Here is a 57,671-nt window from a genome sequence, read left to right as displayed (position 1 = left end):
TGATATGGAGAGGTACCAATACCGGTATGAATACGACCGCGCTTAGCATATTTTAAGGCATCGGCAGCCACCTCAATATCTTTTTTAACGGCTCGCGTCAAGGCACAAATTGTGGGATTAGTCACCGCCTTTGAAATCTCAACTACAGAATTAAAATCGCCGGGACTGGAAATGGGAAATCCAGCTTCGATAACGTCCACGCCGAGCTTCTCGAGCTGACGGGCTACTTCTATTTTCTCAATAGTATTTAACTGGCATCCCGGCACTTGCTCGCCGTCTCGTAATGTAGTATCGAATATATAAACTCTATTATCCATTATTTATCATTTTTATGGTTTTCTGAATTTCCTTTCCCCAGTAAAAGGCTTATTACCAATAGCGGTTAACTAATGGTAAAATCATCGGATGGCAGTAATTTATTGGGGCGCCATCCGATGAATTTTTTATTATTGGTTTTCTGGTCGCAATTTACGCACGGCGGCACCTGCCTGCCACATCTCTGATTCACGCAGCTCTTTCAGCTCTTCTTCCAGCTTCACACGATAGTCGGGCTGACTGTTAGAATCGATGGATCGCTGAGCCTCATTACCCGCAGCCACCTCTGAATATAGTTTTTCAAACACAGGCTTGGTAGCATCGCGGAAAGGCTTCCACCAATCCAAGGCACCACGTTGTGCTGTGGTTGATGTATTGGCATACATCCAGTCCATACCATTCTCGGCCACCAAAGGCATCAGGCTCTGCGTTAACTCCTCCACCGTCTCATTGAAAGCTTCGGATGGAGTATGACCATTGGCACGCAGCACCTCATACTGAGCTGCAAAAATACCCTGAATACATCCCATTAAAGTACCTCGCTCACCGGTGAGGTCGGAGTACACTTCGCGTTTGAAATCTGTTTCGAACAGATAACCCGAACCAACACCAATACCCAATGCGATAACGCGGTCTTTAGCCTTACCTGTAGCATCCTGAAAAATAGCATAGGATGAGTTCAGCCCACGTCCTTCGAGAAACATGCGGCGCAATGAAGTACCGGAGCCCTTGGGGGCTACCAAAATCACATCCACATCGGCTGGCGGTATAATACCCGTACGATCTTTGTAAGTGATGCCAAAGCCATGTGAGAAATAAAGCGCTTTACCCGGCGTTAGGTGCTTCTTTACCGTGTCCCACATCTGAATCTGACCGGCATCAGACAATAGATACTGAATAATTGTTGCTCTCTCAAGCGCTTCTTCTATCTCAAAAAGCGTTTCGCCGGGAACCCATCCGTCAGCAATGGCCTTGTCCCAGGTCTTTGATTCCTTACGCTGACCAACAATTACGTTGAAACCATTATCCTTCAGGTTCAACGACTGTCCGGGACCTTGCACGCCATAGCCGATAACAGCAATCGTTTCGTCTTTTAATACTTCGCGTGCTTTTTCCAAAGGAAACTCTTCCCGCATTACAACGTTTTCTTCAACGCCTCCAAAATTGATTTTTGCCATGATTTTATTTGATTAATGTTTACGTTTTATAGAGACTAGAGCCAGAAATTAGCTACTAGCTATTATCAATTGTTTTTTAATGCCTGGTTACTAATCCAACAGGCTTTTTTCCTTTTCCAGTTTCTTTAGATAATTGGACAGTAACTCATCTTTGAGTTTGGTTACGGCTATGCGGCCTGAACGAACGAACTGCTGTACCCCAAAATGATCGAGTTTATCAAACAACTCCTGCGTTTCGCGTTTATGCCCTGTTTTCTCAATAATGGTGTATTCTTTGGTCACCTCCAGAATACGCGCCCCATACTGGCGCACAAGTCTTTCTATCTCATTACCATTCAACAAGGCCTCCGTTTTTACTTTATATAAAGCCACTTCCTGATGCACAATTTCATCGGCCGTAAACACATAAGCCTTGATCACATCAATACGTTTCTCAATTTGCAAAAGCAATTTATTGACTTGTTCGCGGGATGTAAATACCACAATGGTAAATTTATGAATACCGGGAATGGCTGACTCTGAAGTGGTCAGGCTCTCAATATTAATATGCCGGCGCGTAAATACGGTGGTCACCTGATTTAAGAGGCCAACATGGTTCTCTGAGTATATGGATAAGGTAAATTCTTGTTTCATTGTTTCTTTTTTTAGATTTAGAGACATCTAGGATCTCGACTTATAGACAATTCTTTCTGACTTACTTCTTAATGTCTAATGATCTAACAATCTATTATCTACTTTATTCAAGACGAATATCAGATACCGAAGCTCCCGCGGGTACCATAGGAAATACGTTACCTTCCTTTTCCACCACTACTTCCAGCAGATAAGCACCCTTATGCTGTGCCATACGCTCAACGGCAGCATCCATATCTTCGCGATCGCTTACCTTTTCTCCGGCAATACCGTACCCTCGGGCAATGGTTTGAAAATCAGGATTCACCAGTTCAGTTGAGGCGTATCGACGATCGAAAAATAACTCCTGCCACTGACGCACCATCCCCAAAAAATTATTGTTCAGCAGGATAATCTTCACATCAGCCTGTGTTTGAAAAATGGTTCCCAGCTCCTGAATAGTCATTTGAAAACCACCATCGCCCACGAACAAACACACCGGACGGTGGGGCTGCCCCAGCTTAGCGCCCAGGGCCGCGGGCAGTCCAAAACCCATGGTACCCAGCCCACCCGAAGTTACCACGCTGCGCGTCTGCTTAAATTTGAAGTAACGATTGGCAATCATCTGGTGTTGACCCACATCGGTAACCACAATAGCATCATCATCATATTTCTCGGTTACCCTGCGAACCACCTCACCCATGGTTAAACCTTCTTTGACCGGGTGCAACTCGGGTTGAATAATCTTCTGTTCCTCAATCTTATCGCAGGCCTTAAACTCAGCCAACCACTCCTCATGCTGGTTATCTGATACCATGCTGGTTATCATCGGCAGCGATTCTTTCACATCACCCAAAACAGGTACATCGGCATAGATGATTTTATTGATTTCAGCCGGATCAATCTCCAGATGAACCACTTTCGCATTCGTTGCATATTTCTGCACATTGCCTGTCACCCGGTCATCAAAGCGCATGCCGATAGCAATGATCAAATCTGCCTCATTGGTTTTTACATTAGGACCATAATGTCCATGCATACCTAACATACCCACATTCTGCTCAAAATCAGAAGGCATTGCCGACAAACCCAGTAAAGTCCAAGCTGCCGGAATCCCGGTTTTTGTCAGAAATTCCATCAGCTCGCTCTCAGCTCCACCTAACACAACACCCTGTCCAACCAAGGCCATGGGTTTCTTTGCCAGATTAATCAAACGCACCGCTTCAGCCACCTTGTCTTTGTCCACTGCTGTTTTGGGCGTGTAGCTACGCACTTTTTTAGTGGGTTTATACTCAAAATCAAACTGGGCGAACTGGGCATCTTTGGTAATATCAATTAATACCGGTCCGGGGCGTCCCGAACGAGCAATATAAAAAGCTTTGGCGATGGCCTCCGGTATCTCTTCCGGCCTTTTAACCTGATAATTCCATTTGGTGATGGGCTGGGTAATACCCACGACATCCGTCTCTTGAAAAGCATCAGTCCCCAAGAGGGCAGAACCCACCTGACCGCTGATCACCACCAGGGGTGTCGAATCCACCATGGCGTCGGCAATGCCGGTAACTGCATTGGTAGCACCCGGTCCACTCGTAACAAAGCAAACGCCAACTTTGCCGGTGACGCGGGCATAACCCTGTGCCGCATGAACAGCTCCTTGCTCATGACGTGTTAGAATGTGATTCAGCTTATCCTGATAGTGGTACAGTGCATCATATACAGGCATTATTGCACCACCCGGATAGCCAAATAAAAGATCTACTCCTTCATGCAATAAGGACTGCATTAAAGCTTCGGAGCCACTCATCCGTTTCCTGGTCGTTTCTTTGGCTTCCATGGTTGTTTGCGTTTGTGTTTCCATTTTTTCAAAGCTACTGGCCGCTAGCATCTAGCTTCTAGCGTGTGCCATTATGGTTATTGTTTCGCTCATCATGCCCTGAGGCTATTATCTAGTTTCGAGCCTCTGGCAGCCTACTAATCAATCAATCTTACAGCGCCCTGATCAGCCGCACTAACAAGGCTGGCATAGGCTCTGAGCGCTTTTGATACATATCGTTCGCGATGAACCGGCTTAAAGGCCTCATCGCCTTTTTCTAACTCGGCCTTTCGACGTTGCGCCAGCTCCTCATCACTGACTAAAAGTTCAATCTTACGGCCGGGTATATCTATTAGTATCGGATCGCCATTCTGCACCAGAGCTATGTTACCGCCTCCGGCTGCCTCCGGCGAAACGTGTCCGATGGACAAGCCGGAAGTACCCCCGGAAAAGCGCCCATCGGTTAACAGGGCACAGGCCTTACCCAAGTGCTTTGACTTAAGGTAGGAGGTAGGATACAACATTTCTTGCATGCCCGGTCCGCCTTTGGGTCCCTCATAACGGATGATTACCACATCGCCGGCCTGCACCTCATTCGATAGTATACCCTCGCATGCCGCATCCTGCGACTCATACACACGCGCCTTACCACGGAAGGTAAAAATGGATTCATCCACACCTGCCGTTTTAACGATACAGCCTTTCTCCGCCAGATTACCAAATAACACGGCCAGTCCACCATCTTGAAAGTAAGCTCCTTCAACACTTCTAATGCAGCCCTTCATACGGTCCTGATCCAGCGCCGCATATTTCGTTTTTTGTGAACCCATGGTGAGATTAAACATGCCGGCCGGTGCACTCGTGTAGACCTCTTTGGCTTCGTTGCTAATCGATTCCGACATCACATCATAGGCCGCCAGTGCTTCTTTCAGGCTCGGGTAATCCACACGACTAACATCTGTATGCAATAGACCACCCCGGTTTAACTCCGCCAGGATACCCATGATACCCCCGGCCCGATTGACATCTTCGATATGGTAATGCGAATTGGGTGCCACCTTACACAAAACGGGCGTATTACGCGACAAACGATCGATATCATCCATGGTGAAATTAACACCAGCCTCGTGAGCGATGGCCAATATATGCAACACCGTATTGGTGGAGCCTCCCATGGCAATATCCAAGGTCATAGCATTTTCAAAAGCCTTAAAAGAGGCTATTGAACGCGGCAATACCGATTTATCGCCTTCTCCATAATAACGATGGGTGATGTCAACAATAAAATCAGCAGCCTTTTCGAACAGACGCTTACGGTTAACATGTGTTGCCACAATGGTACCATTGCCGGGCAAAGCCAGTCCTATCGCCTCATTCAGGCAATTCATTGAATTGGCAGTGAACATACCCGAACAGGATCCGCAGGTTGGACATGCGTTACGCTCTACCTCATCCACTTGATCATCCGACACGTTATCGTCGGCGGCCATTACCATAGCATCCACCAAATCCAGGGCTTTACCACCGGCTTTACCGGCCTCCATGGGTCCACCTGACACAAAAACAGTGGGAATATTTAAGCGCATGGCAGCCATTAACATACCTGGTGTAATCTTATCACAATTACTGATACAAACCATGGCATCTACCTTATGTGCATTCACCATATACTCAACACTGTCAGCAATAATATCACGCGAAGGCAGAGAGTACAACATACCGTCGTGCCCCATGGCAATACCATCATCAATGGCAATGGTATTAAACTCAGCCGCAAAACATCCATTGGCCTCAATTCGCTGTTTCACCATCTGTCCAATGTCATGCAAATGCACGTGACCCGGCACAAACTGCGTAAATGAGTTAACCACTGCAATAACAGGTTTTCCAAAATGATGCTCCTTCATACCGTTGGCACGCCAAAGACTTCGAGCCCCCGCCATTCGCCGTCCCTGAGTTGATGTTGCACTTCGTAATGTTATTTTCATGTATTTTTTATTTTCATAGCTCACACGAAACTTAATCCTACAGATGTGAGCTTTTTGCTCAAACTTCGTTTCATGCTTGTTAAGTTAATATCCATAAAAAAAGCCTTTCTCGTTATGTGAGAAAGGCTTTCGTAATCGTCTATTCGTTGACTTATCTATACAGCATTCTCACTCCTCTAGGTTCTAATAATGACCACGAGAATAATAATAATGTTGAGAATGAGTGATAGATTAAATTTCATACTGGAAATATCTAAGTATTTTATCTTTTTTGTGCCTGTTTCATGAAAGATCGACACATTGCTCTGCTTTTTTACATTAGCAAATGTAGGATTGATTTTTTAAACACCAAAAAAATAGTTAGAAAAATGCAAAAATAATTTACGATTAGTATTTCTACAGGCTTATTATCTTATTGTTTTTAATATTTTCCCATATAAAAAAGTTCGTTCGAAAAATAAGATAATTTACAAACCACCTTTTAATGATGCTAAACTTTAATTCACAGGGCATTACATTGTAGTTAATCAGGGAAAACTACACCCATTAATTGCAAGTTCAAAACGGTGATGTATTATTGTGCAATAGTATCGGTGTTAAGTGCCAGAAAATCTTCAAAAACCTGATTGATAGCCTCCATCATCTTATAATCATCAAGGTCAGGATTAATGCGATGCTTTGTACGCAGAAACACCATAAAATCATCAAGTTTCTCCCCCTCTAGCTTCGTCAGGTACTGCATGTTTTCACGCGAAGTCATCTCGCGAAAGCGCTCATATTTTTTTTCATTGGCCTGAAAAGCAGCATATTTCCTTTCTGCCCTCGTTTGTGCACTACCAAAACCAACACCTACCCCAAAAGTATTCGACTTCTCTTTTATGGCTCTCCTGATTTCGCGCATATCAATAGTTATCGGCATGCCGATACTTTTATCGGGCATCATATCCATATTAGCAATTGCATGCTTGAACGAGGCATAGGACTTAAACATCAATACATCTACCGACCCCAGTTCGTACGTTTTTTCCTGCACTATCCACAAAAGTGTATCATTGAGCATGGCCTCATTAACCCTAAGTATGGCCGTTTCATAACCCAAGCTACGGAAGAAAATTGTATCGTTGAGGTTCGTCGACATTTTAAACATACCTGCATCATCTGTTTCTTTGCCCAATCCTGTATAGCTATTAGCCACAAAGGCGAACGGCACAGGTGTAATACTATCCTGCTTCACTACTTTTGCTACCAGCAGATGTGACTTCACCTCATCCTGTGCATGCAAGCCCATCAGCCCCATCAGAAACAGCATACTCCCAAGTATTGTAATTTTCATATCCTACCAATTCAATGTACTCTCTGCGATATTCTCATTCAAATTTTCATCAATAAACAGGTTCAAGTTACTATTTCTGCCAGTGGGGCTGTTATTTTTTCAACAAACGACCGAATAATTAACAGCTTTTAACAGCTAAAAACTAAATCGTTAAAACAAAAGCTCATCCCGAATTTTTATAGGAATAATATAGTAATAGCTCTATTTTTGCTTGACAACATAATACGCAGGTTGCTGTTTTATTTTGGAGTGATAAGAAACACTTCGGTAGAAAATGAAGCAGTGCAAGCCCATAGAAAAGCAATAGTAACAATAATAAAATAGAATCAAATGAACGATTTAAAAAACATAATTGAAAAAGCATGGGACGATCGTTCTATGCTGAATGAAGCGTCTACGGTGGAAGCCATTAAAACAGTGGTTGAGAAGCTTGATAAGGGTGAACTGCGTGTGGCTACACCCAATGGCGATGAGTGGATTGTTAATGAGTGGGTTAAAAAAGCTGTTATCTTATATTTTCCAACGCAGCAGATGGAAACTATAGAGGTAGGGCCATTTGAGTTTCATGATAAAATTGCCCTCAAGAAAGACTATGCAGCTCAGGGTGTTCGTGTAGTACCCCATGCTGTTGCCCGTTATGGTGCATTTCTTGAGGCCGGCGTTGTAATGATGCCTTCATACGTTAATATGGGTGCCTATGTATCAGGCGGTACCATGGTAGACACCTGGGCTACTGTTGGCAGCTGTGCTCAGATTGGTAAAAATGTTCACCTTAGTGGTGGTGTGGGCATTGGTGGCGTATTGGAACCCGTTCAGGCAGCCCCTGTTATTATCGAAGACGATGCCTTTATCGGATCGCGATGCATTGTGGTGGAAGGCGTGCGCGTAGGTAAGGAAGCTGTACTGGGCGCTAACGTTGTATTAACGGCATCTACAAAAATAATTGATGTAAGCGGGGAGGAGCCCATAGAGTATAAAGGATATGTTCCTCCACGATCGGTGGTAATACCGGGCAGCATCACCAAGAAATTTCCGGCCGGTGAATATCAGGTACCTGCCGCCCTCATTATTGGTCAACGCAAAGAGTCAACCGATAAGAAAACATCGCTTAACGATGCACTGCGCGATAATAATGTAGCGGTTTAAGGCGTAATGCTGTAATTAAAAATACTACATATCATCAAAGCCATTGGATTATCATTCGGTGGCTTTTCTTATTTTTACAAAAAAACAAATTATCATGCACGACGACTTGAAACAAGCACTCGAGGTACTGCGCAATGGAGGCATTATTCTATACCCCACTGACACAATATGGGGCATTGGCTGTGATGCCACAAATGCCGATGCGGTGAAACGCATTTATGAGTTGAAACAACGAGCCGACTCAAAAAGCATGTTAGTATTAATGGATAATACTGCCAAGCTGGCCGGCTATATTAACGACATACCTGAGGTAGCCTACGATATGGCCGAATTAAGCACCAAGCCCCTTACCATCATTTACGACGATGCCAAAAACCTGGCTCCCAACTTACTTGCCGAAGATGGCAGCGTAGGTATCCGCATCAGCAACGAGGAATTCTCAAAGCAGCTATGCGCCCGCTTTAAAAAGCCCATAGTATCCACCTCGGCCAACATCAGTGGCACACCTTCTCCCAAAAATTTTGATGCCATCAGCGATGAGGTGAAAAAAGGCGTGGACTACATTGTAAAATATCGTCAGGAGGAGACCGACAATCCGGCACCATCAAGCATTATTAAACTCACCAAAGATGGTCAGGTAAGCGTAATCAGAGAATAATAAAAAGAGCGCACTTCCCTATCTTTTTCATTCAACAGCAAAGCCGGAACTTTAACAGTGAGGCGGTTACTAAAAATTGGTCATTGCAATGCGCTTGACCCATAGCTAAATTTATATGCAAAAAACAACATTCAAACATAGCACACCGGTTCAAATCCGATTTAATGACATCGATGGTCTGGGCCATGTTAACAACACCACCATACAAGAGTATTTCGACCTGGGACGTATGTATTATTTGACCCAAGTGCTTGGCAAGTCCATCTTCAAAAACGATGAGACACTGATTGTGGTGAATATCAACACCGACTTTATGATACCCGTTTACCTAAAAGATAATTTATGTGTTAAGACGAGTATTACCAAATTGGGTACTAAAAGTCTACAAATGGTGCAGGAACTGGTATGTAGCGACTCACAAATCGTAAAAGCAGCCTGCAAGTCAGTAATGGTAGCCTTCAACAAAAAAACAGAAGAAGGTTTGGAACTGCTTCCGCAGTGGCGCGAAGTCATTGGTAAATTCGAGGAAACTAAACTGTAAATATCAAAAACCTGAACCGAACCAAACTCTTTTTAATCAATACTTAAGGTGCTTTGATTATTGAACACGCCATAGGCATGCTTATGGTAATACCAAAACAGAACCTGCCAATAACACTGTAAACTCTTTATCAGAACGATGATTAATGAGTATAATATGCTGACTGCTAAATCAAACCTTCAGGCAAATCAAACATCACAATTTGTTGCTCATCATCGATGCCGGCAATAAAATGATCCACAATGGGAATCAATAACTCACGGCCATTATGGTCTATCTCAAACAGAGGATTCTTTGAAATATTTTGCACGGCCACAATCTTACCCATCATGCCATGTCCTGCCACCTGACAACGATAACCCACCAGCTGATAGGCAGAAAACTGTGCGGCTTCATCAGAAGACTCTTCCTGCCCCTCCTTCTTCACATAAACGGGAGCATCAAGCACACGTGCAGCACTTGCATCATCAGATAATTGTTCCAGCTTCACCAGCACATCCGACTGCTTCTTCTCACGAGCAACTTCCAGATAAAAAGGCACCAAACCCCCATCCAGATCCAGGTAGAGAAACTCGGTAAGCATATCGTCAATCGTAAATTCATCGAACAAACGAACCACAACCTCGCCAACAATGCCGTGTGTTTTAGCTACAAAGCCAATTTGAATACAAGTGTGCTTTTCTATCATTGCCATTAGTTTGCTGCAAAGGTAGTAAAAAGCTAACAGCAGCTATCAACTAGTCAGGACTCACTTTCTACGATTATACAAAAAGGCACGCCAGCGTTCTTCGGGCAACTGAGCTTCTTCCATGGCAGCTCGCGAGAGGCTAAAAAACAAATCGGATAAGCGATTAACAAAAAACAGGATTGAACGATCGACCGGGTGGGTACGGTGGAGCGCAGTTAGTTTACGCTCTCCTTTACGCAGCTGCGTGCGTACAACGTGGCACAGGGCAGCTATTTCGTTTCCTCCGGGCAATACAAAATGATCAGACCGCGTACTCAGACTACTTTCCAGTTCATCAATCCATTTTTCGCAATAGCGATCCATATCCCCAGGTAAGGGCAAAGTATTTTTGTCTTTAAACTCAGGTGGAGTAGCCAGATGGCTCATGGTATTCATCAGCTCTACCTGAATTAAGTGCAGCCGATCCTGCCATTCGTGGTCGGGCGCCAACTTGGTGCGCAAAAGCCCTACAAAAGAATTTACTTCATCAAAAGTACCATAGGCATCCACCCGAATATCATCTTTATCAACACGTATGCCCCCTAGTAAATCTGTCTGTCCCCGGTCGCCGGTTTTTGTATATATCTTCATCTTGTTATTTTAATCATTTGCAGGTGCAACCATTGCTTTACACCCAAATCATACTTTTCAAGATAAACAACAAGCCCCCTAAATGGTTCTGAAAGCAGCAGGTTTGAATAGATAGTAACAAAACATTATGTCGCACGGCTTGTTTAGCCTTTACAAAACTGTACAAGCATGAATAAGCTGTCCGATATCAGACGTGAATACACCAAAAACACCCTATCGAAAGAATTATTAGACGCTAACCCGCACCGACAATTTGAGCGCTGGATGGAAGAAGCCCTTGCGGCCGGCAGCCCCGAACCAACGGCTATGACACTGGCCACAGTGGATGCACAAGGAATGCCCAACTGCCGCGTAGTATTGTTAAAAGAGGTGAGCCCTAATGGTTTTGTCTTTTTCACTAATTACAACAGCACCAAGGGTCGCGAACTGAATGACAAAGCCATGGCAGCCATGAATTTTTTCTGGCCTGAAGTAGAACGTCAGGTGCGAATCAGGGGGTGCATCAAACGCACGACAAGCGATCAATCAGATGCATATTTTCAAACGCGTCCGCGCGCCAGTCAGCTGGGCGCCTTGGCCTCGGACCAAAGCAGCGTTGTGGAGAATGGAAAAGCCTTAAGCGATAGATTCAATGCCCTGGAGCAGCAGTTCAACAACCGTGATATACCGCGCCCGGCACATTGGGGAGGATTTATATTAAGCCCTGTCAGCATCGAGTTTTGGCAGGGTCGTGCAAATCGCATGCACGATCGCTTTCAATATACTTTAAAAGAGGGGCAATGGGTGATTGAACAGCTCGCGCCCTAACATCTTGCCATTATGATTCGCGCGTCAGGTCATGGAAAAGATGCTCAAGGTTGTGCTCACTACGATTCATCGCCAGGATATAAAGCTTGTTTTGAACGGCATAATCAAAAAGCTGGCGGCGCACATCTCCTTTGGCCTGCACCTGATAGGTGGCTACATCGCTTTGCTCTACCTTCACCACACCATCAATGCCCTGCAAGCTTGCGATATCTGCGGGAGCGCTAAACTCAAGCTCCACAGTAACAAGATCATTGGAAGCTCGCAACAGCGAAAGGTCGGTGGAAGGATGATCGAGGACCAACTCACCGCGGTTCAGAATCATCACGCGCTCGCAAATGGCCTCTACCTCTTGCATAATGTGGGTACTCAGCATCACCGTCTTGTGCTGTCCAACGGTCTTGATCAGTTCGCGTATCTCCAATATCTGGTTCGGGTCGAGCCCTGTGGTAGGTTCATCCAAAATCAGCACCTCCGGATCATGTATCAGAGACTGTGCCAGCCCAACACGCTGTCGATAACCTTTTGACAAAGCCCCTATTTTCTTATTCTGCTCGGCACTTAAGCCAATCATCTTAACCATATCAGAAACACGATCGCGTCGATCACTCAGGCTATAAAGCTGAGCAACCATCAGCAAATATTCCCGCACGTACATATCTAGATATAAAGGATTGTGTTCTGGCAGATAGCCAATCTTACGCCGAAAAGATTCATTGTAGTCACTGCTATTTATATCACAAACTCTTACCTCACCCGATGATTGGGGCAGTAGTCCGGTAATAATCTTCATCATGGTTGATTTACCGGCACCATTGGGTCCGAGAAACCCCACAATCTCACCCGATGAAATAGAGAAAGAAACACCCTTTAAAGCTTGCTGCTGACCATACGACTTAACAACCTCGTTCACTACAATCGACATACCTTATTTTTTGAAATCAAAAGTACAAAAACTTATCATTTAACACAGTGCTGTCAAAAGACAGGACAGACCCATTTAAAATTCAACCACGCTGTGCTTGTTAATCATATCTGGAATCATGCACCCATAGCGCATCATCCACAAATATCATTCACGCCTCAACAATATTGACTATTTTTGCATTTATTTCATCGTACCAATACGCGAGCATTATGTCACACGAACCATTATACTGCGAGGATTTATTCAACTATCATCGCAACCCAACGCACACTGTTAAAGTGGGTAACAAAGCCATTGGTGGTGATAGCCCCATACAAATTCAATCAATGACCACCACCAATTCGCAGGATGCGGAAGCCACAGCCGATCAGGTGATGCGCATATGCGATGCGGGCGCTGATATTGTGCGCATTACTACCCAGGGACGCACGGAAGCTCACACCCTGGCACAGGTTAAGACCATAATACGCAATAAAGGCTATGAACAACCGCTGGTTGCTGATATCCATTTTAACCCCAATGCAGCTATGATTGCCGCTGCTAACGTTGAAAAAGTGCGCATTAATCCGGGCAATTTTGCAGGAGGTGCTAAAAAATTCAGACTCGATTATACCAACCAACAGTACCAGGACGAGTTAGCATCATCGAAGGAAAAGCTTAATGACTTCCTGTCGGTGTGTAAACAACATGGCACAGCCATAAGGGTAGGTACTAACCATGGTTCTCTATCCGACCGTATTATGAGCCGCCACGGCGACACACCACAGGGCATGGTTGAGGCTTGCATGGAATACCTGCGCATGTGCGAAGAGTTGGATTTTCATGATATCGTACTCAGCATCAAAGCCAGTAATACCCGCATAATGGTGCATACCGTGCGCTTGCTTGTAGTTGCCATGAAAAAAGAAGGCATGAGCTACCCTCTTCATCTGGGGGTTACCGAAGCAGGGAGTGATGATGAGGGGCGCATTAAATCAGCCGTGGGGTCTGGAGCCTTACTCGTGGATGGTCTGGGCGATACACTACGTGTTTCCCTAACCGAAGATCCGGAAAAAGAAGTACCGGTGGCCGCTAAGCTGGTTAACTACATCAGTAGCAGAGCCGGTCACCCTGCCATAGAGCCCGTTGAAGTAAGCCACTACACACCCTATATCTACAACCGACGCAAAACGCATGCCGTACTGAACATTGGCGGCACCTATCCCCCCGTAGTCATTGCCAAAGCCACAGATAAGTTTATTGGGAAAGGTGGGGAACAGCCCGACTACCTGATGATAGAGTCGCCCGATGATATTAAAAATCACTACCAAAAATATTTAATCCCCTTTGCGGCCTGGAAAACAGCCAACACCTCGCAACACACAGTACCCATCCTATCCACCCGCGAGTTTGTTGATACACCGGAGTTGCCCAAATACTGCTTCTTAGCTGTTTCAAACACTGAATTAGATGAAGCAGTAATCAATAAGCTTCGCGATCATAATAATGTGATTATTCTATTGCAAGCCGAACATATTAACCGACCTGTATCACAGCGTACGCTCATCTTTAAGTTGAATAAGGCCGGCTTAACACATCCTGTAGTGCTTCACAATGCCTACAAAGAAGATGACACTGAAGACTTCCAGATCAAAACGGCTGCCGATGCAGGCATATTGTTTTTAGACGGCTTGGTCGATGGTTTGTTTCTGGAGAACGAAGGCTCCATCAGTCATCAGGAACTGGTAAATACCTCCTTTGTAATACTACAATCGTCAAGGGTACGCTTTACAAAAACAGAATTCATCTCATGCCCCGGCTGTGGTCGCACATTATTTGACCTCCAGACCACTACACGCGAAGTAAAAGCACGCACCTCTCACCTGAAAGGCCTGAAGATAGCTGTGATGGGCTGCGTGGTGAATGGTGTGGGTGAGATGGCCGATGCTGATTACGGCTACATAGGCTCGGGTCCGCATACCGTTAGCTTGTTTAAAAAGCGTGAAATGATACGACGCAACCTACCTCACGACAGAGCGGTGGAAGCACTGATCGATTTGATAAAAGAGAATGGCGACTGGATTGAACCAACAAGACGCAAGTAAGTTAGTCTCAAAAAAATACACGATAATGGATTTTTACCATCATTCGGAATGATTTTTTTGCTAAATGGGTCTATTTTTATAAATTGCGTTTCCCAATATTTTAACTAATCGAGTCTAGCCTAAATGAAACGGATTTCTATACTATTTTTTGCCATGCTTCTGGCCCTTGCGAGTGCCACGGCCGGCGAAATTGAGCTAAGAGGAACATTTCAGGGAGAAAACCTGTATGTTAAAAACCCATTTGCAGCCTCCGGTGTCGGTTTCTGTGTCTATGAAGTAACCGTTAACGGGCAGACCACAACTGACGAAATTAACTCAAGTGCCTTTGAGGTAGATTTAAACGTTTTTCAGTTTACCGTAGGTCAGCCTTTAGTGGTGAGCATTAAGCATAAAGAAGGATGTACTCCTAAAGTTCTCAATCCGGAAGTACTGAACGCGCGAGCTACCTTTGAGATTGCCGCCCTTGCGGTAAATAAGGATCAAATACAATGGACCACCGCTAAGGAATCCGGATCGCTGCCTTTCATCGTAGAGCAATACCGCTGGAATAAATGGGTGAAAGTAGGTGAAGTAGAAGGAAACGGAACCAATAAAGCCAACAAGTATTCACTTACCATTCGCAAACACAGTGGTGAAAATAAGTTTCGTATTAAGCAGGTTGACTACAGGAATAAGCCCCGCTATTCCGACGAAATAAAAAGCATCTCGACAAAAGCTGACGTTAACTTTAGCCCAAGCCGCGTTGATGACCGTATCACATTTTCAGCTCCTACCCTTTACGAGATCTACGACGAATACGGCGGCATCGTATTTAAAGGTTATGGCGAAGAGGTAAATGTGACCGGCATTGAAAAAGGCCGTTATTACATTAATTACGACAATAAAATGGATCGATTCACAAAGAAATAAACTTGATTGTACAGTGTGATAAGAAGGTGATTCGTAAGAGTCACCTTTTTTAGTGGTAATTAACACGAAAAACAGTTAATTCGCTTGCATTTAGGCAAGGAGTTAGCATTCAATAAAAACAAATCATTAATTTTGCAAGTCTGAATATAAATAGAAATAAAAATGGAACAGATTCGTCGAACAAAAATTGTAGAGCTGCTACAAAGCACAGCATTTGGAGCACAAGTGAATGTGAAAGGTTGGGTAAGAACCAAGCGCGGTAACAAGCAAGTAAATTTTATTGCCTTGAATGACGGATCGTGTATTCATAATATACAGATTGTGGCTGATGTGGCTTCTTTTGATGAGGCACTGCTGCGCCGCATCACTACCGGAGCCGCTGTTTCTATCAATGGTGAAATCACCGAGTCGAGCGGCAGCGGACAAAAGGTAGAGATACTGGCCAAAGAGATGGAGGTAATGGGCGACTGCGATGTGGATAAATACCCCATTCAACCCAAAAAACACACCCTCGAATTTCTGCGCGAGAATGCACACCTGCGCTTTCGCACCAATACCTTTGGTGCCATTGCCCGCATTCGTCATGCCATGATATTTGCCGTGCACGAGTTTTACACCAAAAAAGGTTTTGTTAACATACACACCCCCATTATTACCGCCTCGGATGCCGAGGGTGCCGGTGAGATGTTTAAAGTAAGCACGCTGGATTACGATAACCTACCCCGCACCGAAGAAGGCGCCATTGATTACTCACAGGACTTCTTTGGAAAGGCAACGAACCTAACGGTTTCAGGACAGTTAGAAGGCGAGCTGGCAGCACTGGCAATGGGCGAAATATATACCTTTGGTCCCACCTTCCGTGCCGAGAACTCCAATACATCGCGTCACCTGGCCGAGTTCTGGATGATTGAACCGGAGATGGCTTTCTACGACCTTGATGACAATATGGATCTGGCCGAGGAATTCTTAAAATACCTCATCCAATACGCGCTGAACAACTGCATGGATGACCTACAGTTCTTGAGCAAACGCCTTCAGGAAGAGGAAAAAAATAAGAAAGCCGATGAACGCTCAATGGAATTGATTGAGAAGCTACAGTTTGTGCTGAGCAATGATTTTATTCGCTTGCCTTACACCGAGGCCATTGAGATACTGCGTAACTCTAAGCCCAATAAAAAGGGTAAATTCAAATATCCTATCGATGGCTTTGGCAGCGACCTGCAATCAGAGCATGAGCGCTACCTGGTAGAAAAGCACTTTAAAAAGCCGGTGATATTAACCGATTATCCTAAAGACATCAAGGCTTTCTACATGAAACAGAATGATGATGGTAAAACGGTGCGCGCCATGGATGTACTGTTCCCACAAATTGGCGAAATCATTGGTGGATCGCAACGAGAGGAGGATTACGATAAGCTGGTAACGCGCATGAAGGAAATGGATGTGCCCCATGAAGAAATGTGGTGGTATCTGGATACCCGCCGTTTTGGCTCAGTAGTTCACAGTGGATTTGGCTTGGGCTTCGAGCGCCTGATGCTATTCGTTACCGGAATGGGCAATATCCGCGACGTGATACCATTCCCACGTGCCCCCAAAACAGCTGAATTTTAAACCTATGTGTATTTTAAAATAGTATTATGCCGATCTTCTTCGAGGGTCGGCATTTTTTTACTCCAAAAACTCTTGGAAAAAGCTTTTCCCTAAATTCCAACCATATCATGATAGGCTAAAACACACAGTAACACCTCCATATGCCCCTGCGGATAAAAAAACCATGCTATCTGTCGCTTTTGATTAATAAATCTTAATTTTGTTGGAGACACACGCAGCATAGAAAGGCGTGACGGATTGTTAAGATTGAAGCGATAGGGATGTTAAAACAGAGTTTACAACAAAAGCTATTACAAAAACTATCACCATTACAGATACAGGTGATCAAGCTGTTGGAGATACCAACCGCTCAGTTGGAACAGCGCATAAAAAAAGAACTGGAAGAAAACCCGGTATTGGAGCTGGAACGCGAACAGCAGGATCCTGACAAAGATGAATCGGACGCTCCGGAAACAAAAGAAGAGCGCGACGAGCTATCCATTGATGAATACATCAACAATGAGGATATTCCGGCCTATAAATTGCAGGCGCGTAACTTCTCAAAAGACGACAAGCACGAAGATATTCCCTTCTCAACAGGTGCTACCTTTCATGAGCACTTAACGGCTCAGCTCGGCTTACGCATACTAAATGACCAACAGCGTAATATCGCAGAGTATATCATTGGCAATGTGGATGAAGATGGTTACCTGCGTCGCGAGATAGATGCTATAATCGACGATTTAGCATTTACCCAAAATATTGAAATTGATGAACGGGAAGCCCTCGACGTACTGGATATAGTTCAAGACTTTGACCCACCGGGGGTGGCAGCCCGTGACCTGCAGGAATGCCTGCTACTGCAGATTAGACGTAAAGATCGTAGCTATCCTGACATAGAAAATGCCTATCAGATATTACGCTATCACTTTGATGAATTCACGCGCAAGCACTACGATAAAATTGCCAAGCGCCTCCACATTGAAGAAGATGAGCTAAAGGATGCGCTGGCTGAGATATTAAAACTCAATCCGAAGCCCGGAAGCTCCTACAGCAACCCCATGAGCAAAACGGTACAACATATTATACCGGATTTTATTCTTGAAATTGAGGACGAGCAGTTTCAGCTCAGCCTCAACAACCGAAATGTACCCGAGTTGCGCATCAGCAACACTTATTCGGACATGTTGCAGGACTACAGTACCAACAAGAAAAATCAAACAAAGGATAAGAAGGATGCCGTCCTTTTTGTGAAGCAAAAACTCGATTCAGCCAAGTGGTTTATCGATGCCATCAAGCAACGACAAAATACACTTACAACAGTGATGAATGCCATCCTGAATTATCAGCACGACTACTTTCTCGAAGGCGATGAAACAAAGTTAAAGCCGATGATCCTGAAAGATATAGCGGAGCGAACCAACCTGGACATCTCAACCATATCGCGAGTGTCCAACAGTAAATACATCCAAACGCATTTTGGTATTTTCCCACTCAAGTACTTCTTCTCGGAAGGGATGCAAACAGAATCGGGCGAGGAGGTTAGTACGCGCGAAATAAAAAAGATACTGGAAGAGTGTATCGCTAATGAAGACAAGCGCAAGCCTTTGACGGATGATAAGCTGGCGGCCATTCTAAAAGAGAAATCGTACAACATTGCCCGTCGCACAGTGGCTAAATACCGCGAGCAGTTAAACATACCGGTTGCCCGTTTAAGAAAAGAACTTTAAAACTTAATGAAGTCGAATCATTTAGGCTTCTTACACAAGCACAGAGAAATGGCGCCGAACCATCAACGTTTGGCGCACTTTTTTTTTACCACTGGCACTGAAGACCATTTATTTTAAGAACACCATGCACATTTTATCAAAAATCCTTTCCACCCTATTTCACCCCATGATGATACCCACTCTTGGGCTCTTTATTATTTTTAATGTGGGCGGCCATTATGCCTATCTGCCAGTGGATCATAAACGTGTTGTTTACCTTATTGTGCTGTTAAGCACCTGTATACTGCCCCTTAGCCTCATACCCCTGTTTATGTTAACAGGCGTCATTAAAAGCATATACATGAAAACGCGCAAGGAGCGTATTCTGCCAACTACCTTAACCGGTATTTTTTATTGCCTGGGATACTTCTTCCTCAGCCGTATCAACATCGTACCCTCTTTTATTAATGGCTTTATGCTGGCTACCATTGTTACTATTGCAGTAGCTCTTATCATTACCCTTTTTTGGAAGATTAGCATGCACATGATTGGTATTGGCGGCTTAACGGGGGCTATCCTGGCGCTTGCTATTCGCTTTGGTATAGATGCCTGGATGATCTTTTCAGCTGTACTCCTTATCTCCGGCCTTCTGGGTAGCTCCCGACTATACCTTAATGCGCATACCACGGCTCAGGTACATGTTGGCTATCTGCTGGGCGCTGTGCTTGTTTTCTGGGGAGTGTTGCAGTAGATGGTTTTACCGCCACCCTTAACACAATGGAAGTAGCTCCAAGGGAACCAATTTTAAAACATGCAGGAGAGGCTGAAAATGTGCAAAGCTCAAAGGTGTCGCCCCGCATCGTACCCAAAAGACATGGAAGCCCTAAGGGCAAAGTAATAAAAAACAAAAAGCCACCCCGAGGGATGGCTTTCGCTTATCTTTTGAAAAAGATCGGAGTGAGTTACTCAGCAGCAGGCTCTTCAGTACCTTCTTCAGCACCTTCAGCCGGAGCTTCCTCACCTGCAGCCTCAGCAGCAGCAGCTTTGGCAGCAGCCTCAGCTTCAGCAGCCAGTTCAGCTTTCTTAGCAGCAAGAGCTTCAGCTCTCTCAGAATTGATCTTAGCTTCCTGCTCTAAACGCTCTTTAGAAGCGTCGGCTTTAGCACCTGCTAATTGATCTTTCTTCGCCTGAATCTTACCTTCTTTTTCAGACAACCAAGCGTTGAAACGCTTTTCTGCCTCTGCCTCATCAAAAGCACCTTTTTTAACACCTTCAAGCAAGTGCTTCTTCATCATCACACCTTTGTACGAAAGAATCGCACGGGCAGTGTCTGTTGGCTGAGCACCCTTGCCTAACCAAGTAAGGGCTTTGTCAAAGTTCAAATTAATTGTAGCAGGATTGGTGTTCGGGTTGTAAGAACCAATTCTTTCAATGAACTTACCATCGCGTGGTGCCCTGCTATCTGCTACTACAATGTGGTAGTATGCATACCTTTTACGTCCGTGACGTGCCAGTCTAATTTTTACAGGCATAGTATTACGTTTTATTAATTAAACAATTGCAAAAACTCGTTTTGCGGGTGCAAAGATAGAGCATTAATTGTTATCTAACAACAGGTTGCATCTTAATATTTTTATTAAACCACTATAAGAATAACGAATTGGAAATATGCAAAATAATAAACACAGAGACACAAAAGCACAGAGTTATTCAAGAATATGTACCAAAAGACTCTGCGTCTCGGCGCCTCTGTGTTGAGATTTATTTTTTGATACTGTGCTTTTCTCCGCCATCTCCAGAAAACAAAGCATTAACATTTTTCACCTCGGCATTCCCCATTTTATTCGCTAAATTCGCAAACCGGAATAATGCACGTTCCTATAATTCGAAAAATCTGATACCGAGATGTTTTTAATATTTGACACCGAAACCACCGGATTACCCAAGAAGTGGAAAGCACCCATCAGCGATTTTGACAACTGGCCCCGCATGGTTCAACTGGCCTGGCAGTGTCACGACATAGAGGGTAATTTCCTGTTTGCTAAAAACCATGTCATTAGTCCTGACGGTTTTGTGGTACCCGAAGACGTGGTAGCGGTACACGGCATCTCAACAGAAATTGCACAGGAGAAGGGTATTCCCCTGAAAGAGGCCTTACTGGACTTTATGGAGGACGTGAAAAATTCGCGTGCCATCATCGGTCATAATGTATCCTTCGACATCAACATTGTGGGTTGCGAGTTGCTTCGCTGCGAGATGGACGAAACAGACCTGACATCAGCAGCGGTAATCGACACCATGACGGGCAGTAAAGAATTTTGCGGACTGAAGCGAAAAGGGCAGCTTAAGAATCCAACGCTCACCGAACTGCACCTGAGCCTATTCGGTGTACCCTTTGCCGAAGCTCATAATGCCGCAGCCGATGTAGAGGCCACTTCACGCTGTTTTCTGGAGCTGCTGCGCGTTGATGGCCTTAGCGCCAAATTGCATAAGCTAAACGACAGCCAGATACAAGCCTTTAAGTCCAATAACCCGAAAACCATTGAGCCGGCAGGTGTCGAGTACGAATCCTTTAAAGTGAATACGGCCTTTGACGAGGTATCCATCGAAGAGGAAGAACGCAAATGGAAGGAAGCACAAAAAAATATTACCCCGCAACCCTTTGTACACCTTCATGTACACTCGCAATATTCCATACTCGACGGGGCGGCTAAAACAGCTGACATAGCGGCTAAAGCTGTAGCTGATGGCATGCCGGCCGTGGCGCTCACTGACCATGGTTCTATGTTTGGCATAAAGGAGTTTCATGTGGCCTGTAGCAAGGCTGGTATCAAGCCTATTATCGGCGTTGAGGCCTACGTGGCAAGGCGCGGACACCTACGAAAGGATGATAAAACAGATGCGGGCGGTCACCACATAATCCTGTTGGCCAAAAACTATAAAGGGTATCAAAACCTACTGAAGATGACCTCCATTGCCCACACACATGGCATGTATTACAAGCCTCGGATCGATAAAGACCTGCTGGAAACGTACAGCGAAGGGGTGATTGTGAGCAGCGCCTGCCTGGGGGGCGAAATAGCCCAAAATATCATGGCCGGTAACATCGAGAAGGCACGCGAAACAATTCTCTGGTACAAAGATGTGTTTGGCGAAGACTATTACCTGGAGATGATGCGGCATCCCAATAACGACCCCCGCCTGCGCACCGATGTGTATGAGAATCAGGTGAGGGTAAACAAGGTAATACGCCGTCTGGCAGCCGAACTGGAGGTACAGGTGATTGCCACCAACGACAGCCACTTCATCAATCCGGAAGATGCCGAGGCTCACGATGTGCTGGTGTGCCTGAGTACCGGGCGCGATTACGACGACCCGACACGAATGCGTTACACCAAGCAGGAATGGTTTAAAACAGCGGCTGAGATGAACGAGCTATTTGCTGATATTCCTGAAGCCTTGGCCAATACAGCGCGCATCGCCGAAAAGGTAGAGACCTTTGACCTGGATGCTAACCCCATTATGCCGCCCTTTGATATACCCGAGGACTTTGGCACCTTAGACTCTTACCGAGAACGCTTTGACGAGGCTTCCCTCATTGAAGAGTTTGGCGATGATCGCTACAAAAAACTTGGTGGCTATGAAAAGGTGCTGCCCATCAAGCTGGAGGCCGACTACCTGGAACACCTCACCTTTGAGGGAGCGGCTAAACGCTATCCGGGCGATCAATTGACGGCTGACAAACGCGAGCGTCTTGAATTTGAGCTGGCTACCATTAAAACAATGGGGTTCCCTGGCTACTTCTTAATTGTGCAGGACTTTATTAACTGGGCCAAAGACAACGGGGTGCTGGTGGGGCCGGGGCGTGGCTCGGCAGCCGGTGCTGCGGTAGCCTATTGTGTGGGCATTACCGATGTGGATCCCATCAAGTACGATTTGCTGTTTGAGCGTTTCCTGAACCCCGACCGTGTATCCATGCCCGATGTTGATATTGATTTTGATGATGACGGACGTCAGGAGGTGCTGGACTATGTAACGCACAAATACGGACAGGAAAAAGTAGCCCACATCTGCACCTTTGGTACAATGGCTACCAAAAGCTCCATCAAAGATGTAGCGCGCGTACTAAGGCTGGAACTGGCCGAGGCCAACCGACTGGCCAAGCTGGTGCCCGAAGCACCTAAGATGAGTTTTAAAAAGGCCTACAAGGAAGAACCTGCCTTGCTGGAAGAAAAAGAATCATCGAACCCCCTTATTGCCAAAACCATTAAATTTGCAGAGGCACTGGAAGGATCCGTTCGCCAGACAGGTGTTCATGCCTGTGGGGTACTCATTGGCAAAAATCCGCTGGATGAGCACGTGCCTGTGATGCCTACCAAAGGAGAGGAACTGCTAACTACCCAATACGATGGTCGCTTTGTTGAAGACATTGGCCTGTTAAAGATGGATTTTCTGGGTCTTAAAACCCTGTCCATCATCAAAGAAGTACTTGGTAACATAAAGTTATCAAAGGGTATTGACGTGGATATCAACAACGTAGATCTGGAGGACGAAACAACCTTTCAGCTCTTTAGCCGCGGCGAAACAACGGCCATCTTCCAGTTTGAGTCGCCCGGCATGAAAAAACACCTGAGAGCACTTAAGCCCAACCGCTTTGAGGACCTGGTGGCCATGAACGCCCTCTACCGCCCGGGTCCTATGGAGTACATCCCCTCGTTTATTGCCCGTAAGCACGGCCGTGAGGAGATCCAGTATGATCACCCTATGATGGAGCCTTACCTGAAAGATACCTACGGCATTACGGTGTATCAGGAGCAGGTGATGCTTCAGTCGCGCGCCCTGGGTGGCTTTACGCGCGGCGACTCCGACTCTCTGCGAAAGGCCATGGGTAAGAAGATTATGGCCATGATGGATAAACTTAAAGCGAAGTTTATCAATGGCTGTTTGAACAGCGAAGAGTTTGTGAATGCCTGTAAAGAGGGCAAGACATCGATTGCCAAGCCTGAAGATCTGATCGAGAAGATTTGGAAAGACTGGGAAGCATTTGCCAGTTATGCCTTTAACAAATCGCACTCGGTATGTTATGCTTACATCGCCTACCAAACGGGCTACCTAAAGGCACACTACCCTGCCGAATTTATGGCCGGTGTATTAAGCCGCAACCTCAGCGACATCACCAAGATTACCAACTTCATGGAAGAGTGCAGGAACATGGGGATGGATGTTTTGGGTCCTGATGTAAATGAATCGTACCGTAAATTTACCGTGAACAAAGATGGCGCTATTCGCTTTGGCATGGCCGGTATCAAAGGCGTGGGCGAAGGCGCCGTAGAAGCCATTATTCAGGAGCGAGAAAAGAACGGCCACTTCAAAAGTGTGTATGATTTTGTGGAACGTCTGCCGCTGACAACGGTGAATAAGAAAAACATTGAAGCACTGGCCTATTCGGGTGCCTTCGATACCATGGGTAACTATCACCGGGCGCAGTTTTTTGGCAAGCACCAGAACGATGAAATGAACTTCATCGAGCACCTGATACGCTATGGAAACCGCTATCAGGCCGATAAAGCCTCTATGCAGAATTCACTCTTTGGTGCCTTAGGAGATGACATAGCCATTAAAACACCCGATGTGCCCAACTGTGTGGAGTATTCCATCATTGAAAAACTCAACCATGAGAAGGAGTATATTGGCATCTACCTGTCGGCCCATCCGCTGGATCAATATAAACTGGAGATGAATCACTTTATTCATCACCGACTAAAGCAGCTGGACGATCTGGAGAGCCTCAGGGGTCGTGATCTGACACTGGCAGGCAGCGTGGTGAATGTGCGTCGCGGGACAACCAAGAAGGGTAACCCATATGCCATCATGACCATGGAGGATTACACCGGGTCGTACGAATTTGCATTTTTTGGCAACGACTTCTCTGAATACATGCCCTACCTGGAGATAGGCTATTTTATTATGGTGAAAGGGCGTGTTCAGCCTAAACGCTTCAATCAGGAAGAGCTGGAACTAAAAATCAGCAACATTAAGTTTTTGAGCGAATTGCGCGACACCATGGTAAATACCGTTATACTGAGGGTACCACTCAACGCCATCTCGCCTGAGCTAATCACTGAACTTTCGAATATCCTTCAAAGCAACGAAGGTAAGGTAACCCTTAAGTTCCTGGTGCAAGACCCAGAAACAAAAAATACGGTGCCATTTCTGTCGCGCAGTATGCGCGTTGATTTGAATGACGACCTTATTAAATACATTGATGAACATCAGGATATAGAAATGAGCATAGCATGATGAGAATCAGTTATCGTTCTTATTTCGTTCTATTTAAAAAATGTGTATTTTTGAACATGCCGGAGATATTTTATATACCTTTGGCAATCTCTTTTAAATTAAGAAGTTAAAATTTTGTAATAATAAAGTAAAACAGATTTGCTATGTTAATCGAAGTTACTGATGCCAATTTTGAAGAAACAGTATTAAAATCAGACAAACCAGTATTGGTTGATTTTTGGGCTGAATGGTGCGGACCATGCCGAATGGTAACCCCTATTGTAAAAGAACTGGCTGAAGAATATGGCGATAAAGCCGTTATCACTAAAATGGATGTTGACAGTAATCCGGGTACTTCTGTAAAGTTTGGTATTCGTAACATCCCAACAATCTTATTCTTTAAAAATGGTGAGGTTGTTGACAAGCAGGTAGGTGCCGTTCCAAAAACTATTCTGGCATCGAAATTAGATGCATTAATGTAGTATTTGCATACAAGACTGAAAGGCTGTCAATAATACAATATTGACAGCCTTTTTTTTTAACTTACCCCTAAATATATTCATGATGAAACAGATAATCATTGCCTTACTGGCAATATTTACGCTTACTGACTGTCAGTTCTTCACCGACAAACAGGAAACGGCGAAAAAAGAAACCACCAGCAAAGACGGCACTTTTATTAAAAAACGCCATTTCTATGACGATCCTGGCGCTCCGGTACAGTGGGAAATCAGTATGAAATATAAGGAAGGCAGCGAGTCTGCCATCCGTCACGGACTGGCCAAACGCTATAGCAAAAGTGGTAAACTGTTAGAAACGATTAATTATGCGGATAACAAAAAAGACGGCATGCGCATCGCTTACCACTCCACCGGCAAAATTTTTAAGGAACAGCCCTATAAAAACGGACGGCTGCATGGCATCTGTAAGCGCTACGACCGACAGGGTAAGCTAACGGCTGAGTACGAATACAAAGACGGACTGCCAGGCGTTGGACTCAAGCGCTACACTAACCTGGGCAAACTACGTCCCAATCCCGCCATTAACATCCGCAAAACGGATAATATCCGTGTTGACGGCACTTATCGCCTCTCCATTTCACTTTCCGGCGAAGGCATTCAGCGTATCAGTGGGCTGGAGTTTTTCGAAGGACAACTGATCGAGGGCAAGTACTTTCATAAAAACCTGAGCCCCTTGAGAAAAGTATCTGCCACAAAAGCCGAACTGAGCATCAAACTGCCCAAGGGTAGCCATATTAATAAAACACTGAACATTGTGGCCAAATGCAAAACAGCGGAGGGACTACTCATACTGCAAAAACCAGTAACAATCGACGCACGAGGTATATAAATGCGCAAGGACACGGCTATGAAGCAAAAGTGAATATTAACCTAAACTCATAGAGCCTAACCGTTGTCTTTATCTTTTCTTTTCAAAAGCCAATCAACGATTTAGCAGTCGTTAACGAGGCTACTGGCATATCAAAAATACCAAGAATCCCGAGATGAGCTATAGCAGCGTATTATGCCGTCATACTTATTTACTTCGGCATTTAGAATCTTCTATTTTCTTAATCTTTCATCTATGGACTCAAGACCATTTAAAACCTCACTGAATCCTTTCTTTAGATAACTATTATTACTCCCAAAAGAGTTCCAATAATAAGTTAAATTATATCCAAATATCTTATATTTTAATTCTCATCATAGGTACGTAGTTTTCCCTTTATCCCAGTAATCGCGAGCCATCGCCGAGCTAAAAATCTTATTATCGAGCAGTTAATTGAAGTGATAAATCTAATGCATCCGCTACTAATAACAGATTTGAAATCCTAACGTCTTCCCCATTTTCAATTCTTGAAATATATGTTCGTTTTTTACCCACAGCTTCAGCCAGCTTCTCTTGACTCATCTGTAGCTCTTTTCTTCGATTTCTTATAATCTCACCAAAATAATATGAATAAGCTTCTTCTCGGAATTTTTCACGACTTTCCGACCCTTCCTTACCATAGCGTTCTGCTAATAATTCTTTTGCTTTCATCGTTTTCATTATTCCTTACTCTTTAAATATTCTTCTAATAGTTTTTCAGCTTCTTTGATAGCTTTCGTATAATCCTTATTCGATTTTTTAATGAATCCGTTCAAACAAACTACCTTCTGACATTCAGCAAAATTTAAATGATCAATTGCAAAAATTAATACTCTGTATTGATTTCCAGTCTTAATTCTTAATTCATAAAACTTTGTATTCTGTAATTTCTTTACAAAGTTGGCATTTATAACTTTTACTTCGCCCATAATTTCGATAAGTTGAAAAAACTTGTCCGAAACTCGTTTCCCTTGCCTATCGATGAATAATAAACAATCTTCGGTAATGTCAACTTCTCTCATATTACAAATGTAACGAATTCGTTACATATAGAAAAGTTATTTTGCTGTAAGTTCTTCTATATTATGGTTGTTCTGAATATAAACTAACTACATAGTATTACCTCCCTCCAGGATCACACCATCCATCCGCACTAACCAAGTTCCATAAAAAAAGATTGTCTCAAAAGCTATAAGCACCGAGACAATCTTTTTTAATATCCTTTCCGGGGTTACACTTTTCTTAGCCCATAATCATGCCCACAATGGTGGCTGACATAAGTGAGGCCAGGGTACCGGCGAGCAGAGCACGAAATCCAAAACGCGACAAAAACTCACGCTTATTGGGGGCCAAACCGCCGATTCCGCCAATCTGAATGCCGATGGAGGCAAAGTTGGCAAAGCCACATAGCATATAAGTACCCATAATTATTGATTTACTATCGGTTAAAACGCCAGACGATTTAAACTCGGCAAGACTGGTGTAACCAACAAACTCACTGGCGATAATTTTTTCACCCAGCAACTGCCCCACCAATGTTATATCCTGGGTGGGCACGCCGATAAGCCACATAATGGGTGCGAGGCCATAACCCAGGATAAACTCCAGATTAAAATGCTGATACTGCCCATTGGACCATTCGGCAACCAGACCATTAAGCGTTGTCCATTGCCCCAGCTTCTCAAAGCCAAAATTAATAAGGGCGATAAAGGCGAAAAAAACCAACAACATAGCACCTACGTTAGCCGCCAGCTTCAGGCCTTCAGTGGTACCATTACTCATGGCATCAAGTATGTTACTTCCAATTTTATCCAGCGATATCTTAATCTCCGATACAATCTCCTCAGTCTGCGGCACCAGCACTTTCGATATCACGATAGCACCGGGCGCCGCCATCACAGATGCCGTCAGCAAGTGCTTGGCAAACATAAGCCGCTGAACAGGATCATCACCGCCTAAAAAACCAATATAGGCCGCTAACACACCTCCGGCCACGGTGGCCATACCGCCTACCATTACCAGGAACATTTCCGAGGCATTCATCTTTGGCAAATAAGCCTTAATCATCAAGGGCGCTTCCGTTTGTCCCAGAAAGATATTACCGGCTATGGAAAGACTTTCGGCTCCTGATAACTTCAAAGTGCGGGTGAGCATCCAGGCCAGCGCCCACACAATTTTCTGAATCACCCCCAAATAAAACAGCACACTCGTCAGGGCAGAGAAAAAGATGATGGTGGGCAATATCTGAAAAGCAAAAATATAACCGTAGGTGGAGCTGTCGAGCAGGCCGCCCAGCAAAAATTCTGTTCCCACTTTTGTAAAGTCGAGTACCAGGGTAAATAGCTTGCCAAAAAACTCAAAAATACTCTGTACGAATGGCACATACAAAACGCAAATTGCTAATAATACTTGCATGCCCAGGCCCAGGCCCACAACTTTCCATGATATGGCTTTACGATTGAGGCTGAACAACCAGGCGATACCAATTAATACCGCCATCCCCATCAGTCCCCGCAATATGCCCATAAAATCGAAAGTGGCGGCAGTGCTTACATCAACAGCCTGCGCCGAGGCTTCGGGGTGCACAAACACCTGAAACATAAGAATACTGGCCAATGCCAGAAGAAACTTCTTCATAGAGTTAAGGATTTTTTAAAAACGAACTTGAATATTTATTAGCTGAGGGATCTTACTATTTTTTTTCACGTCGATTTATCTCGTCCCGAATTTTTGAGGCGGTCTCATAATCTTCGGCCTGGATGGCCGCTTGTAGCATATCTTTTAGCTCGGCAATCGTTTTGGTCTTATAGGGTGTCGCACTGCTGCTACTCTCACCGGGTTCGTTGGATGAGACGGGGCCTTCTTCTTCTTTCTTATCGAAATCCAGCACAATACCTGCCTTTTCAATGATGTCCTCGTAGGTGTAGATAGGGCATCCAAAACGCAGGGCCAGTGCCACCGCATCGGAGGTGCGCGAATCGATGTGCAGCTGTTCGTTGCCATGACGACACACCAGCTCGGAGTAAAAAATACCCTCTTCGAGCTTGTAAACCACTACTTCGATAATTTCGATATGAAAGGACTTGGAAAAATTCAGAAACAAATCATGTGTGAGAGGGCGTGGCGGCTCTAGGCCTTCGAGCTTAATGGCAATGGACTGTGCCTCCACTCCACCAATGATAATCGGGATACGTCGCTCACCATCCTCTTCGGCCAAAACCAGTGCGTAGGCTCCAGACTGGGTTTGACTATATGATAAACCAAGAATATTTAACTTGATTTTCTTTCTACTCATAATCGTGTTTTAGCTCGTACTCCTCACAACAACACCACAGTGCCTCAATGAGTGAGTTGGTGTAACTTATGTGTTGAAACAAATATAGTAATTACTTTTTAACATTTGGACTTTATACTTTTTTTAAAAGGTGTTACCCTTTACTAAAAGCACTTAAAAAACTAATTTACAGCCTCAAGTAGTATTTTTATTTGTGTTGAAAAGTAATTTTATATACTTTTGCACTCCATTGAATCCTGTGGGGTAGAAAAAGAGGCTTTAGAAAGCAGCCCACCTCCTGGAGCAAACCATTAATAGTTGGTGACATGTACGCAATTGTTGACATTGCTGGACAGCAATTTAAAGTTGAGAAAGACAGAAAAATCTTTGTGCATCGATTGAGTGCCGATGAAGGTGCTACAGTTGAATTTGAAAAAGTACTTTTAACAGACAACGCAGGTGACGTTAAAATTGGTGCCCCTGTTGTAGAAGGAGCGAAAGTAACTGCAAAAGTTCTATCACACGTAAAAGGTGATAAAGTAATCGTTTTCAAGAAGAAAAGAAGAAAAGGTTACAAGAAGAAGAACGGACATCGTCAGTGCTTCACGCAAATTCAAATTGAAGAAATCGTAGGTTAAAAACTCAAAAAATTAGAATAAGATGGCACATAAGAAAGGCGTCGGTAGTTCGAAGAACGGTAGAGAGTCGGAAAGTAAACGACTCGGCGTAAAAATTTATGGCGGTCAGGCTGCCAAAGCTGGAAACATCCTTGTTAGACAACGAGGTACACAGCACCACCCAGGCGATAACGTAGGTATGGGTAAAGACCACACTTTGTTTGCTTTGGTAAACGGTACTGTTGCTTTCCGCAAGAAGAGAAACAACAAATCTTATGTTTCAGTAGTACCATTCACTGCTGAATAAGATTCTTGAAAATCGAATTAAATCTCCTGTTTTTATTACTTTCGTGATAATTTCAGGAGATTTTTTTTACTCGCTAATAATACCGCAATATGTTGACCTTAAAATTCATTCAGGATAATAAAGAGCTGGTCGTTGAACGGCTGAAAATCAAAAACTTCGATGCTACAGCAATCGTTGATTCCATCATCGAACTCGACAACCAAAGAAAAGCAACCCAGGTAGAGGCGGAAGCCTTACAGCAGGAAATGAACACGCTTTCCAAGGAAATAGGAATGCTGTTCAAATCAGGTAAAGCACAGGAGGCCAATGAGGCCAAAGCACGCACCGGCGAACTGAAGGATAAAATAAAAGAACGCAACACTACCCTGGAAGGCATTACCGCACAACTGAATGAACACCTGGTGTCATTACCCAACGTACCCAATGAAATAGTACCCCCAGGCAAAGGCGAGGAAGACAACGTAGAGATTAAGCGGGGAGGCGACATGCCGCAACTGACGGTGAACGAGCCCCACTGGGACTTGATTAAAAAATATGACCTGATTGATTTTGAACTGGGTACCAAAATAACAGGCGCCGGCTTCCCGGTATATAAAGGCAAGGGAGCCCGTTTACAAAGAGCACTTATTAACTTCTTCCTCGATGAAGGTATGAAGGCGGGTTACAACGAAGTGATACCTCCTTTGGTAGTTAATGAAGATTCGGGCTTTGGGACCGGCCAGCTGCCCGATAAAGAGGGGCAGATGTACCACGTAACTGCCGATAACCTGTACCTAATACCTACGGCTGAGGTACCCGTTACCAACATCTTCCGCGATGTGATACTGAAAGCTTCAGAAATGCCGGTTAAGCACTGTGCCTATTCTGCCTGCTTCCGCCGCGAAGCCGGATCGTGGGGTGCACACGTAAGAGGTCTCAACCGATTGCATCAGTTTGATAAGGTGGAGATTGTACAGGTGGCACACCCAAAAGAATCGTATGAGATACTGGATAAGATGGTGGCACATGTGCAGTCGCTGGTTGAAAAGCTGGAGCTTCCATGGCGTATCCTGCGCCTTTGCGGTGGCGACTTAAGCTTTACATCGGCTTTAACCTATGACTTTGAGGTGTATTCAGCCGCTCAGGAGCGCTGGCTGGAGGTAAGCTCGGTATCCAACTTTGAAAGCTATCAGGCTAACCGCTTGAAGCTACGTTACAAGGAAGAAGGTGAGAAAAAAGCACAACTGGCACACACCCTCAATGGAAGTGCCCTGGCGCTACCCCGCATTGTAGCGGCACTGCTGGAAAACAACCAAACACCGGAAGGCATTAAAATACCCGAGGTATTGGTTCCCTATTGCGGATTTGATATTATCAAATAGTCAAAAAAGATATAAGGCAGAAGTATTTTTAACAACTTCTGCCTTCTGCCTATTTTTGACGTACAAACGATTTAATTATGTACATATTTAATACCACTTTTATGATCAGTGATAGCCTGATTAATGAGTGGAAACAGTGGATGAGCCGCAACTACATACCCACCATGCAAGATTTGGTTAAAGACATACGGGTTGAGCTATATGAAGTAATGGCTGTAGTAGAAGAAGGCAACACCAATTATTCGTGCCAGATGCAGGTGAACAAACCGGCAGACCTGGATACTATCAATAAATACAACGCCATACTAATCAATAACATAAAGGCTGAGTTTGGCGATAAATGCCTTACCTTCAGCTCCATTCTTAATGAGGTAAAGATTGGCTAAGGAACGTATTATATTGGGCATTGACCCGGGAACCACAGTCATGGGCTATGGCATCATCAAAACGGTAGGTAACAAAGCTGAGATGCTGAGCATGGGCGTACTTGAGCTGCATAAATACAACGATCATTACCTGAAACTAAAGAAGATATTTGAGCGCGTTGTTCAACTGGTAGATACCTATCATCCCGATGAGCTGGCTATCGAAGCCCCCTTTTACGGCAAAAACGTACAGTCGATGCTGAAGTTGGGGCGTGCACAGGGCGTTGCCATGGCAGCTGCCCTATCGCGCTCGGTACCCATTTTTGAATATGCCCCGCTTCGCATTAAGCAGGCCATAACGGGTAACGGACGCGCCTCCAAGGAGCAGGTGGCACTGCTGCTGCAAAATATGCTTCACTTAAAGGAGATACCCAAATACCTGGATGCCACCGACGGATTGGCAGCCGCCTATTGCCATTTCTTGCAAAATCAACGCATCAGCAGCAGCTCAGGCAGCAGCAGCTGGAAAGCATTTATCAGCCAAAACCCGGGCAGGGTAAAAAAATAGCTTTCTAAGCCCCCTCACGAACGCCGAACACAGTTTCAATCTGATGCTTATTATCACCACATGATATGACGATCAGGTAGTCGCCTTCCGCAATCACATGATTGTCTGCAGGGTTTTTCAACACCTCATCACCGCTCACCAGGCCAATAAGAATGCCATTCAGCTCTTTCTTCATCTTTACAAAAGCATCGAAATAGGTCATACCCAGATAGGGATTATCCCGGGTAACTTTAAACTGCTGAATATCCTGATCGTCTGGATCAATACTGGTGGTTATGAGATCATCGGTGTACTCGGCTACATGTGGCTCAAACAAATAGGAGGCCACCATCTTTGAAGCCACCTCACTGTGTGAAATAACATGCTTAACCCCGGTGTTAATAAGTGTTTCCTTCAAGTCAGGCGTGCTGCAATTCACAATGATGTTAATATCGGGGTACAAGCGTTTCAGGTTAAGTACGAATACCAAGGTTTGTGTATCGTCTTTAAAATTAACGAACACAGCCTTGCAGCGATGAATATTTACCTTATCCAGTGCTTGTTTATTATGGTAATCGGCAAACATGGCAAAGGCATTTTTGCTTCCATATAGGTCGTTAATAAGTGCCAAATTATTCTTCGAATTGGTGATAAAGGCCACCTTATGCCCTGCTGGAAAAATCTGATCGGCGACCTGGCGTCCAAATTCGTTCCACCCGATAATGATGTAATGATCCTCGAAATCGGTACCAAAAAATCCATTTTTCTTCTTTTCCATATACAAATTGATTCTGCGGGTTAATTCTCCAATAAAATAGCCGATGAGCCCAAGGCTGCCCAGGATAATAAAAAGACCAATAAGCTTACCGGCCGGCGTTACCGGATAAAAATCGCCATACCCCACAGTGGTAAGCGTCACAATAGCATACCAAAGGGCATCGCTCAACGATTTAATATTGGCACCAGCACTACCTCTTTCAACTATCGAAATAAGGTAGATGAGCAGCAGATACACTGCTCCGCCAACAAATAAGCCATATTTATTTTTCATGCTATGATGCTTTAAATACGATAACACTCCATGTCCTTCTCCCATTTAATCCGATAATCGAGTTGATTACATCCTTCATAAAATAAGGATGTCTTCTCTTTATTGCAGCTGCTTAACTCAATGTAACACCAACCACTATCGGCAAAAGTATGGAGGGCCAAATGTGATTCGGCCAGCAGCCAAAAGGCCGTAAATCCTTTCAACGGAAAGTGATGTTCGTTATAGTTCAATATTAAAAATTCGGCCTGATCCAGAAGCTCATTGAAAAGGGGTTGCAGACCCGCGGGATCAACGAGCTCAATCCAGCCCTTTAAACTGAATATCTGTGGCGATAATTGCTTAGCTTGTAGTTCCATCTAATTATTTTAATACAGGTCCCAGTTACCTTTTAAATAATACTTATAAAGCACAGGATCATGAATGCGGTTCACCCGTACCGAGTCATCTATGCCCGGATAAATAGCCTTGCCAAAAGAGGTGATCAGCTGCATGGCATCGTTGTTCAGCCACTGTGTATTAATGCCATCGAAGTGCAGCTTTTGAAGGTGCTTCTTCAAGTCCAACTCACGTGTTGATTTAATCCCCAGCGACCAGCCCCACTCACCCAGGGTAATCACCTGATTGTGCATAGGTACCGTATTAAAACCAGCGTCTTCCATGGTTTTCACAACACAGTTAAAGGCTCGCGTAGCAAAATAGGGACTACCGGCCTGCGTTACAATAACCCCCTCCTGACGCAAGTGCTTATAGCAGATCTGATAAAATTCGCTTGAATAAAGACGACCCAACTCCACACTGCGCGGATCGGGCAAATCAATGATTATGACATCAAAAAATTCCGTGGCATCAGCCAAATAGTTAAAACCGTCGGCATTAATAACCTCCACCTTTGGATCCTTCATCGATCCCTTGTTTAAGTCCAACAAAAGCGGATGCTCCAAACCCAGATTGGTCATAGCCGGATCCAGGTCTACGAGTTTCACTGTTTTCACCGCATCATATTTAAGCACTTCACGAAGCGCACAGCCATCACCACCACCTAATATCAATATCTTCTCGGGATTAGGATGCAGGCTCATGGCCGGATGCACCAAAGGCTCATGATACATCAGTTCATCCATGGTACACAACTGCTGATTGCCATTGAGGTACAGCCAGAAATGATCCTTCCACTGTGTGATGACAATGCGCTGATACCTGGTCTGCTCGGCATATATCACCTTGTCTTTGTATTTTTGCTGTTCGCCATACTGAATAATGGGATCCGCCCAATAAGCTCCGGCCGGTATGCCAAGCAGCAGGATGATAACGGCTGTTTTCAACCACATTTTCTGTGCCGGCGCAATGCGTTGACGCAGGAAATAGTAAACCCCGATGGCGACCCCAAAATTAATCAGCCCCAAAAGGAAGGGCGTATAGGTTAGTCCCATAATAGGAAGCCCAATGAAAGCGAAGAAAACACCTCCCAGCAGACTGCCGTAATAATCCTTCTCAAGCACATTGGAAATATTCACGCGCAATTCCTCGTAACCATCATTGATACGCATCACCAGTGGAATTTCCATACCGATAAGGGTACCAATGGCCATACAGAATCCATAAATGAGGATGCCCACCGAAGCTGTATAAGCCGAGGCGATATATACAATCAAAGGCGAGAAAGAAACCATAAGAGACAAGGCAAATTCCAGCATCAGAAATTTCTCAATCAAATGCTTTTGAAACATCTTACTGATGCGACTGCCCAGTCCCATGGTAAAAAGCATGGTGCTTACAATCATGGCCCATTGAAAAATGGAATCGCCCAAAAAATAAGTTGCCAGGGTAGATAGAAGATACTCGGCCACAATACCACTAAAGCCGGTGGCAAAAATGGCGGCTTTTAAGATGGCCGAGTGCTTGTTCGTTATATGTATCATGAACAATACGTCAGGTACTCAATAAAATGAGGCCATTTCAAAAGTCAATTTACCTTTGAAATGCCCTCTTAAAAATTTAATGCTACAAACACCAGGTGATCAACACCGAACCACCAATATAGGCAAATGCTTCGATGATGGCCGCTCCCACATTGGGCCGCTCCTGATTAATTATCTCATCCGTCAGGCGCTGACCAGGTAGTAGTATCTTATCGGTTAAAAAGCGCATAACGGGCAACAGTATGATGCCCAGCGCCAGCTCAAAACCTGCCTCTGCAAAAGTAGCACCCCAGCTTTCCAGATCTCCCATCAGGGCGTGTCTGATCAGGTTGGCAATGGCGATTAAAGCACCGGCAAAGCCAACACCAACTGCCACATTATCCTTTTCGATGTGATCGTGTACATCGTAGCTGGTGATGAACTGATACACAACTCCTGCAATAAACAAAGCCCCTTGACCGGCCAGCCAAAATACCACGGCAGAACTAAGGCCCTGTAGCAGGTTGCCACTCTCACCGGTTACTGCCCCAAAGATAATGAGTCCGGAGGCGATGGCCACAGCACCCTCAATTACGCCGGTGCCCACATTCTGGTCGTCGATAATCTCTTTTTTAACACTAAAGCGACGCAGCAACACCTTATCGGTAAGCCATATTGAAATATTGAGCAGCACGATGGCCAGCAGTCCGTAGATAAGAATATCCTGCACATCGAGTAGAAGACCACGCGAAGGACCTACGATGGCGCTACCAATGGCGGCCAGCAGCCCAATAAAATAGCCTACATGGGCAAATGAAAAAGCAAGGTTATCTTTCTCCACCAACTCTTCCTTCACATTAAAACTGCGATGCAACAATTGGTAGCTTACTTTGCCAAGATAAAAAATAACGAAGCCAACAGTAATGTAAACGATGGCATCGTATAAGATTGTTGAAATATCTGATAATGTCATATTTATTCCTTTTACTGAGCTTATTATTTTCCAAAACCACCACTGCGGCTGCGTGATGAACTGCGGCTGTAGCGCGATGAACTGCGACTGTTACGATTACTGTAACTCGATCCGGAGGAGTATGAGCGCGATGAACCAGCCTGCGAAGAACGTGCTACCTGACTGCGTACATTTTGCTTAAAAGATGAAGGCTTAGACGCCCAGGTGCTGTTCTTACCCGTGCCGGAGGCCGTATAGTTTTTTGTGCCATATACAGCGCCCCGCCCCGATGGTCCGTAGTAGGGACGCGAACCGTAATAGCCTCCCCGGTAATAATCGTCGTAATAGGAACGTCGGGCAGGATAAGCCATTAGGTTAAACATGGACGACATAAATGCATATTGCCCATAGAACTCCCAGAAGGAAGTACCGTTGCGCTCGGTCCAGCGGCCGTAACGTTCGTTACCAATATAATGGTTGTAACCGGCCGGACTGGCTTGTTTAGATACTTTACCATCCTTTTTTGAGACGATTTCCATACCCATATTATTAACATGAGCTGCAAAAAACTGATCGCTTACAGTTTCCCACCCTGTCTCTTCGTGTAATACTGTATCAGGATGCTCCACCAAGACATTATACTGATGGTAATACTTATTGTCGCGTGCATCCATATCCTGAAGGATGATGGAGAAATTTTGTTCACTACTGTACTTTTTAATCAGCTCGTCAACCGGCGACTTTTCCCAGCTGCTCATGGCTACACTACGTTCCTGCATCCGCCTGTCGGAACGGTTATCAGAACGGTTGTTACAGGTTTTAAGCACAAAAAAACCTATAATAAAGATAATAATGATTTTTGCTATTCCGTTGTTCATGGTGTCCTACTTATAAATTCAAAATGCACGGCCTCTCTGGCCCTCTCTTTTAGTAGCTTTGGCCCGGCAGAATATTACTTATTTCATATTCCTGCAAGCTGATGCCTACAGCAGCCTCAAATTCCTGTTCATCCCATTGTTCAATGCACAAGAGGTGCTTCCCATCTTCATCTTCAAAATCCCAGGCACGAAACTCCTCCCAAACATCACCTTTGGCAACATCATGAAAATAGCCTGCGGCTGCATTCTCCAGGTAATAATCCACCCCTGCGTAAGATATTCTCTTAGGTGGCTCCTGCTTTTCCATCAGATGTTCGGGCAAGTTTGTATCGATGGCACGTATTTTCTTCTTCTCCATCATAGACAGTTGCACGCCATCATCCTCTTCGAGACCCAGAAAACGCGTTACACTACCATTACTCACCTGAAACTCGCGGGTGAAATAATTATCACCCCAGTCATATTCGAAGAGGGCTTCTACCACCCAGGTGGAAAGATCGTATTCAAATACAAAACCAACATCCAGGTCCTGAACCCGAATGTTGGTGCTGTCATAATGAGATTCTTTCTTTTTAAAAAAATCTAATAATCCCATCTTATTGTTGTTTCAACTTAGCCTTAAGGGCTTCCAGTGAATTTGATGCCTTTACCTGCTTATCAGATAGCACCTCATCAATCTCATCATCAACACTTCTACTTTCCAGGCTTATTTCGCCGTAGGCTTCAGCCATAGCTTCCTCCTGGGCCACCTTCTCCTTCATTTTCTCAAGCATGGATACGGTGCCTGAGCTATCGATGCCGCTCAGCTGCTTATTGATCTTTTGAGTAGCATTGCTAACACGTGCTCGTGCCTTAAGTGTGCGTAGCTCATTCTCGTAGCTGGCAATGGTGCTCTTCAGCTTCTTCACATTTTTATCAAGGGCAGCTATGTTATTATCAAAGCGAGTTACTTCTTCCTGAGCACGCTGAGCACTTTCCAGTGCTTCCTCCTTACGGCTCAATGCCTCGGTAGCCAGTCGGTCGGCCTCTGCCACTTCCAGCTCTCCTTTTTCGGCCTTGCCGATCAGCAGAATCGCTTTCTGCTCATAGTTGGCAGCCTTTGACTTATTCTCGCTCAGCTCTTTTTTACTTCGTATGGCCAAAGCTTTTACCTCGGCCAGGGCTTGCAGGCTCTTATCCAGATCCTTTTTCAAATCACGGATACCCTGTTCCGTCATTTTAATCGGATCTTCCAATTTATCAATGGCCGCATTGGCTTCGGCCTGTCCAACTCTAAATAATCTTTTAAAAATACCCATATAACGTTCTTATGCTTTTGAGAATTCAATTAATTCATTGGAATATTCCGACATCAACAGCTTTAAGGAGTTAATACTAGCCTCCAGCTCATTAATATCTAATGTTTCCAGCTGCAAGGTATCACGGAAAATCACCTTACGCCCACTTTCATCGAGCACTAAAGCACCATGCACTATCTCACGGTTTTTCTTTAACAATGACTCGTAAATTTCAGCTGATCCTTGCGCCAGATCAATTAGAAAACCTTCGATGATGATGATGGAGTCTTCGCAGTCGATCACAAGATTAGAGATGCCCTCCTCTTCCTTTTCGATTACAAACAACTCTTCAGCCGGATCTTCCTTTACAATTTGATATTCAAGGTCAAGAAGATACTCTTTTACCTTTAGAAAATGTTCACTCATAATGGTATGATGTTATTATTTGGTACATGAAAGAAACCAAATATACTAAAAAGGGTTTATTAACAAAAGACCCTAAAAGTCATAAATACTTTTCTCGCTGGGCCTGTCCTTACGCAATTGCTCGTAACGGTAACTGCGCTGTGCTTCCATAAAAATGGGGGCAAAGCTTTCGGTGGGCGATGGTGCGGGTACTAAGCGTAGCTTCTGTGATGGATCAATCACAAAATACATGGGCAGCGCCTTAATACGGTAGTCACTCACTACCTTAGGCATACCGATATAATGCAGAAAATCCCATTTGTACTTATTTTCTTTTACCAGCTTTTGTGCAGCCGTAGGATCTTCATCCATAATAATGGTAACAATGATCATCTCGCGCCGCATCTGTTTCGATAGTACATTCAGCAGCTCCAGCTCCTGCCTGCAGGTATGATTACTGGTATGCATAAAATTAAGGTACACAAACTTACCCTCATAATCACTTAGGGAGCGCTCGCGTCCATCAAGTCTGTACAAGGTAAACGGGGGTGCAGCACTGCCCGTGCGCAGCCACGTAACTTTGCGGTGTAATCCTTGTGCAATATTACGGATATCAGGTCTGGAACCTGTTTCAGCAGCCTGCCGGTAGAGCTGAATAATTCTTTCCTCATCATAGCGCCCTGAATAAAAGGCATCATACATACCCTTCATCAGTACCAAATCGGCTAACTCATGGTTTGCAAAAAGTGTGTCCTTCTGCAAGAGATACGATAGACTATCGAAAGTTGCCCCTTGATTGTAGGCATCGCGCAAGGCATCGCCCCTGTTCGACGAGAAATAATAAGTAAAAAAGCCTTTAAAAAGCGTATTAAAAGATTTAATAAAGGCTGGCATAAACATATTGATGGAGTCACCACTGAAGGTGAGGTGCATGGCCATACGTTTATTGCGTTTATAGGCCAGGGTGAGTAATTCGCCATAGGCATAACGGCTATACTCTTGAAGATAATCGCATCCTTTGGTGATGCTATCGAGCCCCTCAATAATGTGGTTTGCCCGCTGCACATCGCTCCGTGCAAATACCCTCACGGCATTTTCGTTATACGCGGTGCTCAGCTGCTCATCAAAACGTTTCATTCGCTTGTTAAGCACCTGCGCTTCTTCATTGGCGATACCAAGTTCAATTACCTCTGGCACAAAATAAGGGTTAAACCGTTCCGCATCGCTGCGGGGCTGAAAAGGCGGCAGCACCAATTCATAGGTCTGTCCAGGCTCCAGATAGATATACCCCAGAAAACGTCCCATATCAATGCTGGCATAAACCACATTTGACAGTTCAATCTGCTGCTGAAAATACCCATGCTCGTCAACATGAAGCACCATCAGGTCAGCCTCTTCGCGCGAAATGGGGTTCACCACTTTTCGCATCACCAGGCTGTATCCTGCATATTCGGGAGCTTTGCCCTTTAACGTCACCCATTGCGATGTGGACTGCGCCAGCGCAAAGCTGCTAATCAAAAGCATGAACACAAAGGCAAGGGTACGCATCTACAAGTACTTTTGAAGATTGATTTTAATGGCTTCCGGCAGAAACTGACCGGCATCACCACCATGCTTCACAATATCACGAACAATGGAGCTGTTCACCGGAGTATGTTCAGGTGTAGTTAATAAAAATACGGAGTCGAAACCACTCATGGCCTTATTCACCTGCGCAATGGCACGTTCGTACTCAAAGTCAGCTGCAGTACGAATACCCCTTAATATATGAGTACATCCCACCTCTTTGGCAAAATCCACCGTAAGCCCCTCGTACTTGGCTACTTCCACTCGTTTATCATCCACAAACACATCCCTGATCCACTTCATCCGATCCTCCAGCGGGAAGTAATCTTTTTTATTGGAGTTATAGCCCACAGCTATAATTATCTTATCAAAAAGGCTTAATCCGCGTCGCACAACATCTTCATGTCCTACTGTAAAGGGGTCGAACGAGCCGGGAAAGATTGCTATCTTCATGGTTTAATTTTCTGAGTTAATCCCTCGGGAAAAACTACGTTAAGAGCGTAAAATTTGGAAAAAATAGCTGCCTAAACAAGTTAAAAGCGCCTATTCTACCAAAATTTAATTTTTGCCGCAGCAAAGGCAGCCATGCGCAGTAATATAAAGCCATGGCTAAAACGTGATATATTCGTGTCGCCATACTTTCGTTCACGATAACGAATGGGCAAATCCACAATCTTAAGGTTGAGCTTATAGGCACCAAACAGAAGGTCGAAATCACCAAAGGGATCAAAGTCGCCAAAGAACTTACGGTTAGCGGCCAGCTTTACATAATCCTTGCGAAACATTACCTTGGTACCACAAAGGGTATCTTTGATGGGGCGCTCCAGTATCCAGCTAAACAGGCGCGAGAAAAAATGATTACCAATGGTATTCAGCGATCGCATGGCATTCTTCTCCATGGGATAAACCAGTCGCACGCCGTTGATAAACTCGCCCCTGCCACGGGTTATGGCATTATAAAACTTAGGTAAATCTTCAGGAGGCACGGTAAGATCGGCATCCAGAATCATCAGAATATCACCTTCGGCCGCAGCATACCCCTTGCGAACCGCATCGCCCTTACCCTTTCCTTCCTGCTGCATAATTTTAATACGATGCGAATCGCCGTATTTAAGCGCCATACGCTGAATGGTGTCCCAGGTATCGTCGGTTGAATTTCCTTCTACAAAAATCAACTCGGTGAACTTACCCATCGCCGGTGTGCGCCGGATAGCAGATTCTATATTGCCACTCTCGTTACGCGCAGGCACAACCACCGACACCGAATAACGCTGATCGACCTCGGACTGCGACAGGCGCGGAGGAAAAGGCCGGGCAAAAACAAACTGATTGAGACCCAATAGCTGAAAAAAAGGAAGACGCGAAACGATGCGGTTGAGACACCACGATAACACGGGTATGCGATAGGGCAAGAGCATACTGCGATTTTTCTTGTAGGCATCAAAGCCAGCCAGGTAAAGCAGATTGGCAATATCGCCTGCTGACAACCAGTTCTGCTCAGGCGTAGGCTTTTTAATACGCAGCCACTCGGCCAGCGTGATAACGGGCTCCCACAGTCGGTTGTAATAAGTTACAATGATACGGGTTTGTTCGTGACACACTTTCTTCAGTTCGTTGAAGACATGTTCAATATCATCGATAACACCTATTAGATTAGAGAGGATAATAACATCGAACTGTTGGTTCAGTTGAATATTCTCGGCTGCCATCAGGTGAAAATCGAGGTGTGGAAACTGCTCCCTTGCCTGCTCTAGTATGGGTGCACAAAAATCAATACCCACCTTAGACCGCCCGTTGATAGCCGCCAAAAGCTCACCCGACCCGCAGCCAATCTCCAAAACTGAGCTCTCCTCATGAATGTAGTAATTGCAGTAACGCGTGATGGAATCCCAGTAATAAGCCCGCCGTTTGCGATACTTCACCCAATTGTCAGCCCTGGATTCAAAATAGGCTCTCCGCTCTTCATTCACTTTCATATATTCTAACTCTCTGTTAAAAATACCTTATTCTACAACGCCATAATCAATCCTGAAAAGGTAAGAAGGCTCAACGCTACCGATCTGATGCTCTAACCTAAACAGTTCAGGATATTTTTTAGATACTATATACAAATAACGCTGTATGGTATTGATGGTCTGTCCATTATTAATATTAGGATTCTTACGCAGGCTGGCCATTATAACGTGGCTTACCTTACGATCGCGCAAACGCTGTAAGAGCAGATCCGGATCGTCAGTATCGTAGCGGTAAATACCGTAAAACTTCTTGCCCCCCGCATAGATTCGTGCCATATTGGGTTTTCGAACAGCAACATAGGCCTCTTCTGGCAGTTCATCACCCACATATTCGGCCATTGAAAGGTAATTCCGCCAATCATCGGTATATCCCTCATAAAGATCGCCCTTTAGGTTCTTACGCAGCGTTAAAAGATCAACGCTGGCGAAGCTATGCAGCAAAGTACTGCCACAGCAAAATATCACCAGAGCCATTACCATACGCCCGGGCCATTGGCTTTTACGATAAGCAGCCAAGCCGTAGATTCCATAGAGTAATATCAGGGTCATAAAACTAAAAAAGGGCACTATCAATCGGTATTGATCCCACAGCTTTTGCAACACAACGAAGGTGATACCCAACATAACCGCAGTGTATAGCGCGGTGAAAAAGAGGTAGCTATCCCTTTTAAAGGCCCTGATGCTACCAAGGATAAACAGGAAATACAAAACAAGGGTAAAAACCCCGTTTACCGATTTTACCTCTGCAGCCCGCAGACCGGTCATACGCAGATAGTGCTTCGACAGATACAGGTTTGAATTATCGATAAAACGACCCAAAAAACCACCCAGCGTTTCCTTGCCCTGATCCATCTGATAAGGGTGCTTATAGAGAAGTGTACTGGCCTGACCACTATCAAAAAAACCATTGTGCCAAATGGCGCTTTTTAGAAGCAGAAATAAGAAAAGTAACACCACAAATCCGCCCGCTACCAGTAATCCTTCCTTGTAGCGCTTACGAAAGATAAAAAAGATCAATACGGCAATGAGCGCTCCGACCCCCACGGTACGCGTAAGGTAAGTGGCTAATATAGCCAGACTGAGCCCCAGCAATAAAGTCCAGGCCGGTTGATTGTCTTTACGCTCATCCAACTTAAACACAAACCCGAAAACCGGCAGTTGCAGCAGTATAAAGAGCGCTTCGCTATAGGTTTGGCTGCTAAAATAAATATAAAAACTACTAAAACTGGTTATTAACAAAGTACCAAACAGCACTACATAGGGTATACGTTCCCTAAACACGCGGTAAAAAAACCATATGCCGGCCACCATCAGAAGCAGTGATGAAAGCTTTAGCACGCCCAGGTTAAGACCAAAAATGGCCACAAAGAAAGACAGAAAAACAGGATACAGTGGCCCCTGGAAAGAAGGGTAGGCCCCATCGTTAATAAAATTAACGGCACGAATAATATAGGTACTGTCATCGCCTCCTTCACTTACCCGCATGTTAAAAAGCAACAAAGATAATAATGTAAAAGCGGCCATAATAAATCCAACGATAACAAGCTGACGACTCTTGCACACTCGTTCAATGGTATCGAAAAAATTTGGCGCTGACTGGCACTTTTCTTTCATGACTTATTTAATATCTTTTTTGTGTGAGGTATTAACAAACAACACGTTGCCCATGTCGCCATACTCAATAAGTAAATCCGGGTTTTCCTTCACTCGTTCAGGTTTAAAACCCACAATGGCGAGATCTGCATCAGCGCTGTGCTTCATAATTATTTCGTGCGTTGTCTGCGTGCCACTCATGGGCAAAAACACAACATTGGCCGGTGAAATTGGCAGGCGCCCTTCCTGTATAAGTTCCAGCAGCCTCTTTCGTTGCTTCTCAATCTGATTCTCGGGGAAGGTAGCAAATATGCGAATGGTAGCATTGCGCCATTCGGGATGACCCGAAATAATATAGGCCAGCAATATCATCAGGTTGGCATTTCTGAAATCGAGCGCACTAATCCACACATGAATCTCGCGCTTATAACCAAATCCTTTATAGGACGAGTTGAGCACACACACATCAAATTCTGTGGCCTCAAACAACTCGTAATTACCCAAAGCATGTCGTAAAGCCTCAGGATTACTTCTCGAGAACTCAAATAAGATGAGGTTATTACCCTTTCCACTAATACCCGACAACTGTATCACCTGTGCAATGGCCGAAGTATAGGAGGGGCTGATAATGGTGTCGAGGTAAAGGCGGCTTTGACTACCCTCAGATTGATGAATGAGTCGTTTGAGAACCGCCTGAGACTCGGCATAGGTATCTTTTGTAAGGAAGCCTTTTATAAAATGAATATAGGTACCAAAGCCATGTTTGTAACACACCCAGCGTAACAGATCAAAGGCCGCCTGTCGCTTAAATGAATCCTCAGATACACAAATCGCAAAGGGACGCCAATGACCTTCCTGCTCATCCTTATTGGCCCTTTGAACAAATATCTGTATCTGCCTGCTCAGCTGAAACACAACGCCTTTAAACAGCTTCTCAAGTCCTTGACGCTCAGGATTAGCCACCGTGATAAAATAGTAGCTTAATGCCATCATCAGGGATGCCAGCGCCGCATAAGTCCATTTCATCTGAAACATGAGCCAGAATGACAAGATAGCACCCAGCAAGGAGAAATACCACCGGTTATACTTAAAAGTGGGTCGGTAGGAGGGATCGGCGGCGAAATGTTCCAGAAAAGAGATAAGGCAGATAAAACCATAGGTAATCATGAAGAACATGGAGATAATCTCTGCCACAAAATCCACATCGCCAATGATGATGAAAAAATAAGCAATGGCAATGGTGATAATACTGCCGTTGATGGGCTCATTGTCATTCTCACGCCCCCGGGCAATCCAGTTATTAAAGTTTTCGAAAGGTAAAATACAGTCAAAGCCTATGGCCTGTAGGGTTCGGGGCGCAACCAGCAGCGATCCGATGGCCGATGACAGACAGGCAGCCGCCAAGCCTACGGGTATGATGGGACCCCACACGGCAATACGAGCCATAATCAGCTGATCATTCTGCATATCCTGCGGAGTGGCAGAAGCAGCTAGTTTAAAAGCCACTATCACATAAACGATCATACCGGTGAGCGTTGCTAAAAGGGTGCCCCGGGGAATGGCCTTCTTAGGATCCTTAAGATCTCCTGAAAGACCCAATCCGGCAGCAATGCCTGTGAATGCAGGAAAGATAATGGTAAACACAAAGAAAAAATTATCGCCCCCACTAATCGTATTATTATAACTTACCTCAATGCCCTCGCTAACCGGCTTACCCAGCAAAAAGAAAATAATGGATATAAAGAGTAAAATAACTACGCCATAAAGGGCCTTCATACCAATGTTGGCACCGCGCAGAACCACTACTACGGCCAGGATGGTCATCAATACCAAAGTGACCATCTTTTTAAACATTAATGGCTCCACCTCAAAAGGCAAATAGGGGATAAGTGGGTCAAAAGCCTCTCCAAAGGCAATAATATAGAAAGCCACGCTTACAGCTTGCGACAGGTAAAGTGCCAGACCAATGGCACCGCCAATATTCAGTCCGAACGATCGGGAAATAATGTAATATGCGCCTCCTCCCTGAACTCGTTGATTGGTAGCTATTTCAGCTACCGCCAGGGCCGTGGGTACCGTAACAATATGACCAATAAGTATAATGGCCAGCAAGCCCCCCAGTCCAACATTGGCCAGGGCGTATCCAAAGCGTAAAAAAAGAATCGCGCCCAAAATGGTGGAGATGGCGGTCATAAACACCGCCGTGGCACCAAAACCGGCGTTAGGATTCGTTAGTGATTTTCGCATATAATATTGATCAACTTAAACAAACCTAATATTTTTAATCGTGACACCCAAAAAATCGTTTTACCACAATTCATTCTTAGGGAGAAAGTCACTAAATATGAATTAGTATACCTTGATTTAGCATGATATTCTTAATTTTGCGCCGTCAAACACATAACGTTATCATCATTATGAAGCAATCAAAACCATCGATGCACCTTAGCAAGCAGATCGTCATTGGTATTCAATTTCTTTTCGTGGCCTTTGGCGCCACTGTATTAGTACCCTTGCTGGTGGGCATTGACCCCTCCATTGCATTATTCTCGGCAGGTGTCGGCACCCTGCTGTTCCATTTAATTACCAAGGGAAAGGTACCGGTGTACCTGGGCAGTAGCTTTGCCTTTATTGCTCCCATTGTAGAAGCTACCAAGTTATTCGGCCTTGCCGGCACCCTATCGGGATTAATCGCTGTAGGCTTTGTCTACATCAGTGTATCAGCCCTGATCAAGGTACGCGGACTAGGTTTTATAGAACGGTTATTCCCCTCAGTGGTGGTAGGCCCTGTCATTATGGTGATAGGTTTATCGCTTGCATCAGCCGGTGTAGACATGGCTAAAACAGACTGGCTGATTGCCGTGGTATCGTTACTCACAGCCGTGCTCGTAGTGATCTACACCAAAGGACTCATCAAACTCATTCCGGTTTTTATGGGTATTGTTGCTGGTTATGCGCTATCAATGATATTGGGCAGGGTAGATTACACACCCATTGTGGAGGCAGACTGGATAAGTCTTCCCCCCTTTGTTATGCCGGAGTGGAGCTGGAAAGCGATCGTTTATATGATCCCCGTAGCCATAGCACCGCTTATTGAGCATGTGGGGGATATGTATGCCATTGGCGCCGTAGCCAATAAAAACTTTGTAAAAGATCCGGGATTGCACCGCACCATGCTGGGTGACGGTATTGCCACCTCATTTGCTGCCATTATTGGTAGTGTGCCCAACACCACTTATTCGGAGGTAACAGGAGCCATCTCCCTGACCAAAATAACCGATCCAAAAATTTTGCGCATCTCCGCCATTACAGCCATCTGTTTTTCGGTGATAGGTAAAATTAGTGGTTTGTTAAAATCTATCCCGCAAGCGGTACTGGGTGGTATTATGCTGCTACTGTTTGGTATGATTGCCAGCGTGGGTATTCGTACCCTGGTTGAATCAAAAGCCAATCTTACCAAAACGCGCAACCAGGTGATTGTGTCCATCATACTAACCGTGGGCATTGGCGGTGCTGTAATCGAATTCGGAAACTTCTCGCTGGCCGGTATTGGTCTGGCCTCCATGGTAGGTGTTATACTGAACCTGATACTGCCCGATAGGTCAAAGCCTGTACATATTGATGAGGAGCATGAATAGCCCACATTAAAACACATTGCAATCTATATAAGCCCTTCCTTCCTTGTAATACTTGAAGGGAAGGGCTTTTTTAATGACTGATATCGACTTCACATACTTGGTTATTTCAAAATAGTGAAGCCCAATTGAGAGACTTGCCTTAATTATAGAAAGAAGCGACATTGATAAATTCTACAGTGAATGAATCAACACTTCTATTAGTGAAGCGGTTTGATTATGGATCAACCTGAACTTAGCCCACAAAGGCGACAAAAAATATCAATAAGGCCATGGCCATAACACCGGCAAATAAGAGGCGTGCATAGCCACCATTCAGTTTTATATTCATAAACTTAGAGAGTACAATAAGGGCACTGAGCACAGCCACACCAACAGCCATAAGATCATTGAGGTAACCGAGATTTAAAGAACTCAGGATGGTTGATATAATCGTGAGAGCCACCAGCAATAAGGCAACCCATATGTAAGTTTTTGCAGATACCGTTGCTTGTTTATCCATGGTATGAAATCGCTTTTAGAAATTTACATTAAATAAAATAAAGGAAAGACCAGCAACCATATTAAGGTAGCCAGATGCCAATAGCTACCTGTTTTATCCAGTACGGCATAGTCGTTTTTATGCAAATCATTGTTATTCACCTTTGTGGTTACATAAATAAGGGTCGCAAAACCAATTAACAGATGGATAAGATGTAAGCCGGTCATAAAAAAATACAGGCCATAAAACATTACATCACCATGTCCCAGGCGTGTTAATTCTTCACTACCCGGAAACAGGCCAAAATCCACCCTGCCCTTCCATTCGAAATAACGATTAACAATAAACATAAAGCCCATAAACAGGGTGGTGAGCAGCCAGAATAAGGTAGTCATCTTATTGCCTTTGCGAATGGCTACTCCACTAAAAGCCATTGTCAGGCTCCCCGCTAAAATAATAAGTGTATTTACGAAACCGGATGTAATACTTAACTCACCCGCTGCCAGATCGAAGGCTATCACATTTTTATACCGATATACGCCGTATAACAAAAAGAACCCGGCGAAAAGCAATAACTCAATAAAAATAAAGAGCCCCACGCCGCTTAAGGTTGCTTCCCGGGGCTTGGATAGATTTCCTGACATAGATAGTGACTGATTCATATAATACTGTTTAGGATGATAGCGCTAATAAATTATACCTTACAAACTTAGCGTTGCCTGTTAATAACAATTTTACCCACCATTGGTTGTAGAGCCACCAAAAAAAGAGCCACCCCAAAAGGATGGCTCTCAAAAAATATCTTCGGAAAGGCTTATTTTAACCAGCCCAGTATTGTTTGGCGTCCGGTAACTTTTTGTTCCAGCTCCACGTCGATACGCGTACCCAGCGGCAGGTATAGATCCACACGCGAACCAAACTTAATAAAACCCATTTGCTGCCCCTGTGCAACAGTTTTTTCCTCCTCGGCATAACATACAATGCGGCGCGCCATTGCACCAGCTACCTGACGCACTAATATCTGCGTACCGTTACTGTTTTCCAGCACTACGCTTGTTCGCTCGTTTTCCGTAGATGATTTAGGCAGATAAGCTGCCATAAAGCGTCCGTTGTGATGACGAAAATACTTCACCACCCCTTTAATGGGAAACCAATTGATATGAACATTGAATACAGACATAAAAATAGACACCTGTAAGCATTTTGTTTTCAAATACTCATCCTCTTCTACCTCTTCAATAGCTACGATTTTACCATCGGCAGGTGCTATGATGGCGCCGTCCTTTATCATGGCATCGCGCCGTGGATTGCGAAAGAAATTAAGCACCAAGGCAAAAATAATAAATGCAAGCAGTGCGCTTACCTTAGTAACAGCCACACCGGCTACAAAATAAATACCGGCATTCAAGGCCAGCAGTACAGCCAGCACTACCATGAGTGTTCCGTATCCTTCTTTATGAATTGTCATTAGTTCTAATTCTTAATCTGTTATGCAAATAAAACAAAAAGTGCAAAAACCATAGGGGCTGCAAATAAAACACCGTCGAAACGATCAAGCACACCACCATGCCCGGGTAATACAGAACCCGAATCTTTAATTCCCACATTGCGCTTAAGCATCGACTCCACCAAATCGCCCAATGTACCAAAAACTGAGACGATAAGTCCTGCTCCCATCCACACATACAAGGAGGCCGCATCGCTTATGCTCGCGATAATAAAAGCCGCGGCAAGGGTAAAGAGAACTCCCCCGAAAAATCCTTCCCATGTTTTTTTGGGTGAAATACGCTCGAATAACTTATGGCGACCCAAGGTGACACCTACGAGATAGGCTCCGCTATCGTTACTCCATACTAGAATGAAGAAGCCCAGTAATATTATCGGTTGAAAGCTACCATTAACACATCCGGTAAGGAACAAAAAGGACAGAGGCAGAGCCACATATACAGGTACCATCAGGCTTATGGCAATACGTTGAAAGGGATTTTCTCCACCTTTGAAAAGCTCATAAACAAAAGGCAGCCATATCAAAGGCATCAACACCACATAACCACTTCTATCCATATATCCCTGGGTATCAAGAAAAACCAGCATCTGAAAAGTTATTCCTAAAATAAGTGCAGGAACAAGATTGAGATTACCATATTTTATTTGAAGTAAACGACCTAATTCTAACATTCCGACAACAGCTACCAGTAGGCATACCAGAAAAAAGGCCAAAGGATGGATATATATTGAACCGGCTACTGCCCCTACGAACACGATTCCGGTTACTGTGCGTTGTACGAAATTATTCATCGATTGTCTTTAGAGGTGCAAAGTTAACATATCCTTCCAAAAAAGAAAATGTAGCTTACAATCGAATGAATAAGATAAGCTCTTTGGGACCGTGCGCCCCCATCACAAGCGTTTTTTCAATATCGGCCGTCCGACTGGGACCTGTTATCACACATGCCTGAGAAGGCAGGCTCCCGCCATGGCGAACTTTGAAATTTTGAATCGCCTCATCCAAAAAAGGTACTATTTGTTGCTGATGCGCAATTACCAGATGAACAGGTGGAAAAACAGGGAGCATACGACCTGAATCCTGCCCTGCGCTGACCATGATTGATCCGGTGCGCGCAATGAGACACTCGCAGGTGGTAATACCCACTTCAGCATTATCTATTGAGCTGGCAAGCCTCTGTTGCATTGCAACAGGCAGCAGTTCTTGTAAGGCCTTATCGCAACAGGCTATGTGCTTCCATTGCTTCTTATCCTGTAAGGCCTGAAGCTGGTTTTTCAGCTCGTCCTCATCTTCGCACAAGAAAACCTGCCCTTTAATTTTTCTAAACTCATCAACAAAGGTATCAAGCAAGGGATCGGGCTGCGGGAAAAAAGCAGCGGACGAGCACCGCCGGGGCACTCGTCCGCTTGTATTATCACACGATTTCTTTAAACGAGCCAATATACTAGCCCGAGCCTTATCAGAATCGTCCTTCAACTGTTTATTCATTTCCTTCGGTGCTTGTTTCACCTGCCGGTTTGGATTCATCCTCTCCTTCCTTTTCAAGATCTTCCTCCTGAATAACATGCTCCGAGATACGCTTACCAAAGATCTTCTCCAAATCTTCGCTAAAGATCACCTCTTTCTCGAGCAGCAGTTCAGCCAGCTTGCTATGCTTCTCATGGTTTTTAACCAGTATTTCTTTGGCGCGCTTGTACTGCTCTTCAATAATACGACCCACTTCCTGATCCATTATCTCAGCCGTTTTCTCGCTGTAAGGCTTGCTAAAGGCATAATCGCTCTGACCCGATGAATCGAAATAACTAATGTTACCTACCTTAGTGCTCATACCATAGTACGATACCATAGCGTAGGCCTGCTTCGTCACTTTCTCCAGATCGTTAAGAGCTCCGGTACTAATGCGGCCAAACATAATCTCTTCAGCGGCACGTCCTCCCAGCGTCGAACACATCTCATCCAATATCTGTTCGGTCGTCGTTAGCTGACGCTCTTCGGGCAAGTACCATGCAGCACCCAGCGCCTTACCCCGGGGAACAATCGTTACTTTCACCAGCGGATGTGCATGTTCCAGTAGCCAACTGATGGTGGCATGACCTGCCTCATGATAGGCAATAGCCTTTTTCTCATCCTTAGAAATGATCTTATTCTTTTTCTCAAGGCCGCCAACAATGCGATCCACAGCACTTAAGAAATCATCCTTTTCTACAATCTTTTTATTGTTACGAGCTGCTATCAGCGCTGCCTCGTTACACACGTTGGCAATGTCGGCACCGGAAAAGCCCGGTGTTTGCTTGGCCAGAAAATCACCCTCCACATCTTTACTCAAACGCAGGGGACGCAAATGCACCTCAAAAATAGCCTTCCGCTCCTTCAGGTCGGGTAGCTCAACATGTATCTGACGATCAAAACGACCGGCACGCATCAGGGCACGATCCAGAATATCAGCACGGTTAGTGGCCGCCAGTATAATAACTCCACTGTTGGTCCCAAAACCATCCATTTCGGTCAGCAACTGGTTCAGTGTATTTTCCCGCTCATCGTTGGCACCCATGTTAGGACTCTTCCCACGTGCCCTTCCAATGGCATCGATCTCATCAATAAAAACAATACAAGGTGCTTTCTCTTTGGCCTTCTTAAACAAATCGCGCACACGGCTGGCACCAACACCCACAAACATCTCCACAAAATCAGAACCTGACATGCTGAAGAAAGGCACGTTAGCTTCACCTGCCACAGCCTTGGCTAATAAGGTTTTACCAGTTCCCGGAGGTCCTACCAGCAATGCACCTTTGGGTATCTTACCTCCCAACTCGGTGTATTTTTCGGGCTTGCGCAAGAAGGAAACAATTTCCTCCAGCTCTTGCTTGGCCTCAACCAGGCCTGCCACATCTTTAAAATTAACGTTTATATCCGACTCTTTATCGAACATGCGTGCTTTGGACTTACCTACATTAAAGATGTTGCCACCTCCACCGGCACCCCCTTGCGCACCCATGCGGCGAAAGATGAACACCCAAATAGCGACTAAGAGCAATAGGGGCCACATAAAGGTGAAAAATTCACCCAGAAAGTCCGTTCGGGTCTCATAATCAACCGGTATACTTTCCCCTTGCTCAGCTTCAGCGGCTGCCAGTGCTTCATCAAACTTATCAATTGTAGATAGGTTAAAGATAAAATGTGGGCCCTCAGTAGCTGGCCCCGAATTAGTTAAATTTTCATTAAAAAGATGCTTGTATTTATCCAGTTTCTCCTTCTGAATAGTAACCTCCGCAACCCCCTCATTACGGATGACTATAATGTTATCAATATCACCACCCGTTAATATCTCTTTTTTAAACTCGCTGTATGAAATTTTATGCGGCCCCTGCCCAAAGTCCATGCGGCTGACCAAAATTAGTGCGATGGCAATGAGTGCATAGGCCCAGTAAAGATTGAACTTCGGGAATTTAGGCTTATCCTTATCGCTTCCCGGTGTATTCGGTTTTCCGTTTGACATTTGTTTACGTTCTAGTTAAAATAGGTTTTCAATATTGGTACGCTTAGCATCGGCCCACAAGCCTTCCAGGTTATAAAAATCACGCTGTTGCTTATGAAAGACGTGCACCACAACGTCGAAATAATCCATTAATACCCACAGTGCATTTTCTCGTCCCTCAGTGTGATTGGGTTTATCGCCCAGGTGCTCGCGCACATACTCCTCAACACCATCAGCAATCGCATCAACTTGTGTAGTACTCTCTCCTTCACAAATCACAAAATACTGACATATTGTGTTATCTAATTCTGATAGGTCCAGGATGGCAATATTCATGCCCTTCTTCTCCTGCATCCCCTCAACAATGGCATCTGCCAGCTTTTTAGCAGAATAATTTAGGTCCTTCATTGGCAATGTACTCTAGTCCTTTGCTTAATTTTAAGTTTCTGGGTTGCGATCAAAAGCGCAGTTGCCATGGCCTTGCGCTATCCCTATGGTTAACATGCCAAAGCATACTTTTGCTCAAAGATACTACTTTTAGAAAATATTAAACACCTATTTTTGCCAAATAGAATAAGCACCCATTGGTCTGCCATAATTTCACGATAAACTGTAATGATGACATATTCAACGCCCCATTTCATGAGCTATCCCCAACTAGCCTCTACCAATTCAGAACTAAAACGTTTGCTAGGTACAAAGAAAATGGCCGAGTACAGCCTTGTTATTACCCATCATCAAACAGCCGGAAAAGGACAGGCAGGAAACAGCTGGGAAAGTGCAGCCCATCAAAATCTCACTTTCAGCATTTTGTTACGTCCCAACTTTCTGGCTCCTCACTTGCAGTTTTACATTTCAAAAGCAGTGTCGCTGGCACTGGTTGATACCATTAGACAGACAGCCCAATTAGATGCCAGCATCAAATGGCCCAACGACATATATGTAGGGGATAAAAAAGTATGTGGCATTTTAATCGAGAACTCCATTGTGGGAAGCCGACTCGACTATTGTATAGTAGGCATTGGTCTAAATGTAAACCAGGAACAATTTGTCAGCGATGCGCCTAACCCGGTATCCTTAAAACAACTAACAAACAAGTCTTTCAAGCTCGAAACGGTACTCGAGCACTTGCTCGATAACATTGAATATCGTTATCATCAACTGGAAACCAACCGTTTAGAATTGGTCAATCAGGATTACACCAAAGCTTTATACCGTGGAGAGGGCTTTCATGCTTATAAAGATGATAATGGAACTTTCGAAGCTCGAATTGACTCGATCAACGAAATGGGACTCATGACACTGGTAGACACCCAAGGCACTAAGCGCGAATATGCATTTAAAGAGGTGAACTTTGTGCTTTAACGGCGAAAAGTGCGGGGTTACGATGTATTGAATCCACTGCTCTAACGCTTCATCTCAACAGAAATTTCATTGGCAAAATAGCCCTGCAATTCATCCAAAGTATTTGCGGAAGTCAGCAAATCTTTCACTACCAAGCCCTTTTCTAAAATAACAATACGTTCGCTGACCTCTGCAATATGACTTAAGTCGTGACTGGAAATGAGCATGGTTAAGTTGTTTTTTTTATGAAGAGCCTTTAGTAAAGTCTTAAGGCGAAACTGTGAGGAAGGATCCAGGTTGGCAAAGGGTTCGTCCAGGATTAAGACTTCCGGTTGACTGATGATGGCACCAAAAACACCAATCTTCTTCTGGTTACCCTTTGAGAAGTCGCGTATGTATTTGTTCTTATTCAGGATTTCGTTGCCAAAAAAATCGGCAAAGTCATTGTAAAAGCCTTCCAGCTCTTCTTGTGTAACCCCGTTAATATCGGCTATGAACTTGAAATACTCTTCGGGTTTTAGGAAGTCAATTAAGAAGCCTTCATCCAAAAATGAGCCGGTGTACTGTTTCCACTGGCTGTCTTTATTAACCTCAATATCTTTACTCAACACCCGGCCTCTGTCGGCCTTAATCAAATCCAAAACCAGGCGGAATAAGGTGGTTTTTCCGGCACCATTATTACCCACTAAACCAAAGGATTGACCTTGTGGAATTATCAACTGCTCTATATCTAATACCTTAACCCGGTTGTAAGCTTTTCCTAAATTATCTATGTGAATCATAATGAGATATTATTCTATAACTACTTATTTCTAAATCCTTCTGACATCTTGTATCGCTTACTCATAAAGCGCTGCGTAATCAAATCCAACATTTTTTCGCGTAGGAGTATACCCAATACACCAAGACCTGCTATCACCGTGAAGCCTATGTTACCTTGATCCGTCAGGCCAAAGGGCAGGTAGATTAGGATGGGTAGCACTAACAAGGGAATCATTAAAAAGAAATGCCTTGCGCCGACACCCTGGTAGTTAAATGCCGACCCTTTGGAAAGATCCATGTATTGGTTATTGTTGGTGGCAAAATAGAGCAATAGCAGGCTGTTAATGCCTATATTAAACAAAAAACAAGCGCTGTTAATCATTAGTATCTCTACCCCAAAATAGATGTAAAAAACCGATAAAAGGAATATGATTACGCTGGTTGAGAGCATCAGGAAGTATTTGGCCTTAAGGTAATCCTTAAAAGTATTGTTGGCCGTTAGTATTAAATCGAAATGGCTTGACTCCCATGCAAAAAAGTACAATCCAAAGCTCATCATAAAGCCACCGGAGATGAAGATGCCAACAAAAATAAGGAATCCTGTCGTCTCGAGGTAAGTTGGATTGGTGTAGAAAAACAAACCGTATAGCAAGAATAATGGCGACACAAACAGCATGGTTCTTGTTCGTTTATTTCTAACGCACATTTTAAGTTCGAGCAGCACAAACGCCCCAATTTTTCCGAAGCGATTTAAGTAACTGAAGTTTTCAAGACTGCCTCGTTGGTTGGATTCAGTCTTTCCAAATTCTTCTAAAGAAAAGTGATTATACAGCAGTTGGTAATTGAGGTAGTAGGTAATAATAATCAATGTAAGGCCGGCGATTAGCCACAAAGGATGATGGATGACTTGCATAAATACAGATGAGGAAATAAACTGTAAATCAACAATGTCAAATTTATCCATCAGGAAGAGTGCAGCAAGCGTTGCCAAGAAAACGTAAAACACATATTCGTGCTTTATCTTAACCCTTTTAATGTATATTGATAAGTAGTTGGCTAATAAGTCACAAACCATTGCGCAGGCTACTATTATCCAAAAAGTAGAAGCATTGAGATGCTGATGCAATCCTAATGTAATGGCGAGCACAAAGCTAATGGGCAGAATATTAAGACTGTTAAACAGTGGTTTGGTAAGTACAAAATTGACCAGCTTACTTCTTTTAATCGGTAAAGTAAGATAAGGCCGTACCATAAAAGTGGGTAGTTTTTGTAGCATATACCTACTTAATAGAATGGCCAGAAAGAAATAAAAGCCATAGCGCGTAAGCTCAGCTATAGCTTGGTCTGATTTTTTTGCCAGCGCAGTACCCAGGTAATAGCCTCCAGCCAGCAATTCAAGGAATAGTATAAAAAATACGAAACCCATAAGAACCTGAATGCCTATACTTTTAGAGACGGATGCCGAGCGGGTAGCCGACTTCCATTGATGGGAAAGGAATGTGAAGTTTTTCATTGTATGCATTTAGTCAGACTGTATTTTACTCGGCCTTCTTATTAATATTTCTTGTTAAAAAATATTGGTAGGCAAGTCCGAAATTCTACTCTAAATATCCAGAGTCTAATTCTGCGTGCACTTTTTTAAAGTTAACAAATGCGTAACCCACTGAACCAAAGATAGAAATAAATAAGCTCTTTAAAGCTTCATGTTCTTTGCTTCAGTAATAATAAGCCTTACGACCCGGTATTGATCACGGGTGTTGCCTCCTTATCGCCGCACAACACCACCAT

The 57,671-nt window shown here is 44.4% G+C and carries 56 protein-coding genes (2 of these 56 cut by a window edge); 19 read left to right on the top strand and 37 right to left on the bottom strand.

What is annotated here, in order from left to right; genetic code table 11:
• From ACRD7A_RS13200 to ACRD7A_RS13175, 6 genes are all read right to left on the bottom strand, one after another.
• Window positions 1-317, bottom strand: partial view of a 2-isopropylmalate synthase gene (locus ACRD7A_RS13200; RefSeq protein WP_430811556.1) — the beginning only. Its footprint begins 1,180 nt before the window's first position; only the first 317 of its 1,497 coding nucleotides appear in the window; it begins with the start codon at window positions 315-317; the stop codon falls past the left edge of the window.
• 129 nt (window positions 318-446) lie between these two features.
• The gene (ilvC, locus tag ACRD7A_RS13195) at window positions 447-1,493 is read right to left on the bottom strand and encodes a ketol-acid reductoisomerase (protein WP_430811555.1); all 1,047 of its coding nucleotides are present in this window, start codon (window positions 1,491-1,493) and stop codon (window positions 447-449) included.
• Between the two features lie 90 nt (window positions 1,494-1,583).
• Window positions 1,584-2,126, bottom strand: a complete 543-nt coding sequence (gene ilvN / locus ACRD7A_RS13190; protein WP_430811554.1) for an acetolactate synthase small subunit — start codon at window positions 2,124-2,126, stop codon at window positions 1,584-1,586.
• 103 nt (window positions 2,127-2,229) lie between these two features.
• A complete protein-coding gene (ilvB, locus tag ACRD7A_RS13185; RefSeq protein ID WP_430811553.1) occupies window positions 2,230-3,963 on the bottom strand; it encodes a biosynthetic-type acetolactate synthase large subunit in 1,734 nt (577 codons plus the stop codon).
• Between the two features lie 113 nt (window positions 3,964-4,076).
• On the bottom strand, window positions 4,077-5,906 hold the full coding sequence (gene ilvD, locus ACRD7A_RS13180) for a dihydroxy-acid dehydratase (protein ID WP_430811552.1): 1,830 nt from the start codon (window positions 5,904-5,906) through the stop codon (window positions 4,077-4,079).
• Window positions 5,907-6,480: 574 nt separating this feature from the next.
• Entirely contained in the window at window positions 6,481-7,239 is a 759-nt protein-coding gene (locus tag ACRD7A_RS13175; RefSeq protein ID WP_430811551.1) for a hypothetical protein, read from the bottom strand.
• Window positions 7,240-7,569: 330 nt separating this feature from the next.
• Between ACRD7A_RS13175 and ACRD7A_RS13170 the strand changes: the two genes are divergently transcribed.
• The 3 genes from ACRD7A_RS13170 to ACRD7A_RS13160 all read left to right on the top strand — a co-directional run bounded on the left by ACRD7A_RS13170 (window position 7,570) and on the right by ACRD7A_RS13160 (window position 9,584).
• Window positions 7,570-8,385 carry a 2,3,4,5-tetrahydropyridine-2,6-dicarboxylate N-succinyltransferase gene (locus ACRD7A_RS13170; protein WP_430811550.1) on the top strand — a complete coding sequence of 272 codons (816 nt, stop codon included), beginning with the start codon at window positions 7,570-7,572 and terminating at the stop codon, window positions 8,383-8,385.
• 94 nt (window positions 8,386-8,479) lie between these two features.
• Window positions 8,480-9,043, top strand: a complete 564-nt coding sequence (locus ACRD7A_RS13165; RefSeq protein WP_430811549.1) for an L-threonylcarbamoyladenylate synthase — start codon at window positions 8,480-8,482, stop codon at window positions 9,041-9,043.
• 115 nt (window positions 9,044-9,158) lie between these two features.
• Window positions 9,159-9,584 carry an acyl-CoA thioesterase gene (locus ACRD7A_RS13160; RefSeq protein WP_430811548.1) on the top strand — a complete coding sequence of 142 codons (426 nt, stop codon included), beginning with the start codon at window positions 9,159-9,161 and terminating at the stop codon, window positions 9,582-9,584.
• A gap of 166 nt (window positions 9,585-9,750) precedes the next feature.
• On the opposite strand, the gene rimM is transcribed toward ACRD7A_RS13160, so the two are convergent.
• Window positions 9,751-10,272 (bottom strand): ribosome maturation factor RimM, encoded by a 522-nt coding sequence (gene rimM, locus ACRD7A_RS13155; RefSeq protein WP_430811547.1) that lies wholly within the window; start codon window positions 10,270-10,272, stop codon window positions 9,751-9,753.
• Window positions 10,273-10,332: 60 nt separating this feature from the next.
• Complete coding sequence (locus ACRD7A_RS13150) at window positions 10,333-10,902, bottom strand: cob(I)yrinic acid a,c-diamide adenosyltransferase (protein WP_430811546.1); 570 nt, start codon at window positions 10,900-10,902, stop codon at window positions 10,333-10,335.
• A gap of 168 nt (window positions 10,903-11,070) precedes the next feature.
• On the opposite strand from ACRD7A_RS13150, the gene pdxH reads away from it, so the two are divergent.
• A complete protein-coding gene (gene pdxH, locus ACRD7A_RS13145) occupies window positions 11,071-11,709 on the top strand; it encodes a pyridoxamine 5'-phosphate oxidase (protein ID WP_430811545.1) in 639 nt (212 codons plus the stop codon).
• Between the two features lie 10 nt (window positions 11,710-11,719).
• Here the strand turns inward: pdxH and ACRD7A_RS13140 are convergent, their stop codons facing one another.
• The gene (locus tag ACRD7A_RS13140) at window positions 11,720-12,631 is read right to left on the bottom strand and encodes an ATP-binding cassette domain-containing protein (protein ID WP_430811544.1); all 912 of its coding nucleotides are present in this window, start codon (window positions 12,629-12,631) and stop codon (window positions 11,720-11,722) included.
• Between the two features lie 212 nt (window positions 12,632-12,843).
• Between ACRD7A_RS13140 and ispG the strand changes: the two genes are divergently transcribed.
• The 5 genes from ispG to ACRD7A_RS13115 all read left to right on the top strand — a co-directional run bounded on the left by ispG (window position 12,844) and on the right by ACRD7A_RS13115 (window position 19,677).
• Entirely contained in the window at window positions 12,844-14,718 is a 1,875-nt protein-coding gene (ispG, locus tag ACRD7A_RS13135) for a (E)-4-hydroxy-3-methylbut-2-enyl-diphosphate synthase (RefSeq protein WP_430811543.1), read from the top strand.
• A gap of 123 nt (window positions 14,719-14,841) precedes the next feature.
• Window positions 14,842-15,627 (top strand): hypothetical protein, encoded by a 786-nt coding sequence (locus tag ACRD7A_RS13130; protein WP_430811542.1) that lies wholly within the window; start codon window positions 14,842-14,844, stop codon window positions 15,625-15,627.
• 162 nt (window positions 15,628-15,789) lie between these two features.
• A complete protein-coding gene (gene asnS, locus ACRD7A_RS13125) occupies window positions 15,790-17,238 on the top strand; it encodes an asparagine--tRNA ligase (protein WP_430811541.1) in 1,449 nt (482 codons plus the stop codon).
• Window positions 17,239-17,498: 260 nt separating this feature from the next.
• On the top strand, window positions 17,499-18,947 hold the full coding sequence (gene rpoN / locus ACRD7A_RS13120) for an RNA polymerase factor sigma-54 (protein WP_430811540.1): 1,449 nt from the start codon (window positions 17,499-17,501) through the stop codon (window positions 18,945-18,947).
• Window positions 18,948-19,071: 124 nt separating this feature from the next.
• Window positions 19,072-19,677, top strand: coding sequence for a PAP2 family protein (locus ACRD7A_RS13115; protein WP_430811539.1), 606 nt, complete (start codon window positions 19,072-19,074; stop codon window positions 19,675-19,677).
• Window positions 19,678-19,888: 211 nt separating this feature from the next.
• Here the strand turns inward: ACRD7A_RS13115 and ACRD7A_RS13110 are convergent, their stop codons facing one another.
• A complete protein-coding gene (locus ACRD7A_RS13110; RefSeq protein ID WP_430811538.1) occupies window positions 19,889-20,458 on the bottom strand; it encodes a 30S ribosomal protein S16 in 570 nt (189 codons plus the stop codon).
• 373 nt (window positions 20,459-20,831) lie between these two features.
• On the opposite strand from ACRD7A_RS13110, the gene dnaE reads away from it, so the two are divergent.
• The 3 genes from dnaE to ACRD7A_RS13095 all read left to right on the top strand — a co-directional run bounded on the left by dnaE (window position 20,832) and on the right by ACRD7A_RS13095 (window position 26,555).
• The gene (gene dnaE, locus ACRD7A_RS13105; RefSeq protein ID WP_430811537.1) at window positions 20,832-25,226 is read left to right on the top strand and encodes a DNA polymerase III subunit alpha; all 4,395 of its coding nucleotides are present in this window, start codon (window positions 20,832-20,834) and stop codon (window positions 25,224-25,226) included.
• Between the two features lie 143 nt (window positions 25,227-25,369).
• A complete protein-coding gene (gene trxA / locus ACRD7A_RS13100) occupies window positions 25,370-25,687 on the top strand; it encodes a thioredoxin (protein WP_430811536.1) in 318 nt (105 codons plus the stop codon).
• Window positions 25,688-25,766: 79 nt separating this feature from the next.
• Window positions 25,767-26,555 (top strand): toxin-antitoxin system YwqK family antitoxin, encoded by a 789-nt coding sequence (locus tag ACRD7A_RS13095; RefSeq protein WP_430811535.1) that lies wholly within the window; start codon window positions 25,767-25,769, stop codon window positions 26,553-26,555.
• A 417-nt stretch (window positions 26,556-26,972) separates the two neighbouring features.
• Here the strand turns inward: ACRD7A_RS13095 and ACRD7A_RS13090 are convergent, their stop codons facing one another.
• From ACRD7A_RS13090 to ACRD7A_RS13075, 4 genes are all read right to left on the bottom strand, one after another.
• Entirely contained in the window at window positions 26,973-27,254 is a 282-nt protein-coding gene (locus ACRD7A_RS13090) for a helix-turn-helix domain-containing protein (protein WP_430811534.1), read from the bottom strand.
• Window positions 27,254-27,595: a type II toxin-antitoxin system RelE/ParE family toxin gene (locus tag ACRD7A_RS13085; RefSeq protein WP_430811533.1), complete on the bottom strand. Its 342-nt coding sequence runs from the start codon at window positions 27,593-27,595 to the stop codon at window positions 27,254-27,256. Before ACRD7A_RS13085 ends, ACRD7A_RS13090 begins: the two co-directional genes overlap by 1 nt.
• A 220-nt stretch (window positions 27,596-27,815) precedes the next feature.
• Window positions 27,816-29,210 (bottom strand): NupC/NupG family nucleoside CNT transporter, encoded by a 1,395-nt coding sequence (locus ACRD7A_RS13080; RefSeq protein ID WP_430811532.1) that lies wholly within the window; start codon window positions 29,208-29,210, stop codon window positions 27,816-27,818.
• 55 nt (window positions 29,211-29,265) lie between these two features.
• Window positions 29,266-29,868 (bottom strand): bifunctional nuclease family protein, encoded by a 603-nt coding sequence (locus ACRD7A_RS13075; RefSeq protein WP_430811531.1) that lies wholly within the window; start codon window positions 29,866-29,868, stop codon window positions 29,266-29,268.
• A 305-nt stretch (window positions 29,869-30,173) separates the two neighbouring features.
• On the opposite strand from ACRD7A_RS13075, the gene rplU reads away from it, so the two are divergent.
• From rplU to ruvC, 5 genes are all read left to right on the top strand, one after another.
• Window positions 30,174-30,485: a 50S ribosomal protein L21 gene (gene rplU, locus ACRD7A_RS13070; RefSeq protein WP_430811530.1), complete on the top strand. Its 312-nt coding sequence runs from the start codon at window positions 30,174-30,176 to the stop codon at window positions 30,483-30,485.
• Window positions 30,486-30,507: 22 nt separating this feature from the next.
• Entirely contained in the window at window positions 30,508-30,771 is a 264-nt protein-coding gene (rpmA, locus tag ACRD7A_RS13065) for a 50S ribosomal protein L27 (RefSeq protein ID WP_430811529.1), read from the top strand.
• Between the two features lie 89 nt (window positions 30,772-30,860).
• Complete coding sequence (serS, locus tag ACRD7A_RS13060; RefSeq protein ID WP_430811528.1) at window positions 30,861-32,132, top strand: serine--tRNA ligase; 1,272 nt, start codon at window positions 30,861-30,863, stop codon at window positions 32,130-32,132.
• Window positions 32,133-32,209: 77 nt separating this feature from the next.
• Entirely contained in the window at window positions 32,210-32,518 is a 309-nt protein-coding gene (locus tag ACRD7A_RS13055; protein ID WP_430811527.1) for a DUF4286 family protein, read from the top strand.
• The gene (gene ruvC, locus ACRD7A_RS13050) at window positions 32,511-33,065 is read left to right on the top strand and encodes a crossover junction endodeoxyribonuclease RuvC (protein WP_430811526.1); all 555 of its coding nucleotides are present in this window, start codon (window positions 32,511-32,513) and stop codon (window positions 33,063-33,065) included. The genes ACRD7A_RS13055 and ruvC overlap by 8 nt, the downstream gene beginning before the upstream one ends.
• A 4-nt stretch (window positions 33,066-33,069) precedes the next feature.
• Here ruvC and ACRD7A_RS13045 read toward each other — a convergent pair whose 3' ends face one another.
• The 13 genes from ACRD7A_RS13045 to ACRD7A_RS12985 all read right to left on the bottom strand — a co-directional run bounded on the left by ACRD7A_RS13045 (window position 33,070) and on the right by ACRD7A_RS12985 (window position 46,926).
• Window positions 33,070-34,095, bottom strand: coding sequence for a potassium channel family protein (locus ACRD7A_RS13045; protein WP_430811525.1), 1,026 nt, complete (start codon window positions 34,093-34,095; stop codon window positions 33,070-33,072).
• Window positions 34,096-34,106: 11 nt separating this feature from the next.
• Complete coding sequence (locus ACRD7A_RS13040) at window positions 34,107-34,451, bottom strand: S-adenosylmethionine decarboxylase (RefSeq protein WP_430811524.1); 345 nt, start codon at window positions 34,449-34,451, stop codon at window positions 34,107-34,109.
• Between the two features lie 9 nt (window positions 34,452-34,460).
• On the bottom strand, window positions 34,461-36,014 hold the full coding sequence (locus tag ACRD7A_RS13035) for a polyamine aminopropyltransferase (protein ID WP_430811523.1): 1,554 nt from the start codon (window positions 36,012-36,014) through the stop codon (window positions 34,461-34,463).
• 82 nt (window positions 36,015-36,096) lie between these two features.
• Entirely contained in the window at window positions 36,097-36,966 is an 870-nt protein-coding gene (locus ACRD7A_RS13030; protein ID WP_430811522.1) for a DUF350 domain-containing protein, read from the bottom strand.
• A gap of 23 nt (window positions 36,967-36,989) precedes the next feature.
• Window positions 36,990-37,823 (bottom strand): hypothetical protein, encoded by an 834-nt coding sequence (locus tag ACRD7A_RS13025; protein WP_430811521.1) that lies wholly within the window; start codon window positions 37,821-37,823, stop codon window positions 36,990-36,992.
• Between the two features lie 49 nt (window positions 37,824-37,872).
• Complete coding sequence (locus ACRD7A_RS13020) at window positions 37,873-38,418, bottom strand: DUF4178 domain-containing protein (protein WP_430811520.1); 546 nt, start codon at window positions 38,416-38,418, stop codon at window positions 37,873-37,875.
• A 1-nt stretch (window position 38,419) separates the two neighbouring features.
• Window positions 38,420-39,121: a PspA/IM30 family protein gene (locus tag ACRD7A_RS13015; protein ID WP_430811519.1), complete on the bottom strand. Its 702-nt coding sequence runs from the start codon at window positions 39,119-39,121 to the stop codon at window positions 38,420-38,422.
• A 9-nt stretch (window positions 39,122-39,130) separates the two neighbouring features.
• On the bottom strand, window positions 39,131-39,526 hold the full coding sequence (locus ACRD7A_RS13010) for a type III secretion system chaperone family protein (protein WP_430811518.1): 396 nt from the start codon (window positions 39,524-39,526) through the stop codon (window positions 39,131-39,133).
• 72 nt (window positions 39,527-39,598) lie between these two features.
• On the bottom strand, window positions 39,599-41,053 hold the full coding sequence (locus ACRD7A_RS13005) for a TlpA family protein disulfide reductase (protein WP_430811517.1): 1,455 nt from the start codon (window positions 41,051-41,053) through the stop codon (window positions 39,599-39,601).
• Complete coding sequence (coaD, locus tag ACRD7A_RS13000; protein WP_430811516.1) at window positions 41,054-41,524, bottom strand: pantetheine-phosphate adenylyltransferase; 471 nt, start codon at window positions 41,522-41,524, stop codon at window positions 41,054-41,056.
• Between the two features lie 95 nt (window positions 41,525-41,619).
• The gene (locus ACRD7A_RS12995) at window positions 41,620-43,047 is read right to left on the bottom strand and encodes a glycosyltransferase (RefSeq protein ID WP_430811515.1); all 1,428 of its coding nucleotides are present in this window, start codon (window positions 43,045-43,047) and stop codon (window positions 41,620-41,622) included.
• A 27-nt stretch (window positions 43,048-43,074) separates the two neighbouring features.
• Window positions 43,075-44,700 carry a hypothetical protein gene (locus ACRD7A_RS12990; RefSeq protein WP_430811514.1) on the bottom strand — a complete coding sequence of 542 codons (1,626 nt, stop codon included), beginning with the start codon at window positions 44,698-44,700 and terminating at the stop codon, window positions 43,075-43,077.
• A gap of 3 nt (window positions 44,701-44,703) precedes the next feature.
• On the bottom strand, window positions 44,704-46,926 hold the full coding sequence (locus tag ACRD7A_RS12985; protein ID WP_430811513.1) for an amino acid permease: 2,223 nt from the start codon (window positions 46,924-46,926) through the stop codon (window positions 44,704-44,706).
• Window positions 46,927-47,096: 170 nt separating this feature from the next.
• Here ACRD7A_RS12985 and ACRD7A_RS12980 point away from each other — a divergent pair, with 170 nt between their 5' ends.
• The gene (locus tag ACRD7A_RS12980; protein WP_430811512.1) at window positions 47,097-48,317 is read left to right on the top strand and encodes a uracil-xanthine permease family protein; all 1,221 of its coding nucleotides are present in this window, start codon (window positions 47,097-47,099) and stop codon (window positions 48,315-48,317) included.
• A 232-nt stretch (window positions 48,318-48,549) separates the two neighbouring features.
• Here ACRD7A_RS12980 and ACRD7A_RS12975 read toward each other — a convergent pair whose 3' ends face one another.
• From ACRD7A_RS12975 to rsfS, 7 genes are all read right to left on the bottom strand, one after another.
• The gene (locus tag ACRD7A_RS12975) at window positions 48,550-48,816 is read right to left on the bottom strand and encodes a hypothetical protein (protein ID WP_430811511.1); all 267 of its coding nucleotides are present in this window, start codon (window positions 48,814-48,816) and stop codon (window positions 48,550-48,552) included.
• A gap of 23 nt (window positions 48,817-48,839) precedes the next feature.
• Complete coding sequence (locus ACRD7A_RS12970) at window positions 48,840-49,457, bottom strand: cytochrome c oxidase subunit 3 (RefSeq protein ID WP_430811510.1); 618 nt, start codon at window positions 49,455-49,457, stop codon at window positions 48,840-48,842.
• Between the two features lie 152 nt (window positions 49,458-49,609).
• Complete coding sequence (locus ACRD7A_RS12965; protein ID WP_430811509.1) at window positions 49,610-50,263, bottom strand: phosphatidylserine decarboxylase family protein; 654 nt, start codon at window positions 50,261-50,263, stop codon at window positions 49,610-49,612.
• A gap of 20 nt (window positions 50,264-50,283) precedes the next feature.
• On the bottom strand, window positions 50,284-51,093 hold the full coding sequence (locus ACRD7A_RS12960; RefSeq protein ID WP_430811508.1) for a phosphatidate cytidylyltransferase: 810 nt from the start codon (window positions 51,091-51,093) through the stop codon (window positions 50,284-50,286).
• 55 nt (window positions 51,094-51,148) lie between these two features.
• Complete coding sequence (locus ACRD7A_RS12955; protein ID WP_430811507.1) at window positions 51,149-51,790, bottom strand: LutC/YkgG family protein; 642 nt, start codon at window positions 51,788-51,790, stop codon at window positions 51,149-51,151.
• The gene (ftsH, locus tag ACRD7A_RS12950; RefSeq protein ID WP_430811506.1) at window positions 51,783-53,798 is read right to left on the bottom strand and encodes an ATP-dependent zinc metalloprotease FtsH; all 2,016 of its coding nucleotides are present in this window, start codon (window positions 53,796-53,798) and stop codon (window positions 51,783-51,785) included. The genes ACRD7A_RS12955 and ftsH overlap by 8 nt, the downstream gene beginning before the upstream one ends.
• A gap of 15 nt (window positions 53,799-53,813) precedes the next feature.
• Window positions 53,814-54,185, bottom strand: coding sequence for a ribosome silencing factor (gene rsfS / locus ACRD7A_RS12945; protein WP_430811505.1), 372 nt, complete (start codon window positions 54,183-54,185; stop codon window positions 53,814-53,816).
• Window positions 54,186-54,419: 234 nt separating this feature from the next.
• Here rsfS and ACRD7A_RS12940 point away from each other — a divergent pair, with 234 nt between their 5' ends.
• On the top strand, window positions 54,420-55,142 hold the full coding sequence (locus ACRD7A_RS12940) for a biotin--[acetyl-CoA-carboxylase] ligase (RefSeq protein WP_430811504.1): 723 nt from the start codon (window positions 54,420-54,422) through the stop codon (window positions 55,140-55,142).
• Window positions 55,143-55,183: 41 nt separating this feature from the next.
• On the opposite strand, the gene ACRD7A_RS12935 is transcribed toward ACRD7A_RS12940, so the two are convergent.
• The 3 genes from ACRD7A_RS12935 to ACRD7A_RS12925 all read right to left on the bottom strand — a co-directional run.
• Window positions 55,184-55,903, bottom strand: a complete 720-nt coding sequence (locus ACRD7A_RS12935; RefSeq protein WP_430811503.1) for an ATP-binding cassette domain-containing protein — start codon at window positions 55,901-55,903, stop codon at window positions 55,184-55,186.
• A gap of 20 nt (window positions 55,904-55,923) precedes the next feature.
• Window positions 55,924-57,396 (bottom strand): DUF5687 family protein, encoded by a 1,473-nt coding sequence (locus ACRD7A_RS12930; RefSeq protein WP_430811502.1) that lies wholly within the window; start codon window positions 57,394-57,396, stop codon window positions 55,924-55,926.
• 218 nt (window positions 57,397-57,614) lie between these two features.
• Window positions 57,615-57,671, bottom strand: the 3' end of a protein-coding gene (locus ACRD7A_RS12925; RefSeq protein WP_430811501.1) for an SPFH domain-containing protein. Its footprint extends 789 nt past the window's final position; 57 of the gene's 846 nt are visible here — the last part of the coding sequence; its start codon lies off the right edge, out of view; it ends in the stop codon at window positions 57,615-57,617.

It is taken from the genome of Carboxylicivirga longa, assembly GCF_050589825.1.
GTDB classification, from domain to species: Bacteria; Bacteroidota; Bacteroidia; order Bacteroidales; family Marinilabiliaceae; genus Carboxylicivirga; species Carboxylicivirga longa.
This window is presented reverse-complemented; position numbering and strand designations above follow the sequence as displayed.

Excerpts from the sequence above, each read along its gene's own strand:
- ilvC (WP_430811555.1), bottom strand. The coding sequence starts at position 1,493 with ATGGCAAAAATCAATTTTGGAGGCGTTGAAGAAAACGTTGTAATGCGG.
- ilvN (WP_430811554.1), bottom strand. The coding sequence starts at position 2,126 with ATGAAACAAGAATTTACCTTATCCATATACTCAGAGAACCATGTTGGC.
- ilvB (WP_430811553.1), bottom strand. The coding sequence starts at position 3,963 with ATGGAAACACAAACGCAAACAACCATGGAAGCCAAAGAAACGACCAGG.
- ilvD (WP_430811552.1), bottom strand. The coding sequence starts at position 5,906 with ATGAAAATAACATTACGAAGTGCAACATCAACTCAGGGACGGCGAATG.
- ACRD7A_RS13175 (WP_430811551.1), bottom strand. The coding sequence starts at position 7,239 with ATGAAAATTACAATACTTGGGAGTATGCTGTTTCTGATGGGGCTGATG.
- ACRD7A_RS13170 (WP_430811550.1), top strand. The coding sequence starts at position 7,570 with ATGAACGATTTAAAAAACATAATTGAAAAAGCATGGGACGATCGTTCT.
- ACRD7A_RS13165 (WP_430811549.1), top strand. The coding sequence starts at position 8,480 with ATGCACGACGACTTGAAACAAGCACTCGAGGTACTGCGCAATGGAGGC.
- ACRD7A_RS13160 (WP_430811548.1), top strand. The coding sequence starts at position 9,159 with ATGCAAAAAACAACATTCAAACATAGCACACCGGTTCAAATCCGATTT.
- rimM (WP_430811547.1), bottom strand. The coding sequence starts at position 10,272 with ATGATAGAAAAGCACACTTGTATTCAAATTGGCTTTGTAGCTAAAACA.
- ACRD7A_RS13150 (WP_430811546.1), bottom strand. The coding sequence starts at position 10,902 with ATGAAGATATATACAAAAACCGGCGACCGGGGACAGACAGATTTACTA.
- pdxH (WP_430811545.1), top strand. The coding sequence starts at position 11,071 with ATGAATAAGCTGTCCGATATCAGACGTGAATACACCAAAAACACCCTA.
- ACRD7A_RS13140 (WP_430811544.1), bottom strand. The coding sequence starts at position 12,631 with ATGTCGATTGTAGTGAACGAGGTTGTTAAGTCGTATGGTCAGCAGCAA.
- ispG (WP_430811543.1), top strand. The coding sequence starts at position 12,844 with ATGTCACACGAACCATTATACTGCGAGGATTTATTCAACTATCATCGC.
- ACRD7A_RS13130 (WP_430811542.1), top strand. The coding sequence starts at position 14,842 with ATGAAACGGATTTCTATACTATTTTTTGCCATGCTTCTGGCCCTTGCG.
- asnS (WP_430811541.1), top strand. The coding sequence starts at position 15,790 with ATGGAACAGATTCGTCGAACAAAAATTGTAGAGCTGCTACAAAGCACA.
- rpoN (WP_430811540.1), top strand. The coding sequence starts at position 17,499 with ATGTTAAAACAGAGTTTACAACAAAAGCTATTACAAAAACTATCACCA.
- ACRD7A_RS13115 (WP_430811539.1), top strand. The coding sequence starts at position 19,072 with ATGCACATTTTATCAAAAATCCTTTCCACCCTATTTCACCCCATGATG.
- ACRD7A_RS13110 (WP_430811538.1), bottom strand. The coding sequence starts at position 20,458 with ATGCCTGTAAAAATTAGACTGGCACGTCACGGACGTAAAAGGTATGCA.
- dnaE (WP_430811537.1), top strand. The coding sequence starts at position 20,832 with ATGTTTTTAATATTTGACACCGAAACCACCGGATTACCCAAGAAGTGG.
- trxA (WP_430811536.1), top strand. The coding sequence starts at position 25,370 with ATGTTAATCGAAGTTACTGATGCCAATTTTGAAGAAACAGTATTAAAA.
- ACRD7A_RS13095 (WP_430811535.1), top strand. The coding sequence starts at position 25,767 with ATGATGAAACAGATAATCATTGCCTTACTGGCAATATTTACGCTTACT.
- ACRD7A_RS13090 (WP_430811534.1), bottom strand. The coding sequence starts at position 27,254 with ATGAAAACGATGAAAGCAAAAGAATTATTAGCAGAACGCTATGGTAAG.
- ACRD7A_RS13085 (WP_430811533.1), bottom strand. The coding sequence starts at position 27,595 with ATGAGAGAAGTTGACATTACCGAAGATTGTTTATTATTCATCGATAGG.
- ACRD7A_RS13080 (WP_430811532.1), bottom strand. The coding sequence starts at position 29,210 with ATGAAGAAGTTTCTTCTGGCATTGGCCAGTATTCTTATGTTTCAGGTG.
- ACRD7A_RS13075 (WP_430811531.1), bottom strand. The coding sequence starts at position 29,868 with ATGAGTAGAAAGAAAATCAAGTTAAATATTCTTGGTTTATCATATAGT.
- rplU (WP_430811530.1), top strand. The coding sequence starts at position 30,174 with ATGTACGCAATTGTTGACATTGCTGGACAGCAATTTAAAGTTGAGAAA.
- rpmA (WP_430811529.1), top strand. The coding sequence starts at position 30,508 with ATGGCACATAAGAAAGGCGTCGGTAGTTCGAAGAACGGTAGAGAGTCG.
- serS (WP_430811528.1), top strand. The coding sequence starts at position 30,861 with ATGTTGACCTTAAAATTCATTCAGGATAATAAAGAGCTGGTCGTTGAA.
- ACRD7A_RS13055 (WP_430811527.1), top strand. The coding sequence starts at position 32,210 with ATGTACATATTTAATACCACTTTTATGATCAGTGATAGCCTGATTAAT.
- ACRD7A_RS13045 (WP_430811525.1), bottom strand. The coding sequence starts at position 34,095 with ATGAAAAATAAATATGGCTTATTTGTTGGCGGAGCAGTGTATCTGCTG.
- ACRD7A_RS13040 (WP_430811524.1), bottom strand. The coding sequence starts at position 34,451 with ATGGAACTACAAGCTAAGCAATTATCGCCACAGATATTCAGTTTAAAG.
- ACRD7A_RS13035 (WP_430811523.1), bottom strand. The coding sequence starts at position 36,014 with ATGATACATATAACGAACAAGCACTCGGCCATCTTAAAAGCCGCCATT.
- ACRD7A_RS13030 (WP_430811522.1), bottom strand. The coding sequence starts at position 36,966 with ATGACATTATCAGATATTTCAACAATCTTATACGATGCCATCGTTTAC.
- ACRD7A_RS13025 (WP_430811521.1), bottom strand. The coding sequence starts at position 37,823 with ATGAACAACGGAATAGCAAAAATCATTATTATCTTTATTATAGGTTTT.
- ACRD7A_RS13020 (WP_430811520.1), bottom strand. The coding sequence starts at position 38,418 with ATGGGATTATTAGATTTTTTTAAAAAGAAAGAATCTCATTATGACAGC.
- ACRD7A_RS13015 (WP_430811519.1), bottom strand. The coding sequence starts at position 39,121 with ATGGGTATTTTTAAAAGATTATTTAGAGTTGGACAGGCCGAAGCCAAT.
- ACRD7A_RS13010 (WP_430811518.1), bottom strand. The coding sequence starts at position 39,526 with ATGAGTGAACATTTTCTAAAGGTAAAAGAGTATCTTCTTGACCTTGAA.
- ACRD7A_RS13005 (WP_430811517.1), bottom strand. The coding sequence starts at position 41,053 with ATGCGTACCCTTGCCTTTGTGTTCATGCTTTTGATTAGCAGCTTTGCG.
- coaD (WP_430811516.1), bottom strand. The coding sequence starts at position 41,524 with ATGAAGATAGCAATCTTTCCCGGCTCGTTCGACCCCTTTACAGTAGGA.
- ACRD7A_RS12995 (WP_430811515.1), bottom strand. The coding sequence starts at position 43,047 with ATGAAAGTGAATGAAGAGCGGAGAGCCTATTTTGAATCCAGGGCTGAC.
- ACRD7A_RS12990 (WP_430811514.1), bottom strand. The coding sequence starts at position 44,700 with ATGAAAGAAAAGTGCCAGTCAGCGCCAAATTTTTTCGATACCATTGAA.
- ACRD7A_RS12985 (WP_430811513.1), bottom strand. The coding sequence starts at position 46,926 with ATGCGAAAATCACTAACGAATCCTAACGCCGGTTTTGGTGCCACGGCG.
- ACRD7A_RS12980 (WP_430811512.1), top strand. The coding sequence starts at position 47,097 with ATGAAGCAATCAAAACCATCGATGCACCTTAGCAAGCAGATCGTCATT.
- ACRD7A_RS12975 (WP_430811511.1), bottom strand. The coding sequence starts at position 48,816 with ATGGATAAACAAGCAACGGTATCTGCAAAAACTTACATATGGGTTGCC.
- ACRD7A_RS12970 (WP_430811510.1), bottom strand. The coding sequence starts at position 49,457 with ATGAATCAGTCACTATCTATGTCAGGAAATCTATCCAAGCCCCGGGAA.
- ACRD7A_RS12965 (WP_430811509.1), bottom strand. The coding sequence starts at position 50,263 with ATGACAATTCATAAAGAAGGATACGGAACACTCATGGTAGTGCTGGCT.
- ACRD7A_RS12960 (WP_430811508.1), bottom strand. The coding sequence starts at position 51,093 with ATGAATAATTTCGTACAACGCACAGTAACCGGAATCGTGTTCGTAGGG.
- ACRD7A_RS12955 (WP_430811507.1), bottom strand. The coding sequence starts at position 51,790 with ATGAATAAACAGTTGAAGGACGATTCTGATAAGGCTCGGGCTAGTATA.
- ftsH (WP_430811506.1), bottom strand. The coding sequence starts at position 53,798 with ATGTCAAACGGAAAACCGAATACACCGGGAAGCGATAAGGATAAGCCT.
- rsfS (WP_430811505.1), bottom strand. The coding sequence starts at position 54,185 with ATGAAGGACCTAAATTATTCTGCTAAAAAGCTGGCAGATGCCATTGTT.
- ACRD7A_RS12940 (WP_430811504.1), top strand. The coding sequence starts at position 54,420 with ATGAGCTATCCCCAACTAGCCTCTACCAATTCAGAACTAAAACGTTTG.
- ACRD7A_RS12935 (WP_430811503.1), bottom strand. The coding sequence starts at position 55,903 with ATGATTCACATAGATAATTTAGGAAAAGCTTACAACCGGGTTAAGGTA.
- ACRD7A_RS12930 (WP_430811502.1), bottom strand. The coding sequence starts at position 57,396 with ATGAAAAACTTCACATTCCTTTCCCATCAATGGAAGTCGGCTACCCGC.